This window comes from Serratia sp. SA088, from assembly GCF_049065515.1.
Classification (GTDB): domain Bacteria; phylum Pseudomonadota; class Gammaproteobacteria; order Enterobacterales; family Enterobacteriaceae; genus Serratia; species Serratia nematodiphila.
Map to the genome: position 1 here is coordinate 56911 of NZ_JBAKGW010000008.1, position 56859 is coordinate 113769.

General features: G+C 62.1%; 52 protein-coding genes (2 of these 52 cut by a window edge). 29 read left to right on the forward strand and 23 right to left on the reverse strand.

The features are described from left to right. Positions 1-249, reverse strand: partial view of a threonine/serine dehydratase gene (locus ACOWVD_RS19365; RefSeq protein WP_049240384.1) — the 5' portion only. It extends 720 nt beyond the left edge of the window; only the first 249 of its 969 coding nucleotides appear in the window; the start codon lies at positions 247-249; its stop codon lies beyond the left edge, outside the window. Between the two features lie 39 nt (positions 250-288). On the opposite strand from ACOWVD_RS19365, the gene ACOWVD_RS19370 reads away from it, so the two are divergent. Both ACOWVD_RS19370 and ACOWVD_RS19375 read left to right on the forward strand, forming a co-directional pair. Then, positions 289-702 (forward strand): hypothetical protein, encoded by a 414-nt coding sequence (locus tag ACOWVD_RS19370; protein WP_139319725.1) that lies wholly within the window; start codon positions 289-291, stop codon positions 700-702. 38 nt (positions 703-740) lie between these two features. After that, the gene (locus tag ACOWVD_RS19375) at positions 741-2021 is read left to right on the forward strand and encodes a DUF3748 domain-containing protein (RefSeq protein ID WP_049240383.1); all 1281 of its coding nucleotides are present in this window, start codon (positions 741-743) and stop codon (positions 2019-2021) included. Between the two features lie 30 nt (positions 2022-2051). Here ACOWVD_RS19375 and ACOWVD_RS19380 read toward each other — a convergent pair whose 3' ends face one another. Further along, positions 2052-2399 (reverse strand): YceK/YidQ family lipoprotein, encoded by a 348-nt coding sequence (locus ACOWVD_RS19380; RefSeq protein WP_004933911.1) that lies wholly within the window; start codon positions 2397-2399, stop codon positions 2052-2054. Between the two features lie 309 nt (positions 2400-2708). On the opposite strand from ACOWVD_RS19380, the gene ibpA reads away from it, so the two are divergent. The 3 genes from ibpA (at position 2709) to ACOWVD_RS19395 (ending at position 5484) form a co-directional block, all read left to right on the forward strand. After that, positions 2709-3122, forward strand: coding sequence for a small heat shock chaperone IbpA (gene ibpA, locus ACOWVD_RS19385; protein WP_004933919.1), 414 nt, complete (start codon positions 2709-2711; stop codon positions 3120-3122). Between the two features lie 107 nt (positions 3123-3229). After that, the gene (gene ibpB / locus ACOWVD_RS19390) at positions 3230-3658 is read left to right on the forward strand and encodes a small heat shock chaperone IbpB (protein WP_004933922.1); all 429 of its coding nucleotides are present in this window, start codon (positions 3230-3232) and stop codon (positions 3656-3658) included. A 167-nt stretch (positions 3659-3825) separates the two neighbouring features. Then, the gene (locus ACOWVD_RS19395) at positions 3826-5484 is read left to right on the forward strand and encodes a putative transporter (RefSeq protein WP_049240382.1); all 1659 of its coding nucleotides are present in this window, start codon (positions 3826-3828) and stop codon (positions 5482-5484) included. A gap of 41 nt (positions 5485-5525) precedes the next feature. Here ACOWVD_RS19395 and ACOWVD_RS19400 read toward each other — a convergent pair whose 3' ends face one another. Together ACOWVD_RS19400 and ACOWVD_RS19405 are read right to left on the reverse strand one after the other, a co-directional pair. Next, entirely contained in the window at positions 5526-6779 is a 1254-nt protein-coding gene (locus ACOWVD_RS19400) for a valine--pyruvate transaminase (protein ID WP_015376153.1), read from the reverse strand. Positions 6780-6914: 135 nt separating this feature from the next. After that, entirely contained in the window at positions 6915-8978 is a 2064-nt protein-coding gene (locus ACOWVD_RS19405) for an alpha-amylase (protein WP_197843119.1), read from the reverse strand. A 195-nt stretch (positions 8979-9173) separates the two neighbouring features. Between ACOWVD_RS19405 and ACOWVD_RS19410 the strand changes: the two genes are divergently transcribed. After that, positions 9174-9326: a hypothetical protein gene (locus tag ACOWVD_RS19410; RefSeq protein ID WP_162837994.1), complete on the forward strand. Its 153-nt coding sequence runs from the start codon at positions 9174-9176 to the stop codon at positions 9324-9326. A gap of 1 nt (position 9327) precedes the next feature. Here the strand turns inward: ACOWVD_RS19410 and ghrB are convergent, their stop codons facing one another. From ghrB to ACOWVD_RS19450, 8 genes are all read right to left on the reverse strand, one after another. After that, positions 9328-10305, reverse strand: a complete 978-nt coding sequence (gene ghrB, locus ACOWVD_RS19415; protein WP_089181471.1) for a glyoxylate/hydroxypyruvate reductase GhrB — start codon at positions 10303-10305, stop codon at positions 9328-9330. Positions 10306-10378: 73 nt separating this feature from the next. Next, entirely contained in the window at positions 10379-11647 is a 1269-nt protein-coding gene (locus ACOWVD_RS19420; protein WP_025304771.1) for an MFS transporter, read from the reverse strand. 130 nt (positions 11648-11777) lie between these two features. Beyond that, complete coding sequence (locus ACOWVD_RS19425; RefSeq protein WP_033645233.1) at positions 11778-12743, reverse strand: sugar kinase; 966 nt, start codon at positions 12741-12743, stop codon at positions 11778-11780. Between the two features lie 7 nt (positions 12744-12750). Continuing rightward, positions 12751-13503 (reverse strand): sugar phosphate isomerase/epimerase family protein, encoded by a 753-nt coding sequence (locus tag ACOWVD_RS19430; RefSeq protein ID WP_197843120.1) that lies wholly within the window; start codon positions 13501-13503, stop codon positions 12751-12753. A 165-nt stretch (positions 13504-13668) separates the two neighbouring features. After that, positions 13669-14703 carry a LacI family DNA-binding transcriptional regulator gene (locus tag ACOWVD_RS19435; RefSeq protein WP_004933951.1) on the reverse strand — a complete coding sequence of 345 codons (1035 nt, stop codon included), beginning with the start codon at positions 14701-14703 and terminating at the stop codon, positions 13669-13671. 124 nt (positions 14704-14827) lie between these two features. Further along, entirely contained in the window at positions 14828-15490 is a 663-nt protein-coding gene (locus tag ACOWVD_RS19440; RefSeq protein WP_033631402.1) for an OmpA family lipoprotein, read from the reverse strand. Positions 15491-15737: 247 nt separating this feature from the next. Further along, on the reverse strand, positions 15738-16190 hold the full coding sequence (locus ACOWVD_RS19445; protein ID WP_015376160.1) for an N-acetyltransferase: 453 nt from the start codon (positions 16188-16190) through the stop codon (positions 15738-15740). Then, on the reverse strand, positions 16187-16753 hold the full coding sequence (locus ACOWVD_RS19450; protein ID WP_004933960.1) for a DNA-3-methyladenine glycosylase I: 567 nt from the start codon (positions 16751-16753) through the stop codon (positions 16187-16189). The genes ACOWVD_RS19445 and ACOWVD_RS19450 overlap by 4 nt, the downstream gene beginning before the upstream one ends. Before the next feature lie 196 nt (positions 16754-16949). On the opposite strand from ACOWVD_RS19450, the gene ACOWVD_RS19455 reads away from it, so the two are divergent. The 7 genes from ACOWVD_RS19455 (at position 16950) to ACOWVD_RS19485 (ending at position 28045) form a co-directional block, all read left to right on the forward strand. Beyond that, positions 16950-18938 carry an autotransporter domain-containing protein gene (locus ACOWVD_RS19455; RefSeq protein ID WP_197843121.1) on the forward strand — a complete coding sequence of 663 codons (1989 nt, stop codon included), beginning with the start codon at positions 16950-16952 and terminating at the stop codon, positions 18936-18938. Positions 18939-19680: 742 nt separating this feature from the next. Further along, a complete protein-coding gene (gene glyQ, locus ACOWVD_RS19460; RefSeq protein WP_004933966.1) occupies positions 19681-20598 on the forward strand; it encodes a glycine--tRNA ligase subunit alpha in 918 nt (305 codons plus the stop codon). Positions 20599-20607: 9 nt separating this feature from the next. Beyond that, positions 20608-22677: a glycine--tRNA ligase subunit beta gene (gene glyS, locus ACOWVD_RS19465; RefSeq protein ID WP_004933969.1), complete on the forward strand. Its 2070-nt coding sequence runs from the start codon at positions 20608-20610 to the stop codon at positions 22675-22677. 343 nt (positions 22678-23020) lie between these two features. Continuing rightward, positions 23021-23740 carry a DUF3053 domain-containing protein gene (locus ACOWVD_RS19470; protein WP_049240371.1) on the forward strand — a complete coding sequence of 240 codons (720 nt, stop codon included), beginning with the start codon at positions 23021-23023 and terminating at the stop codon, positions 23738-23740. Positions 23741-24281: 541 nt separating this feature from the next. Further along, the gene (locus ACOWVD_RS19475; RefSeq protein ID WP_048326771.1) at positions 24282-26195 is read left to right on the forward strand and encodes a PTS mannitol transporter subunit IICBA; all 1914 of its coding nucleotides are present in this window, start codon (positions 24282-24284) and stop codon (positions 26193-26195) included. 58 nt (positions 26196-26253) lie between these two features. Next, a complete protein-coding gene (locus ACOWVD_RS19480) occupies positions 26254-27399 on the forward strand; it encodes a mannitol-1-phosphate 5-dehydrogenase (protein WP_004933978.1) in 1146 nt (381 codons plus the stop codon). A 94-nt stretch (positions 27400-27493) separates the two neighbouring features. Next, positions 27494-28045, forward strand: coding sequence for an MltR family transcriptional regulator (locus tag ACOWVD_RS19485; protein ID WP_016929575.1), 552 nt, complete (start codon positions 27494-27496; stop codon positions 28043-28045). Here the strand turns inward: ACOWVD_RS19485 and ACOWVD_RS19490 are convergent. Then, the gene (locus tag ACOWVD_RS19490; protein ID WP_049240368.1) at positions 28042-28650 is read right to left on the reverse strand and encodes a LysE family translocator; all 609 of its coding nucleotides are present in this window, start codon (positions 28648-28650) and stop codon (positions 28042-28044) included. The two genes, ACOWVD_RS19485 and ACOWVD_RS19490, sit on opposite strands and share 4 nt — an antisense overlap. Positions 28651-28792: 142 nt before the next feature. Between ACOWVD_RS19490 and ACOWVD_RS19495 the strand changes: the two genes are divergently transcribed. After that, positions 28793-30259 (forward strand): PLP-dependent aminotransferase family protein, encoded by a 1467-nt coding sequence (locus ACOWVD_RS19495; protein ID WP_004933986.1) that lies wholly within the window; start codon positions 28793-28795, stop codon positions 30257-30259. A gap of 73 nt (positions 30260-30332) precedes the next feature. After that, positions 30333-30695: a YibL family ribosome-associated protein gene (locus ACOWVD_RS19500; RefSeq protein WP_004933989.1), complete on the forward strand. Its 363-nt coding sequence runs from the start codon at positions 30333-30335 to the stop codon at positions 30693-30695. A 10-nt stretch (positions 30696-30705) separates the two neighbouring features. On the opposite strand, the gene ACOWVD_RS19505 is transcribed toward ACOWVD_RS19500, so the two are convergent. Beyond that, positions 30706-31485, reverse strand: coding sequence for a class I SAM-dependent methyltransferase (locus ACOWVD_RS19505; RefSeq protein ID WP_049240367.1), 780 nt, complete (start codon positions 31483-31485; stop codon positions 30706-30708). 103 nt (positions 31486-31588) lie between these two features. Further along, on the reverse strand, positions 31589-32260 hold the full coding sequence (yiiM, locus tag ACOWVD_RS19510) for a 6-hydroxyaminopurine reductase (protein WP_342139916.1): 672 nt from the start codon (positions 32258-32260) through the stop codon (positions 31589-31591). Between the two features lie 131 nt (positions 32261-32391). Between yiiM and ACOWVD_RS19515 the strand changes: the two genes are divergently transcribed. Further along, positions 32392-33006: a histidine phosphatase family protein gene (locus ACOWVD_RS19515; protein WP_015376170.1), complete on the forward strand. Its 615-nt coding sequence runs from the start codon at positions 32392-32394 to the stop codon at positions 33004-33006. 32 nt (positions 33007-33038) lie between these two features. Here the strand turns inward: ACOWVD_RS19515 and ACOWVD_RS19520 are convergent, their stop codons facing one another. After that, the gene (locus ACOWVD_RS19520) at positions 33039-34967 is read right to left on the reverse strand and encodes a methyl-accepting chemotaxis protein (protein WP_197800717.1); all 1929 of its coding nucleotides are present in this window, start codon (positions 34965-34967) and stop codon (positions 33039-33041) included. A gap of 125 nt (positions 34968-35092) precedes the next feature. Beyond that, positions 35093-35713 (reverse strand): superoxide dismutase [Mn], encoded by a 621-nt coding sequence (sodA, locus tag ACOWVD_RS19525; RefSeq protein WP_004934003.1) that lies wholly within the window; start codon positions 35711-35713, stop codon positions 35093-35095. A 416-nt stretch (positions 35714-36129) separates the two neighbouring features. Here sodA and fdnG point away from each other — a divergent pair, with 416 nt between their 5' ends. From fdnG to selB, 8 genes are all read left to right on the forward strand, one after another. Further along, positions 36130-39177 (forward strand): formate dehydrogenase-N subunit alpha, encoded by a 3048-nt coding sequence (gene fdnG, locus ACOWVD_RS19530; RefSeq protein WP_103086119.1) that lies wholly within the window; start codon positions 36130-36132, stop codon positions 39175-39177. A gap of 12 nt (positions 39178-39189) precedes the next feature. Continuing rightward, positions 39190-40092: a formate dehydrogenase subunit beta gene (gene fdxH, locus ACOWVD_RS19535; RefSeq protein WP_004934014.1), complete on the forward strand. Its 903-nt coding sequence runs from the start codon at positions 39190-39192 to the stop codon at positions 40090-40092. After that, the gene (gene fdoI, locus ACOWVD_RS19540) at positions 40089-40724 is read left to right on the forward strand and encodes a formate dehydrogenase cytochrome b556 subunit (protein ID WP_004934017.1); all 636 of its coding nucleotides are present in this window, start codon (positions 40089-40091) and stop codon (positions 40722-40724) included. The genes fdxH and fdoI overlap by 4 nt, the downstream gene beginning before the upstream one ends. Further along, positions 40724-41653: a formate dehydrogenase accessory protein FdhE gene (gene fdhE, locus ACOWVD_RS19545; protein WP_004934019.1), complete on the forward strand. Its 930-nt coding sequence runs from the start codon at positions 40724-40726 to the stop codon at positions 41651-41653. Before fdoI ends, fdhE begins: the two co-directional genes overlap by 1 nt. A gap of 114 nt (positions 41654-41767) precedes the next feature. Beyond that, positions 41768-42418: a DcrB-related protein gene (locus ACOWVD_RS19550; RefSeq protein WP_004934023.1), complete on the forward strand. Its 651-nt coding sequence runs from the start codon at positions 41768-41770 to the stop codon at positions 42416-42418. A 35-nt stretch (positions 42419-42453) separates the two neighbouring features. Then, positions 42454-43059, forward strand: a complete 606-nt coding sequence (locus ACOWVD_RS19555; RefSeq protein ID WP_033631412.1) for a glutathione S-transferase — start codon at positions 42454-42456, stop codon at positions 43057-43059. Positions 43060-43128: 69 nt separating this feature from the next. Then, positions 43129-44523 (forward strand): L-seryl-tRNA(Sec) selenium transferase, encoded by a 1395-nt coding sequence (gene selA / locus ACOWVD_RS19560; protein ID WP_088381115.1) that lies wholly within the window; start codon positions 43129-43131, stop codon positions 44521-44523. After that, a complete protein-coding gene (gene selB / locus ACOWVD_RS19565; RefSeq protein ID WP_160125834.1) occupies positions 44520-46376 on the forward strand; it encodes a selenocysteine-specific translation elongation factor in 1857 nt (618 codons plus the stop codon). Before selA ends, selB begins: the two co-directional genes overlap by 4 nt. Here selB and ACOWVD_RS19570 read toward each other — a convergent pair. Next, positions 46366-47277 (reverse strand): LysR family transcriptional regulator, encoded by a 912-nt coding sequence (locus ACOWVD_RS19570; protein ID WP_015376176.1) that lies wholly within the window; start codon positions 47275-47277, stop codon positions 46366-46368. The genes selB and ACOWVD_RS19570 overlap by 11 nt on opposite strands. A 121-nt stretch (positions 47278-47398) precedes the next feature. On the opposite strand from ACOWVD_RS19570, the gene ACOWVD_RS19575 reads away from it, so the two are divergent. After that, a complete protein-coding gene (locus ACOWVD_RS19575; protein ID WP_197763950.1) occupies positions 47399-48025 on the forward strand; it encodes a LysE family translocator in 627 nt (208 codons plus the stop codon). Positions 48026-48078: 53 nt separating this feature from the next. On the opposite strand, the gene ACOWVD_RS19580 is transcribed toward ACOWVD_RS19575, so the two are convergent. Further along, positions 48079-49326 carry an MFS transporter gene (locus tag ACOWVD_RS19580; protein WP_197763951.1) on the reverse strand — a complete coding sequence of 416 codons (1248 nt, stop codon included), beginning with the start codon at positions 49324-49326 and terminating at the stop codon, positions 48079-48081. A 217-nt stretch (positions 49327-49543) separates the two neighbouring features. Here ACOWVD_RS19580 and ACOWVD_RS19585 point away from each other — a divergent pair, with 217 nt between their 5' ends. Beyond that, positions 49544-50536, forward strand: coding sequence for an acyltransferase (locus tag ACOWVD_RS19585; RefSeq protein ID WP_421105745.1), 993 nt, complete (start codon positions 49544-49546; stop codon positions 50534-50536). Here the strand turns inward: ACOWVD_RS19585 and ACOWVD_RS19590 are convergent. The 3 genes from ACOWVD_RS19590 to ACOWVD_RS19600 form a co-directional block, all read right to left on the reverse strand. Then, entirely contained in the window at positions 50531-51454 is a 924-nt protein-coding gene (locus tag ACOWVD_RS19590) for a GlxA family transcriptional regulator (protein ID WP_015376180.1), read from the reverse strand. The genes ACOWVD_RS19585 and ACOWVD_RS19590 overlap by 6 nt on opposite strands. A gap of 2 nt (positions 51455-51456) precedes the next feature. Further along, the gene (locus tag ACOWVD_RS19595; RefSeq protein WP_004934049.1) at positions 51457-52008 is read right to left on the reverse strand and encodes an isochorismatase family protein; all 552 of its coding nucleotides are present in this window, start codon (positions 52006-52008) and stop codon (positions 51457-51459) included. A gap of 100 nt (positions 52009-52108) precedes the next feature. Then, positions 52109-53497, reverse strand: coding sequence for an amidohydrolase family protein (locus ACOWVD_RS19600; protein WP_342579140.1), 1389 nt, complete (start codon positions 53495-53497; stop codon positions 52109-52111). Between the two features lie 207 nt (positions 53498-53704). On the opposite strand from ACOWVD_RS19600, the gene ACOWVD_RS19605 reads away from it, so the two are divergent. Beyond that, a complete protein-coding gene (locus ACOWVD_RS19605; RefSeq protein WP_164095878.1) occupies positions 53705-54325 on the forward strand; it encodes a nucleotidyltransferase domain-containing protein in 621 nt (206 codons plus the stop codon). Continuing rightward, positions 54276-54716: a DNA-binding protein gene (locus tag ACOWVD_RS19610; RefSeq protein ID WP_164095877.1), complete on the forward strand. Its 441-nt coding sequence runs from the start codon at positions 54276-54278 to the stop codon at positions 54714-54716. Before ACOWVD_RS19605 ends, ACOWVD_RS19610 begins: the two co-directional genes overlap by 50 nt. A gap of 6 nt (positions 54717-54722) precedes the next feature. Here the strand turns inward: ACOWVD_RS19610 and ACOWVD_RS19615 are convergent, their stop codons facing one another. Continuing rightward, positions 54723-55577, reverse strand: coding sequence for a LysR family transcriptional regulator (locus ACOWVD_RS19615; RefSeq protein WP_049240351.1), 855 nt, complete (start codon positions 55575-55577; stop codon positions 54723-54725). Positions 55578-55703: 126 nt separating this feature from the next. Here ACOWVD_RS19615 and ACOWVD_RS19620 point away from each other — a divergent pair, with 126 nt between their 5' ends. Further along, on the forward strand, positions 55704-56859 hold the 5' portion of the coding sequence (locus ACOWVD_RS19620) for a cyanate transporter (protein WP_031299770.1). The gene runs 44 nt beyond the window's last position; the window shows 1156 of its 1200 coding nt (coding positions 1-1156); the start codon lies at positions 55704-55706; the stop codon falls past the right edge of the window.

The window sequence follows — 56859 nt, forward strand, 5'->3', positions numbered from 1 at the left end:
AGCCTGGCCGTGGTTGCCGGTTGAGGCGGCGATCACGCCGCGCCGGCGTTGCTCGTTATCCAACAGCCGCAGCTTGTTGCTGGCGCCGCGAAATTTAAAGGAACCGGTGTGCTGCAGGTGATCGCATTTCAAATACAGCTCGCAACCCAATTGCTGTGAAAGCAGCACGCTGCGCTCCAATGGCGTGACTCGCACCTGAGGGCGCAGTTGCTGATGAGCGGAAACAATGGCATCGAAGAGGGTGTTCATACCGGCTCCAGAAAATTAATTTGGACTTAAAAATCCAGTTTGTACTTTTTTGTATTGATTGTAAACCCCGCGGCCCGACCTTCGGGCACACCGATCAGAAAACGGCAACGGTCGGCGGGAGCATTGCCGTTTTCGGTGAAAATAATCATAAACCTGTCGTTTAGCGGCACGATTTTTTATTTATTTGCGTTAAGTAAGGCGCTGCCGCTGCCTTATTCTTATAAGGGAAGTGAGAATGAAAAAATAGCGTTTGCATCACCCACCTCTATTACATTGGCGCCGTTGAGTCTCGCCGGCAGGAATTCTATCGCCTGGTCGGCCGCTTATTTCCTGCCGACGCCGTCGATCGGCTTAAATGATAAGACGCTGGAAAATAATTGCGTGATTTCGAATCGAAAAATCCTCCCGCCTCACCCTCACAGGCCATATGAAACGCTGCGGGCGATCCGGTAAGATGACGGCTCAGTGCCAGCATGTGCAGGAGAGCCGCCATGAGCCATCGGGAAAAACAACTGACTTTCGACCCTCGTGGGCATCAGTTAACCAATATCAACGTCTGGACGCCGGACAGTCAATGGCTGGCTTATGACGTGCGCCCGCGCGGCGCCTCTTTCACCGGCCTCAGCATCGAGCGTGTCAATGTCGCCAGCGGCGTGGTGGAGGTGATTTATCGCGCCCAGCACGGCGCCCACGTTGGCGTGGTCACGGTCAGCCCCGATGCGCCGGCGCGCTATGCCTTTATTCACGGACCTGAGCACCCGGACAGCGCCTGGCAGTATGATTTTCACCACCGCCGCGGGGTGATCGTCAGCGAACCGGATCGCGAGTTGGCCATCACCCTCGACGCGCTGGATATCACCGCGCCCTATACCCCCGGCGCGCTGCGCGGCGGCAGCCACGTGCACGTTTTCAGTCCGGACGGCAGCCGCCTCAGCTTTACCTACAACGATCACGTGATGCATGAACGCGATCCGGCGCGCGATCTGCGCAACGTCGGCGTGGCCGTGCCGCTGCACGGGGTTAACCCGCCAAAACAGCACCCGCGCGAGTACGACGGCAGCCACTATTGCGTGTTGATCAGCGAGACGGTGCCGCAGCCGCGGCCGGGCAGCGATCAGATCAATCGCGCTTACGAAGAAGGCTGGATCGGCCGCGAAGGCTACCGTAAGGCCGACGGCAGCCGGCAGCGCTGGGCGCTGGCATTTATCGGCGATACGTTGTCCGCCGCCGGAGAGAAGCTGTCTGAGGTGTTTATCGTCGATCTGCCGGAGAACGACGTCGACTACGCCCGGGCGGGCGCTCTGCCGCTGCAGGGGACGGAAAGCGAGCTGCCGGCGCCGCCGCTTGGCGTCAGGCAGCGGCGGGTAACCTTTACCGGGGATCGCCGTTTTCCTGGCGTGGCTGGTGCGCCGCGCCACTGGTTGCGCAGTTCGCCGGACGGCAGCCAGATAGCTTTTCTGATGAAGGACGACGGCGGCGTGGTGCAGCTGTGGACGGTGTCGCCTAACGGTGGCGAGCCGCGCCAGGTGAGCCGCAGCGAGCATGACATCCAGTCGGCGTTCAGCTGGCACCCGCAGGGCGGGACGATAGCCCTGGTGTGCGACAACAGCGTGATGCTGTGCGAGGTGGCCAGCGGTCGCCTGCAGCGTTTGACGCCGCGCAGCGTGCAGCCGCCGTCGGGGGATGCCGTGGTGTTCTCGCCGGATGGCAAGAAAGTGGCGTTTATGCGCGAGATAGCGGGGTTCAACCAGATCTTCGTGGTTGAGGCGTAAGGCGGGCCTGATGACCCGCTGCGTGCGCGATTAGTGCGTGGCGGTGCTGTCGTCGCCCTGGCCGGGATTGCCGGTCGCCGCCAAATTCTGCTGCTCGCTGCGCAGGATACGCGCTTTTGGCGAGTCTGCGGTGGCGTCGTTGCCGGATCGCAGATAGTCGTAAGGCAGCAGCACGGTATCCATCACCGCGGAGAACGGCAGATCCAGCGCCACCAGCGGCATCATCGCCCAACTGGTGTTGTCGTCCTTCAGCATGTCCACGCTGGCGCGGGTGCCGGGATAGTAACCCTGATTCGGGCCGGTATGGCTCATCACGCTGGAGCAACCGCTGGTCGCCAACAACATGCAGCCCGTCGCTATCGCTTTCATCATCGTCATTAATCCATCCTGCAGGGTTGCTGTGCCCCTAAATTAAGCTGATTTATAACATCCTGTTGCTGCTTTAAAAGAAGCAAAATCCCGCTCTGTGGCGGCTCTCTCACTTTAGTGTAAGTGGTAAAAAAAACTTTTACCTTATTGGTGCAAATTTTTTTGATCCTCGCCTGTTGAATTGATGAAAGCAACCCCCATTTTATCATCAGAGCCGAATTGAGAATTCGCCGTAAGGGAATTCTGGCTTAATTAGCCTGTCCAGAGTGGAAGGCGTATTTATTTCAACCTCGCTGAAGTGCCTTAGGAGGCTGTTTTATGCGTAATTTTGATCTTTCCCCGCTATACCGTTCCGCCATTGGTTTCGATCGCCTGTTCAACGCGCTGGAGGCTGGCCAGAGTCAGGGCAACGGCGGTTATCCCCCTTATAATGTCGAGCTGGTGGATGAAAATCATTATCGGATCGCCATCGCGGTAGCCGGGTTTGCCGAGCAGGAGCTGGAGATCACCACGCAGGACAATCTGCTGATCGTGCGCGGGGCGCACAACAATGAACCGGCAGAAAAAACCTATTTATACCAGGGCATTGCCGAGCGTAATTTCGAGCGTAAATTCCAGCTGGCCGAACATATTCAAATTAAAGGCGCCAAACTGGAGAATGGCCTGTTGTATATCGACATGCAACGCATCGTGCCGGAAACATTAAAACCGCGCCGCATCGAAATTAAATAAATTTCCGTTTCGCCGGCAGGTACGCTGCCGGTAAATATGAAGTCATGATTAGCCTGCCGTCAGGGGGCTGAATAAACACATCTCGCTTAATGAAAGGAGTTGTTCCTATGCGTAATTACGATTTATCCCCGCTTCTGCGTCAGTGGATTGGTTTTGATAAATTGGCCAGTTCAATGGGCGGCCAGGAACCCCAGGGGTTCCCGCCGTATAACATCGAGAAAAGTGACGACAATCACTACCGCATTTCTCTGGCGCTGGCCGGTTTCCGGCAGAGCGAACTGAATATTGAAGTGGAAGGGCCGCGGTTGACCGTCAGCGGTAAACCCACGCCGCCGGAAAAACAGGTCGAGTACCTGCATCAGGGGCTGGTGTGCAAAGAGTTCCAGTTGACCTTCACCCTGGCGGAACACCTGCAGGTGTCCGAGGCCAAATTTGAAAATGGCCTGTTGCACATCGATCTGGTGCGTCAGGTGCCGGAAGCCTTGCAGCCTCAGCGCATCGCCATCGGCGCGACGCCGGAGCTGGAAGCGAAATAACCGGCTGAAAAACGGCCATCATCATGCGGGGGAGATCCAAACGGATCTCCCCCGTTGCGTTATGTGGCGCACGCCACAGTCCCCTCGTCTGCCCGATGCCATAATCCTTGTTAATTGTGTGTCTTTGGCCGCAAATCCCATGTTCAACTTTGGCAAGGATGTGACCTATGAGCGATATCGCCCTGACCGTCAGCATGTTGGCGTTGGCGGCCGTCATTGGGCTGTGGATGGGGAACTGGAAGCTGTATGGCGTCGGGTTGGGCATTGGCGGCGTGCTGTTCGGCGGTATCCTGGTCGGCCACTTTGCCCAGAGCGGGCAAATCAGCCTGAATGGGGACATGCTGCACTTTATCCAGGAGTTTGGCCTGATCCTGTTCGTCTACACCATCGGCATCCAGGTCGGCCCCGGTTTCTTCTCTTCGCTGCGCGTCTCCGGTCTGCGGCTCAACGCCTTCGCGGTGCTGCTGGTGCTGACCGGCGGCATCGTGGCGGCGGGGGTACACAAGCTGTTCGACGTGCCGCTGCCGATCATCCTCGGCGTGTTCTCCGGTGCGGTCACCAACACCCCGGCGCTGGGCGCCGGTCAACAAATCCTGACTGATCTCGGTTCCGATCCGGCGCTGGTGGACGGCATGGGGATGGGTTACGCCATGGCCTATCCGTTCGGCATATGCGGCATCCTGCTGGTGATGTGGCTGATCCGGCTGATTTTCCGCATCAACATCGAGCGTGAGGCTCAGGCGTTTGAAAGCAGTCTGGGCAATCAGCGCGAGTTGCTGCACGCCATCAACGTGGCGGTGCGCAACCCCAATCTGCAGGGCATGGCGATCAAAAGCGTACCGCTGCTCAACGGTGAAGCGATCGTCTGTTCGCGCCTCAAGCGCGGGGAGCTGTTGATGGTGCCGGCGCCGCACGAGCGGCTGGAGCTTGGCGACTACCTGCACCTGGTGGGCAAACGCGAAGATCTGGAGAACGCCCGGTTGGTGATCGGCGAAGAGGTGGATGCCTCGCTGTCGACGCGCGGCACTGCGCTGCAGGTGGTGAGGGCGGTGGTGACCAACGAGCAGGTGCTGGGCAAGAAAATCCGCGATCTGAATCTGAAGCAAAAGTATGACGTGGTGATTTCACGCCTCAACCGCGCCGGCGTGGAGCTGGTGGCCGGCAGCAACGTGACGCTGCAGTTTGGCGACATTCTCAACCTGGTCGGCCGGCCGGAGGCCATCGACGCGGTGACGGCGATTGTCGGCAACGCCCAACAAAAACTGCAGCAGGTGCAGATGCTGCCGGTCTTTATCGGTATCGGCCTCGGGGTATTGCTCGGTTCCATTCCGCTGTTCGTGCCCGGCTTCCCGGCGGCATTGCGGCTGGGGCTGGCCGGCGGGCCGCTGGTGGCGGCGCTGATCCTGGGGCGCATCGGCAGCATCGGCAAGCTGTACTGGTTTATGCCGCCGAGCGCCAACCTGGCGCTGCGCGAACTGGGCATCGTGCTGTTTCTGGCGGTGGTTGGTTTGAAATCGGGCGGTAACTTCATCGATACGTTGCTGCACGGCGAGGGGCTGACGTGGGTCGGGTACGGCGCCTTGATCACCGCGATTCCGCTGCTGAGCGTCGGTATTCTGGCGCGCACGGTGGGCAAGATGAACTACCTGACGCTGTCCGGCATGCTGGCGGGATCGATGACCGATCCGCCGGCGCTGGCGTTCGCCAACGGTCTGCATCCCACCAGCGGCGCCGCGGCGCTGTCTTACGCCACCGTTTATCCGCTGGCGATGTTCCTGCGCATCATGTCGCCGCAGCTGCTGGCGGTGCTGTTCTGGACGCTGTAATCCAAAAAAAGGCGCCGTAGCGGCGCCCTGATGGATTGCGCTTAGTTCGCTTCCTGATGCGCACGCTCGATCTCTTCTGCCAGGATCGCCACGCCGCGCTCGATTTTCTCCGGGTCGGGCACGTAGTTCATGCGCATGCACTGGTGGGTGTGCGGCCAGTCGTGCTCCAGCCCCGGGAAGAAGTAGTGGCCCGGCACCATCAGCACGCCGCGCTTTTTCAGGCGCTGATACAGCACCTCGGTGGTGATCGGCAGATCCTTGAACCACAGCCAGAGGAAGATGGCCCCTTCCGGTTTGTGGATCAGGCAGCGCTCCGGCGACAGGTAGCGGCGGATAATCTCGATGGTGTGTTCGACGCGCTGTTTGTAAAACGGGCGAATCACCTCGTTCGACAGGCGCAGCAGATCGCCGCGCGCGATCATTTCCGTCGCCATCGCCGGCCCCATGCTGCCCGGCGACAGGCTGATGATGCCGTTCATGTTGGTCAGCGCGGTGATCACCTTCTCGTCGGCGATCACGATGCCGCAGCGCGAGCCCGGCAGGCCGAGTTTGGACAGGCTCATGCACAGGATGGTGTTCGGGTTCCACAGCGGCGTGGCGTCGCTGAAGATAATGCCGGGGAACGGCACGCCATAGGCGTTGTCGATCACCAGCGGAATATCGCGCTGCTGCGCCAGCAGGTCGAGCTTCATCAGCTCTTCGTCGGTGATCACGTTGCCGGTTGGGTTGGTCGGCCGTGAAACGCAGATCATGCCGATGTCGTCGCCGATGGTGAGGTGTTCGAAATCAACGTGATATTTGAACTGGCCGTCCGGCAACAGCTCGATGTTCGGTTTGGCGGAGACGAACAGCCCTTCGTCCAGCCCGGCATCGGCATAGCCGATATATTCCGGCGCCAATGGGAACAGCACGCGACGGCGCGAACCGTCGGCGTAGCGGCCGGCGAACAGGTTGAACAAGTAGAAAAACGCGCTTTGGCTGCCGTTCGTCAGTGCAATATTCTGTGGTGAAATCTCCCAGCCGAGCTCGTCGCGCAGCAAATTGGCCAGCGCTTTCAGCAGCGCGTCCTTGCCTTGCGGGCCGTCATAGTTGCACAACGCTTCGGTCAGTTTGCCCTGGTCGAGCATCTCCTGGCACAGCTGTTTGAAGTAGGCTTCCATCTCTGGGATCTGCGCCGGGTTGCCGCCGCCGAGCATGATGGCACCGGGGGTGCGCAGGCCTTCGTTCAGGTCGTCCATCAAACGGGTAATGCCCGCATAACGGGTAAATTTTTCGCCGAAAAGTGAGAAAGTCATAGGTGCAGCAGTACTGTTTTTTAGCAGGTAATCCCCCACCATACCGCCAGACAAATTCCTCTGCAATGCGGCCGACAAATCGACCAATGGGCAAAAGCTTCGCTCATTAGCCGATTGTCAGCATATTACGCTGGATTATTGTGACCGTTCGCCGGCCCATACCACCATCACCTTATCGTCGCCGAGTCGACGGCTGAAGGCATAGTAGGCGGCGTGCGGCTGCGGGATTTGCACGCCGCCACCGATCGCCGGGTGGCGAGCGCGGAACTGCCCCAACCGTTGCCAGTGGGCCAGCAGCGAGGCTTTTTCCCCCTGCAACTCAGGCCAGTTCATGTCGGAGCGGGTGCCTTGCAGCGGATCGGTACCGGTTGGGCCGAGCGGGCGGCCGCTTTCATCGCCGTAGTAAATCTGCACCGCCCCCGGCGCCAGCAACAGCAGGTTCGCCGCCCGCTGTTGGCGCACCTGCGAGCCTTTGGCGTCGCTGGCGAAGAACAGCCGGGTGTCATGTGAAGAGAGGTAGCTCAACACGTTGAAATCCTGCAGCCGCTCGGCCATCTGCCGGTAGGTGGCATCGATGTCGGCAAAGCAGCCCAGCGCCTGCGACGCCTGGTCCTGGAAATCGAAGTTGATCATCGCGTCGAAGCCGTTTTGGTAATAGTCGCTTTTCATCACCCCGTGGCCCCAGGCCTCGCCGGTCATCCAAAACGGCGCGTCATCCAGCGCCTGCTGCGGATGCTCCGCTTTCCACGCCGCCAATGCCGCCGTGGCGCGCCGCTTCAACAGCGCCAGCGTCGGTTTTTCCACGTGCTTGGCGGTGTCGACGCGAAAACCGTCGATGCCGTAATCGCGCACCCACTGGCTGAGCCAGACGGTCAGGTAATCGCGGGTGGTGGCGCCGGGCATGTCGCGAGCGGCGGTGTCGGGTTTGTGGCGATAGAACAGCGGCAGGCCGCTGGCGCCGGGCGCTTCGGTTTTGATGTCCGGCAGGAAGGCCAGCGACATCGCCAGGTCGTCATAGCCCGGCGCGTCATAGTCGCCGATGTCGGTGCGGATCCAGTTTTTCCCCCACCATGGGCGCCAGCCCGCCTTGTCGCTGAAATTGATGTAATCGTTGAAGCTGTGCCAGTTTTGCCCTGGCCCGGGGCGCCAGTCGTTCCAGCTTTTCCCCAGGGTTTTCTCCACCTCTGCACCCTGCAGATACAGCGAGCCGAAGTGGAACGTTTGCATATCCGCCAGCGTGGCGTAGCCGACATGGTTCACCACCACGTCGAACAGAATGCGAATGCCGCGCTGATGGGCCTGCTCGACCAGCGTGCGCAGCTCCTGTTCGGTGCCCATGTTGGCGTCGAGGCGCGTCCAGTCCAGCGCGTAATAGCCGTGATAGGCGTAATGCGGGAAATCGCCTTGGGTGCCGCCGCCGACCCAGCCGTGGATCTGCTCCAGCGGTGAGCTGATCCACAAGGCGTTGACGCCGAGCTGCTGCAGATAATCCAGCTTTTGCGTCAGGCCGGCCAGATCGCCGCCGTGAAAGGTGCCTATTTCCTGCAGGCCGTCGCTGCGGCGCCCGTAGCTGTGATCGTTGGCCGGATTGCCGTTCTCAAAGCGATCGGTCAGCACGAAGTAGACCGTGGCGTTATGCCAACTGAACGCCGCCGGTTTCGCCGTGGCGGCGGATTCCAGCAGCAACAGGCCGCCGCTGGCGGCGGCGGGCTGCAGCGTGATTTTCCCCTGGCTCACCTGCGCCGTTTGGCCGGAATAGAAATCGCGCAGCGTTTCGCCTTCGGCGAAGGTGGAGGCGACGTCGACCGTGACCGGCTTGCCGTCCCAGCGCGGGCAGCTGCGCACGGCAACGGCGGCGCTTTCCGGCGCGCTGCTCAGGCTGAGCTGCAGCGTCGGCGTGCCGCTGCGGGTGTCGATGCGCACCTGATAATCGCCGGCGCGGAACTGCCGCCAGCTGACCGGCGGATGGGCGCCGCAGGGCTGCAGCGACAGCGTTTGGTTAAGCTTCACCGCCTCGGCCGGCTGCCAGCAGCGGTTATCCCGATACAGCCGCAGCGGCAGTTGGCCTTTGGGCAGCGCGGCCTGGCTGGCGAACAGCCCGGCGGCAGTTTCGTCGAAGGCCGGGAAACCCGGCAACGTCCAGCCGGCCAGCGCCGAAGGCGACAGCAGTATCATCAAGGGCAGGGGTAACAGTTTCATGGCTCTCCTTACGCGTGGCAGGAAGCGTTTTTTCCGCTGGGTAGCGCCAGTGTGGCAAACGGCGGAAAAATGGCCTCCTCCCTGCGAGGGTTTTTCGGGGAGGAGGAGAAGGGCGGAGCGTTTTCGGATTGATTCGGCTTGGCTTTGCGCGCGCGCTGCGGCAGATTAAACGATGAACATCAAAGGAGGTTAGCGATGACGGACAAAAACTGGCGAGAAGAGATCGTTCGGGCAATTCAGGATGCCGAATTGCAGCGCTTCGCCGAAGAACATCAGCTGCAGGCGCTGTTCGCGCCGCAGCAGGAAGAGCAACACGGCCGGTTATCCGCAGACCACCGGCCGCGCTGAGTTATTTCCGCAACAGCTGCGGATTGACGCAGTTTTCTTTCACCGTGCCGGTCAACGCGGCGATCAAGTTATCCACCGCGCAGGCGGCCATGCCGTAGCGGGTTTCATGGGTGGCGGAGCCGATGTGCGGCAACGCCACCACGTTCGGCATGCTGAGCAGCGGCGAATTGGCCGGCAGCGGCTCTTTCTCGAACACGTCCAACCCGGCGGCGTGGATCACGCCGTTTTGCAGCGCTTCGATCAGCGCCTGCTCATCCACCACCGGCCCGCGGCCGGCGTTGATCAGAATGCCGCTTTTCTTCATTTTCGCCAGCTGATCGCGGCCGATCAGATGGAAAGTTTGTTCGGTCAGCGGCAACGTGATGCAAACGAAATCCGATTCGGCCAGCAGGGTATCCAGATCGCAGCGACGGGCGTTGAAGCGTTGCTCCGCCTCTTCGTGCGTGCGGCGGGCGTTGTACAGCACCGGCATGCCGAAGCCGAAGTGCGCGCGCTGCGCCAGCGCCAGGCCGATGCGCCCCATGCCGAGGATGCCGATGGTTTTGTGGTGCACGTCGACGCCGAACCAGTCCGGCCCGATGCTGCCGCGCCATTCGCCGGCCTTCACCCGCTCCGCCACTTCCACCACCCGGCGCGCGGTCGCCAGCACCAGGCTCATGATGGTGTCGGCGACGGTTTCGGTCAGCACCGTCGGGGTATGCATCAGCAGCACGTTATGGGCGTTGAGCGCCTCGACGTCGAAGTTGTCGTAGCCGACGGAAACGGTCGAGGCCGCGCGCAGTTTGGGCGCCTGCTGCAGGAAAGCTTCGTCAATTTTACCGCCGGAACCGATGATCCCTTCGGCCTGCTGCAGCGCCTGGCGCAGTTCCTCGCGGTTCTCCGGCTGCAGGCCGTTGAACGCGTGTACGGTGAAGTGCTGTTCCAGACGTTCACGCAGGTCGGCGGGCAGGCTTTTGTACAATACGATAGAAGGTTTCATCACGAACTCCAGCTGGGCCAAAGGGGGCCTGGTGCCCCCTCGGGTTGATTGACAGAGAAAAAGTATAACCGGATCAGGCCATCTGCGGCTGGATCTCGTTGCGGGCGGGCTTGACGATCAGCGTCAACACCACCGCCACCACCAGTGCGATGGCCATAAACATATAAGAGGCCGCCGGGCTGCCGGTGGCGCCATTCAGGTAACCGACGAACCACGAACCGAAGAACGAACCCAGCGCGCCCATGCTGTTGATCAGCGCCATGGCGCCCCCGGCGACGTTTTTCGGCAGCATTTCCGGAATGATGGCGAAGAACGGCCCATAAGGGGCGTACATCGCGGCGCCGGCGACCACCAGCAGGCCGTAGGAGATCCAGAAATGGTTGGCGCCGACGGCGTAAGAGCCGAAGAACGCCAGCGCGCCGATCAGCAGCAGCGGCCAGACGAACAGCTTGCGGTTTTGCATTTTGTCCGACGCCCAGGAGACGACGATCATGGCGATGGTTGCCGCCAGGTAAGGCACCGCCGACAGCCAGCCGGCTTCCACCATGCCCATCTGCATGCCGCTGCGCAGGATGGAAGGCAGCCACAGCACGAAGCCGTACACGCCGATGCTCCAGGCGAAGTACTGCACGCACAACAGGATCACGTTGCGTGAGCGGAAGGCTTCGCCGTAGTTGCGCACGGCCTTGATGCCTTTCTGTTCTTCGTCCAGCTGCTGTTGCAGCGCCTGTTTCTCATCGGCGCTCAACCAGCCGGCCTGCGCCGGTTTGTCTTTCGCCAGCACCCACCAGCAGAACGCCCAGATAACCGCCGGAATGCCCTCGATGATGAACATTTCGCGCCAGCCGAAGGCGTGGATCAGGTAACCGGACACCACCGACATCCACAGCACCGTCACCGGGTTGCCGAGGATCAGGAAGGTATTAGCGCGTGACCGCTCCGATTTGGTGAACCAGTTGCTGATGTAGATCAGCATCGCCGGCATCACCGCCGCTTCCACCACGCCGAGGATAAAGCGGATGGCGGCCAACATCGGGATATTGCTCACCACGCCGGTCAGCGAGGCGCAACCGCCCCACAGGATCAGGCACCAGAAGATCAATTTTTTGACGCTGCGGCGTTCGGCGTAGATGGCGCCGGGAATTTGGAAGAAGAAATAACCGAGGAAAAACAGCGCGCCCAGCAGCGAGGCCATGCCCTTGGTGATGCCGAGATCCTCATTGATGCCGGCGGCGGAGGCGAAGCTGAAGTTGGCGCGATCGAGATAGGCCAGGCTGTAGGTGATAAACACGATGGGCATGATGTACCACCAGCGTTTGGCCGCGACAGTCGCTTTGTTCATGTTCAGTATCCTTCAGTGGTGTTGCATCCCCTTCGCCCGGCATGCCAGAAGAAGGGGCAGATGCTCTCCCGACGCGTCCCGGTTGTAGGGCCAGAGGCTGACGTCATGCGGAGAAGTCGTTTTTTTATTGTTATTCGGCCAGCGCCGCGCGGGTCGGCAGGCCTTCGCTGTCGCCGATGGCCTGGATCGCCAGCGAACCGATTTTGTTGCCGCGCTGCACCGCCTGTACCAGCGTTTTGCCTTCCAGCAGGGCGCTGAGGGTGCCGACGGCAAAGCCATCACCCGCCCCCACGGTATCCACCACGTTGTCGACCTTGACTGCGGCCACCGCCGCTTTATCGCCGGCGGCGGTTTTAAACCAGGCGCCGTCCGGGCCGGTTTTGATGATCACCGCCTGCACGCCGCGTTCCAGATAGAAATCGGCGATGCCTTCCGGCGTCGATTGGCCGGTGAGGATCTGCCCTTCTTTCAGCCCCGGCAGCACCCAGTCGGCGGCGAACGCCAGCTGGTTCAGCTGCTCGATCATCACCTCGCGGCTGGGCCACAGCACCGGGCGCAGATTGGGGTCGAACGAAATGGTTTTGCCCATGGCGCGCATCTCGCGCGCCGCATGGTGGCACAGCGCCAGCGATTCGCCGGACAGCGCCGCCGCCACGCCGCTCAGGTGCAGGTGGCGCGCGGAACCGAAATACTCGCGGTTAAAATCGGCAATCGACAGGTGGCTGGCCGCCGAGCCCTTGCGGAAATATTCCACGCTGGGATCGGTACCATCGGTGGTTTTGGATTTCACCTGAAAACCGGTCGGATAGTGGCCATCGACCGTCACCTGCCGGTAGTTGATGCCTTCTTTTTTCAGCTGCTGCAGGGCGAAGCGGCCGAACGAGTCATTGCCGACGCGGCTGACCCAGCCGACGTTCATGCCCAGACGCGCCAGGCCGATCGCCACGTTCAGTTCGGCGCCGGCGATGCGTTTGGTGAAGGTTTCCACCTCCGCCAGGTCGCCGGTTTGCGCCGCCACGAACATCGCCATGGCTTCGCCCAGCGTGACCACATCCAGGGGCGTCTGCTGCGCCGTCGTTGCCGTTAACGTTGTCATCATGGGGTTACTCCGCACGCAAAATATTGACGTAATGACGGGTGACGGCCTCCAGGTCATCGCCCTGCAACGGGAATTCGATACCGCGCGGCGCATCGTGCGGCAGGCAGGCCAGCAGATCGCGCCAGCTGCCGTCGGTATCGTCCAGCGCGACGGCGCGCCAGCCGCGCGGGCCTTGGGTGGCGGCTTTGACGTGCACGTAACCGACGTGGCGGGCCAGGCGCTCGGCGGCGGCGAAGGCGTCTTGCCCCACCCACAGCCAGTTGGCCATATCGAAGGTCATGCTGACCGGCAGATGGCTATCTTCCGCGGCGTGGAAAAAGGCGTTCAGCATCGACAAAATGCCGCAGTCCGGCGTTTGGTCGTTCTCGACCACCAGCTTGACCGGGTGTTGCTCCAGCGCCACTTTCAGCTCGGTAAAATCGAAGCCGGGGCGGAAATGACCGAGGGACAGCTTCAGCTGGCGCGCGTTCAGCGCCTGCGCTTCCGCCAGCAGCGCCGGCAGGTTGGGGTTCAGCGTATGTTGCGGGGTGAACAGCGCCTCAGGGGCGGAGTAGACGGCGAACAGCTGCTGGCGATCGATCTCTTGCGCCAGCGCCGGCAGGCTGTCCAGCTCGCCGGCGGCGAACAGTTCGCGGCGGATCTCCACCCCGTCGGCGCCAGCGCCGGCGATGAGGGGCAACAGCGCGCGCTGGCCGCCGTGTTGTTTGACGGTATCGGTGCCGTAGGCGCCGGTGACCACGATGATTTCTGTTTTCATTTTGACTCCTGAGGCGGCATTGTCGCCGCCGCTGCTGTTACCGGTACGTTAAATGGAACCGGTTCCAGCGAAAAGCGGCAGAGTGTAAAAATATGATCGCAATCACGAAGCTGAGCAAAAAACAGCCGGTGAGGGCGGGGCGGTTAACGCCCCGGAAAAGGCGGGTTAGCGGGTGGTGGAGCCGCGGACGATCAGCTCGCCGGAGAACATCTGCTCGCCGCTGGGGGCGGCCAGGCCCTGAATGCGCTGCACCAGCCGTTCCAGCGCAGCGTGCCCCATTTGGTAGGTGGGCTGTTTCAGCGTGGTGATGCCGACGCCCGCCAGTTCCGCCCACTCCAGTTCGTCAAAGCCCAGCAGGCCGATGTCGTTGCCCCACTGGATGCCGAGCCGACGCATGGCGCGCGCCACCTGCAGTGTCAGGGCGCCGTTGGCGGAGATCACCGCCTTGCGCATGCCGCGGTGGCGGCCGCTGAAATCGCTCAGCACCTGCTCCAGTTTCTGCCGATCGTTGAGCGGTGTTTCGGCCTGCTCCGCCAACAGCGCGGGGTGCTGCGCCATGGTATGCCTGAAAGCGTGCAGGCGTTCGAGGCGGGTATTGACCGTACCGAGCGGCTCGCTGAGGAACAGGATCGCTTCGAAACCTTGTTGCAGCAGGTGTTCGGTGGCGACGGTGGCGGCTTCGCGGTTGTTGAGGCCCACCACGTCGCAGGCGAAATCGGGGATTTTTCGGTCGATAAGCACCATCGGCAGCATCGACTGTTGCAGCGTGGATAACGCTTCCTCGCGCATGCCGACCGCGTTGACCACGATACCTTCCACCCGGTAACTGCTGAGCAACTGCAGGTAGTGCTGTTCCTGATTGACTTCGTTGTTGGTATTACACACCAGCAGGGTAAAGCCGTGCTGGCGGCAGGCGGCCTCGATGCCGCGCATCACGTCCACCGAGTAGGGATTGGTGATATCGGCGAGGATCAGGCCGATCAGGCGGGTCTGGCCGCCCTTCAGGCTGCGCGCCATCTGGCTTGGCCGGTAGTCGAGCTGCTGGATCGCCTGTTCAATGCGCTGTTTGAGATCGTCGGAAAGCAGGTGTTGTTCACCATTCAGATAGCGCGACACGCTGGTCTTGCCGGTTTTGGCGATGCTGGCCACATCGCTGATGGTGGCGCGTCCCGATGCGCGCGTTGCCTTGACAGTGCTCACAGCCGATCCCTCCCGCGGTTAATTGCCAAGGAGACTACCATACCCGATGTGCGGGCGGGAATGTTGAAGGGTAAGGAGAAAATCGCAGGGAGGCGGCGGGGCGCAGGTGGCGCCCCGCACGGGATTACTGCAGCGGGCTGAGCGTGATCTCGACGCGGCGGTTTTGCGCCTTGCCTTCCGCGGTGCTGTTGGAGGCGATCGGGTTGTCCGGGCCGGCGCCGGTGGTGCGGATACGGTTCGCCGCCACGCCCTGGGTGATCAGCGCGCTGGCTACGCCGTCGGCGCGCTGTTGCGACAGGTTCATGTTGAGCGAACGGGAACCGGTGCTGTCGGTGTAGCCGACCACGTTGACCGCGGTTTTCGGATACTCTTTCAGCACCATGGCGACGCCGGTCAGGGTGTTGGCGCCCGCCGGTTTCAGCGTGGCGCTGCTGCTGTCGAAGGTCACGTTGTTCGGCATGTTCAGCACGATGTTGTCGCCCTGGCGGGTGACGCTGACGCCGGTGCCTTTCATCTTGTCGCGCAGTTTGGCTTCCTGCACATCCATGTAATAACCCGCGCCGCCGCCGAGCGCCGCACCGGCCGCCGCGCCGATCAGCGCGCCTTTGCCGCGATCTTTCTTGGAGGAGGACAGCACGCCGACGCCGGCGCCCAGTGCGGCGCCGAGGCCTGCGCCGATGCCGGATTTGCCGGCTTCGGATTCACCGGTGTAAGGGTTGGTGGTACAGGCCGACAGCGCGAGCGTAAGGCTCACGGCGCCGGCAATAATTGCAATGCGTTTTTTCATGTTCTTGTCCTTAATGGCATCAGAATCTGTACGCGCCGGCCCAAAACGGGGACGCAAAAAAGTGGGTGACGCAGGGAGCCCGCATCGCCGCGCTACCTATGACGCGCGCTTTCGCCGGCAGTTCCGGAGAAAAACGTGACAAATGATGAGCGCGGGTAAGTGCTGGGGGAGTTATGCGGCAAAACGCCGGGCGGCGCCATGCAGCGGATTCCTAATTGTGCGCATCCGGGGTGCGGATGCGCCTTTTTTAAGCGTAACCGGTTGAGTTTTCGACTGCCGGCCAGTTCATGATCAGCGTATAGGCCTGGGTTTCATCATTGAACAGGCGCTGCGTTATCTGAAAGCCGTGCTTGTGGTAGAACGCGCAGGCGCGCAGGTTCTGTTGGTACACCTCCAGACTGAGTCGGCGGTAGCGCTGTTGCACGTGCGTCATCAGCGCCTGGGCGACGCCGCGGCCGTGAAACGCCCGATCGACAAACAGCGCGCCGATGAACTGCTCGTCCAGCACGCTGATAAAGCCGACGATCTCGCCTTCGTGCCAGCAGGCCCAGCTTTGCGCGCGCGGCAGGTAGTTTTCCCGCACCAGCGCGGCGCTCTCACGCCAGTATTTTTCCGCGACGAACGGATGGGCGGCGATGGTGCTGGGCAGCCACAGCGCCATCAGCCGTTCGATATCCTCCGGGCCACAGGGGCGGATCACCGTGGCTTTGGGTAACACATGCACCCCGTGAGATGATCGTTCACCAGCCCGCTGGCCTGCATGAAGGCGTAACAGATGGTGGAGCCGATAAACTTGAAGCCGCGCTTTTTCAGCGCCTTGGACATGGCGTCGGACTGCTCGGTTTTGGCCGGCACCTGGTTCAGCGCTTGCCAGCGGTTGAGCTGCGGCCGGCCGCCGACGAAGTCCCAAATGAAGGTAACGAAATTCTCCCCGGCCGCCTCCATCGCCAGATAGGCCTTGGCGTTGGTGATGATGGCTTCTATCTTGCCGCGATGGCGGATGATGCCGCTGTCCTGCAGCAGGTTTTCCACGTCTTGTTCGGTCATGGCGGCGACACGCTGCGGATCGAAACCGTGGAAAGCGCGGCGGTAGTTCTCGCGCTTTTTCAGGACGGTGATCCAGGAAAGGCCGGCTTGCTGCCCCTCGAGGCACAACATTTCAAACAGCTCGCGCGCGTCGGTGGTGGGCGCGCCCCATTCCTTGTCGTGATACTCGAGATACAACGGATCGGCCGTCACCCAACCGCAACGTTCGTCTGCCATCCTGAATGTCCTTATGCTGTGTTTATGAACAGTAATCATCGCTCGAAGCGCCGAACTTGGCAAGTCTCTGATTGTTTTGTCATCAGCCCGCTTGACGTGACGAAAAAGCCGACAATAGTTACTACATGGCCGGTGGAAAACTGACCAACGATAAAAACGACATGGCCTTCATTTGCAGGCTCTCAGGAGTCGATTCATGCCTCTAAAAATAACGTGCATGCCCCGCCCGGCGGCGCTTGCAGTGGCGTTACTTTGCAGTGTGACCCTTCCGGCTCAGGCGTACGATCAACTCTACGTCTTTGGCGACAGCCTGAGCGATACCGGCAACAACGGCCGGTTCACCTATGACGGCAGCCAGCACCTGCTGTACGACGAAGCGTTGGCGCAGCGCATCGGCGCGGCGCTGGTGGCTTCGGACAACGGCGGTGAGAACTACGCCGCCGGCGGCGCCGTGGCGGTGCCGGGCCTGAACCCGGCCGACAACACCCAGGAGCAGGTGCAGCGTTACCTGAACCGGGTCAATGGCCAGGCCGACGGCGACGGTTTGTATATTCATTGGATCGGCGGCAACGATCTGGCGGCGGCGGCGCTGAATGCCGCTACCGCGCCAGGCGTGGCCTATAACAGCGCCGCCGCGGCGGCCGCGCAGGTGCATTCGCTGCTGAACGCCGGCGCCGGCACGGTGATCGTGCCGACGGTACCGAACATCGGCTCCACGCCGCAGCTGATGGAATTGATCATTCAACAGGCGCTGTCACCGGTGCAGGGGGCGGCGATCCAGGCGGCCTATGCCACGCTTAATTCGGTGGCGACGCCGGACAACGCTTCACGCACGCAGGCGATCCACGCAGCGTTGGCCGCTGCGGCGAAGCAGGGCAGCGCCATTCCTCAGGTGCAGCAGGCGATCGCCGCGCAGCTTATCGCGGCGTATGACGGCCTGAGCGCGCAGGCCGCTCAGCTGACCGATTTCTATAATCAAAGCGAAGACCGTTTGCTGGCGCAGGGGAGCGGCAATATCGTGCGGGTGGACGTCAACAAGCTGTTCGCCGAAGCGATCGCCAATCCGGCGCAGTTCGGCTTCACCAACACCGCCGGCATGGCTTGCCCGCCGGGCGTTTCCTCGGCGGTTTGCCGTTCCGACATGCCCGGCTTCGACGCCGGCCAGTCCTATCTGTTCTCCGACCATTTCCACCCCAGCCCACAGGCGCACCTGCTGATTGCGGATTATATCCAGGCGGTATTGGATGGCCCGGCGCAGGTGGTGGCGCTGAATCAGGCGACGGCGGCGATGGCGCGCGACAGCCGCGTCACGCTCGACAGCCGCTTCCAGCAGCTGCGCAACGGCGACAACCCGCAGGGTTCGCTGGGCGTGTTCGGCGGTTACGCCGGCCAGCACTACGACTATGCCGATAACCGGGCCGCGGGGGACGGCAACGCCACCACCCACAACCTGACCGTCGGCGTGGACTATCAGCTGACCGACAGCTGGTTGATCGGCGCGTTGATCGCCGGTTCCAACGACGATCAGCATCCTTCCAGCCGCTTTGATTACAAGGCGCGCGGGCTGCTGCTCTCGGCTTTCAGTTCACTGGCGATATTCGAGCACGGTTGGGTCAACGCCGATCTGCACTATGCGACGATGGATTATGACGACATCCGCCGCAGCATGCGGCTGGGGCCGCTGACGCGCACCGAAACCGGTTCGACCACCGGCAGGCAGTGGGGGGCGCGCGTGACCGCCGGCTATGACTTCCCGATCGCCTCTTACCTGACCACCGGGCCGGTGGCGCAGTTCGCCTGGGATTACAGCCGCGTTTCCGGTTACAGCGAAGACGGCGATGACAGCACCGCCATGCGCTTCAACGATCAAACCTACCACTCGCAGATCGGTGCGTTGGGTTGGCGGCTGGATACGCAATTCGGCGTGTTTAACCCTTATGCGGAAGTGAGTTATCAGCACCAGTTCGGCGGCGACGTTTACCGCGCCGGCGGCGGCCTGAAATCGACGCAAACCTCGTTCACCCGCGACAGTGCGGGCCAGGACAAAAATTGGGTAGATGTCACGCTCGGGGCCAACATGCCGTTGACGGACAGGGTATCGGCCTTCGCCACCGTCTCGCAAACCGGCGGGCTGAGCAGTGGCGAGCAGTTTATGTATAACGTTGGCGTCAGCGCGCGTTTTTGAATTGGCCATCGGCGCGCTCAAGGGCGCAGGATAAGCCATAAGGTCTGATAAGGGATTTATGCGGAAGGCGGCCTGGGGGGAATTATGCGGGCCGCAATGAGGTTGGCGGAAAGACAAAAAAAAACTGATCCTATGAAAGGATCAGGTAGCCACTTGGCCAACACCAGGGAAAATTTTATTTATTATTGTATAACCAAAGATTAACTGTCAATGGGTTTATGTGGCTCATTGTTGGCGTATTACATATCCACTTGTTTCTCCTCGAGTCACTGCAGCGGCCCATCGCGTGATCTCTCCTTATTTTTCACGATATAAGAAATAATTTGGCGGTTAGTCACATTATCTGCCGGTGAGGCGAGTTTTTTAGTTGATAAAATTAACAAAAATAACATTGGCGTAACTTTGCCCTGTGGCAAATATAAGCATGTGTGCATTTCAATCTGCGTAAATAGGGTTGGTGAGAACAGGAGCTGAGGGCGAATAAGTGACGATTTAAGCAACGATTAGTCTCGTTTTTTGTTAAGTTATTCTAATGTTTTTGGCGGGCCGTATTTTCGCCCCGTTCGTCGCCGGTGAAATTAGCCGGCTAACCGGCGCCCTGTCCTGCGCGCGCCGCGCGCGAAAATCCAGCGTTTCTCGCCCCGATTCGCACTTGTTGCCGGATTCTGGCTGTATATCTTACGGTCAACGGGTATACTGGCTCATTCCATCTAAATCCACTTGTATCGCGTGCGAATTCAACATGCAAAAGTTTGATACCAAGACCTTCCAGGGCCTGATCCTGACACTGCAGGATTATTGGGCGCGCCAGGGCTGCACCATCGTTCAACCATTGGACATGGAAGTCGGCGCGGGAACCTCACACCCGATGACGTGCCTGCGCGCACTGGGGCCGGAGCCGATGGCCGCCGCCTATGTGCAGCCATCTCGCCGCCCGACCGACGGCCGCTACGGCGAAAACCCGAACCGTCTGCAGCACTACTACCAGTTCCAGGTGGTGATTAAGCCATCGCCGGACAACATTCAGGAACTCTACCTGGGCTCGTTGAAAGAGCTGGGTCTGGATCCGACCATCCACGACATTCGCTTCGTGGAAGACAACTGGGAAAACCCGACGCTCGGCGCCTGGGGCCTGGGTTGGGAAGTGTGGCTGAACGGCATGGAAGTGACGCAGTTCACTTACTTCCAGCAGGTCGGCGGCCTGGAGTGCAAGCCGGTGACCGGCGAGATCACCTACGGTCTGGAGCGTCTGGCGATGTACATCCAGGGCGTGGACAGCGTGTACGATCTGGTGTGGAGCAACGGCCCGCTGGGCGTCACCACCTACGGCGACGTGTTCCATCAGAATGAAGTGGAGCAGTCCACCTACAACTTCGAATACGCCGACGTCGACTTCCTGTTCTCCTGCTTCGAGCAGTACGAGAAAGAAGCTCAATCGCTGCTGGCGCTGGAAAAACCGCTGCCGCTACCGGCCTACGAACGCATCCTGAAGGCGGGTCATACCTTCAACCTGCTGGACGCGCGCAAGGCGATTTCGGTCACCGAGCGCCAACGCTACATTCTGCGCATCCGCACGCTGACCAAAGCCGTTGCCGAAGCCTACTACGCTTCCCGCGAAGCGCTGGGCTTCCCGATGTGCAACAAGAAGAACGAGAACTAAGAGGCAGCCATGACTCAACAGACTTTCCTGGTGGAAATCGGCACGGAAGAGCTGCCGCCGAAGGCTCTTCGTTCCCTGGCGGAATCTTTCGCCGCCAACTTCACCGCCGAGCTGGACAACGCCGGCCTGGAACACGGTGAAGTGAGCTGGTTCGCCGCACCGCGCCGCCTGGCGCTGAAAGTGGCCAACCTGAGCGCGGCGCAGGCCGATCGCGAAATTGAAAAACGCGGCCCGGCGATCGCCCAGGCGTTCGACGCCGAAGGCAAACCGAGCAAAGCGGCCGAAGGCTGGGCGCGCGGCTGCGGCATCACCGTCGATCAGGCTGAACGCCTGGTGACTGACAAGGGCGAGTGGTTGATGTACCGCGCCCACGTCAAAGGCCAGTCGGCGCAACAACTGCTGGCCGGCATGGTCAGCACCGCGCTGGCTAAACTGCCGATCCCGAAACTGATGCGTTGGGGTGACTCCGACGTGCAGTTCGTGCGTCCGGTGCACACCGTTACGATGCTGCTGGGCGCCGATCTGATCCCGGGCACCGTGCTGGGTATCGAATCTGCGCGCACCGTGCGTGGCCACCGCTTCATGGGCGAAGCCGAGTTCACCCTCGATAACGCCGACCAATACCCGCAGATCCTGCTGGAGCGCGGCAAAGTGGTCGCAGACTACGAAGCGCGTAAAGCCCTCATCAAACGCGACGCCGAACTGGCGGCGCAGAAGATTGGCGGCAAAGCCGATCTGAGCGACAGCCTGCTGGAAGAAGTGGCCTCGCTGGTGGAATGGCCGGTGGTGCTGACCGCCAAATTCGAAGAGAAATTCCTGGCGGTGCCGGCGGAAGCGCTGGTGTACACCATGAAGGGCGATCAGAAGTATTTCCCGGTGTATGACGCCGCGGGCAAACTGCTGCCGAACTTTATCTTTGTGGCCAATATCGAGTCGAAAGATCCGCAGCAGATCATTTCCGGTAACGAGAAAGTGGTGCGTCCGCGCCTGGCTGACGCCGAGTTCTTCTTCAACACCGATCGCAAGAAACGTCTGGAAGACAACCTGCCGCGCCTGGAAACCGTGCTGTTCCAACAGCAGCTGGGCACCCTGCGCGACAAGACCGATCGCATTCAGGCGCTGGCGGGCTGGGTTGCCGGCCAGATCGGCGCCGACGTCAACCACGCCACCCGCGCGGGCCTGCTGTCGAAGTGCGACCTGATGACCAACATGGTGTTCGAATTTACCGACACCCAGGGCGTGATGGGCATGCACTACGCGCGCCACGACGGTGAGGCGGAAGACGTCGCCGTTGCGCTGAACGAGCAGTATCAGCCGCGCTACGCCGGCGATGCGCTGCCGCAGTCGCTGGTGGCCTGTTCCCTGGCGATCGCCGACAAGATGGACACCCTGGCCGGCATTTTCGGCATCGGGCAGCATCCGAAAGGCGATAAAGACCCGTTCGCGCTGCGCCGCGCCGCGCTGGGCGTGCTGCGCATCATCGTCGAGAAAAACCTGCCGCTGGATCTGCAGACCCTGACCGAAGAGGCCGTGCGCCTGTACGGCAGCAAGCTGACCAACGCCAAAGTGGTCGATGAGGTGGTGGAATTCATGCTGGGCCGCTTCCGCGCCTGGTATCAGGAAGAAGGCCACGCGGTCGATACCATTCAGGCGGTGCTGGCGCGCCGTCCGACCAAGCCGGCCGACTTTGACGCGCGCGTTAAGGCGGTATCCCACTTCCGCACGCTGGACGAAGCGGCGGCGTTGGCTGCGGCCAACAAACGCGTCTCCAACATCCTGGCCAAATCTACCGAAACGCTGAACGACAGCGTGCGCGCCTCGGTGCTGAAGGACGCGGCGGAGATCCAGTTGGCGACCCACCTGGTGGTGCTGCGCGACAAGCTGCAGCCGTACTTCGCGGCGGGCAATTACCAGGAAGCGCTGGTGGAACTGGCTGCGCTGCGTGAACCGGTGGATGCGTTCTTCGACAACGTGATGGTAATGGCGGACGATGCGGAAGTGCGCGTGAATCGTCTGACGCTGCTGAGCAAACTGCGTGAACTGTTCCTGCAGGTGGCGGATATCTCCGTACTGCAGTAAACGGCTCTGTGCTGTGAAAAGGCGCCTGCGGGCGCCTTTTTTATTTCCGTTTCCTGGGTGCGAAGGCAAGGTCGCCTGGCGACTTGGGGGGCGACTTGGGGGGCGACTTGGGGGGCGACTTGGGGGGCGACTTGGGGAAATTGAAGCGTCCGGTCGCCGACGGCAATGAACCTCAGTGCGTTTTGCGCACGATGTTCAACCGCCTCCGGCCGAGACAATGTTCACCGCAAACGGAATCGCGTATCGGAACGCCGCCAGTTGATCTATTCTTATAGGCGCACGGAGTGCGGAAAAAGGGGCGGAGTCCAATGAAAAAGCAGGTTTATAACAGGAGTTATGTCACATGGCGGTAGGGATCCAGAGCAGATTTTTCGCGCGTTGGTTGGCACCGGTATTGGCATTGTTGGTGGTCATGCAATTGACCGCCTGCGGCGATAAAGAGCCGGAACAGCGCAAAGCATTTATCGATTACTTACAGAATACCGTGATGCGCAGCGGGGCGAACATCCCCACGCTGAGCGAAGACCAGAAACAGAAGTTCGGCAACTATGCCGGCGATTACGCGATTTTGGTCGGTTTTTCCCAGCAGTTGTCCAAATCGGTCGGCGCCAGCCTGACGCCGGCGCTGGACCAGATTAACCAGATCCGCACCGCGCAGGACTACCTGAACAAACGCGACGCGCTGCAGCAATCGGTCGGAGCATTGAATCTGCTGGGCCAGCAGATCCAGTCCGCCAAATCGCAGGCGGATACCGCCCGCGCGGCGCTGAAGCAGCCCGACGATCTGAAGGCGGTGTACAATCAGGCCTATGACAAGATCGTCACCGCGCCGGCCAACGCCCTGATGCCGGCAATCCCGACCACCGCCAGCTTTGTGCAGGATCTGGTGCAGGTTGGCGATTTCCTGCAGAGCCAGGGCAATCAGGTCAGCTTCAACAACAACGGCGTGCAGTTCCGCACCGCGCAGCAGGTGGCGCAGTACAACACCATGATGTCGAATCTGGTGGCCAAACAGCAGAACCTGGTGAATGCGCAGAAAGCCATTCAAAGCGTGACGCAATAACGCGCCTACGACGATCTACAGGCCGGCATTGCCGGCCTGTTTTATTTCCCCTCAGCGTTTCCAATAACTTGCTGGTTTATTACGCAGGCTTCTGTACTACACTTCAATTAATCCATTCATTCGGCAATGTAGTTTTCTTTCACTCATCACTTCGCTAGTTCCCGGCGGGATGAGTGCTCACAGGGAAGATCAAACAGAGCGTCGCGTTCGGGCGCTGCAGCTAAAAATAAATTGTGATATTTGTCACAATTTAAAAACAAACCACCAAGTTAAAAATGTGACATGAATCACTTTATTGTCGGTTTTTGGGCGGTTTTTTTCTCACTGTGCTTTTTTTACACGTCATAAATGTGATCTTTATCACCATAAGTGAGGGGTTGTTGGGGTGTTGCGCGTGATTTGTATCACAAAAAATTCGTGAAGTTCGCATGACAAAAACAGCGTGATAGAGTCCGTTTCGCATACAGCGGCAACACGGCTGGATCGTCACAACAATAATCACGCGCTCTATTGTCAGCGCGTAACAATAGGGGTGTGTTTTATGTTTTCACCAGACATCAAGGTTAAAGTGCAAAACTTTGGCCGCTTCCTGAGCAACATGGTGATGCCCAACATCGGCGCCTTTATCGCCTGGGGGATTATCACCGCGCTATTCATTCCAACCGGCTGGCTGCCGAATGAGACCTTAGCCAAGCTGGTCGGCCCGATGATCACCTACCTGCTGCCGCTGCTGATCGGTTATACCGGCGGGCGGCTGGTGGGCGGCGATCGCGGCGGCGTGGTCGGCGCCATCACCACCATGGGCGTCATCGTCGGTGCCGACATGCCGATGTTCCTCGGCGCGATGATCGCCGGTCCGCTGGGCGGCTGGGCCATCAAGCACTTCGACCGCTGGGTGGACGGCAAGATCAAAAGCGGCTTTGAAATGCTGGTGAACAACTTCTCCGCCGGCATCATCGGCATGCTGTTGGCGATCCTGGCCTTCCTGGGCATCGGGCCGCTGGTGGAGGTGCTTTCCAAGCTGCTGGCGGCGGGCGTGCACGTGATGGTGACGAACAACCTGCTGCCATTGGCGTCCATCTTCGTTGAACCGGCGAAAATCCTGTTCCTGAACAACGCCATCAACCACGGCATCTTCTCGCCGCTGGGCATCCAGCAGGCGACGGAAGCCGGCAAATCGGTGTTCTTCCTGATCGAAGCCAACCCAGGCCCGGGCATGGGCGTGCTGATGGCCTACATGTTCTTCGGCCGCGGCAGCGCCAAGCAATCCGCCGGCGGTGCGGCGATCATTCACTTCCTGGGCGGCATTCACGAAATCTACTTCCCCTACGTGCTTATGAATCCACGTCTGCTGCTGGCGGTGATCCTGGGCGGCATGACCGGCGTCTTCACTTTGACGATGCTGAACGGTGGCCTGGTGTCTCCGGCTTCCCCTGGGTCGATTTTGGCGGTGCTGGCGATGACCCCGAAAGGCGCCTACTTTGCCAACATTGCGGCGGTGTTAGCAGCCTTTGCCGTCTCCTTCGTGGTGTCCGCTTTCCTGTTGAAAACCTCCAAGGTGAAAGAGGATGACGATCTGGAGGCCGCGACCCGCCGCGTGCAAGAGATGAAATCGCAGTCCAAGGGCGGCGCGGCCGCGCCGGCGGCGGTCGATGGCGATCTGAGCACCGTGCGCAAAATCATCGTCGCCTGCGATGCGGGCATGGGCTCCAGCGCCATGGGCGCCGGGGTGCTGCGCAAGAAAGTGGCCGACGCCGGGCTGAAGAACATCTCGGTGACCAACAGCGCCATCAACAGCCTGCCGGACGATGTGGACCTGGTTATCACGCACCGCGATCTGACCGAGCGCGCGATGCGCCACGCGCCGCAGGCTCAGCACATTTCGCTGACCAACTTCCTCGACAGCAAGCTGTATGGCGATCTGGTTGAGCGTTTGCTGGCGGTGAACACCGCTGCCGCAGCGGCCCCGCAGAGCGGCGCGCACGCGGCTGCAGAGGCCGGCGAACCGGGGCTGTTCAAGCTAAGCGAGAGCAACGTGTTCCTCAACCTGCAGGCCAGCGACAAAGAGCAGGCGATCCGCTTCGCCGGCGAGCAGCTGGTGAAGGGCGGCTACGTTGAGCCGGAATACGTGCCGGCGATGCTGGAACGCGAAAAGCTCACCTCCACCTACCTGGGTGAGTCGATCGCCGTGCCGCACGGCACCATCGAGGCTAAAGACCGGGTGCTGCGTACCGGCGTGGTGTTCTGCCAATACCCGCAGGGCGTGCGCTTCGGCGATGAAGAGGACGAAGTGGCGCGCCTGGTGATCGGCATTGCCGCGCGCAACAACGAACATATCCAGGTGATCACCAGCCTGACCAACGCGCTGGATGACGAGAGCGTGATCGAGCGGCTGGCGAATACCACCAGTGTCCAGGAAGTGCTGGACCTGCTCGGCGGCAAAAAAGCCGGATAACAGAATCATTTTAAAGGGTGCAGCGTGCTGCACCCTTCGACATTAAGAAGGTAGAGTTATGAAAGCATTACATTTTGGCGCAGGGAACATCGGCCGCGGTTTTATCGGCAAGCTGCTGGCGGACGCCGGGGTTGAGCTGACCTTCGCCGACGTCAATCAAACGGTGCTGGATCTGCTGAACAGCCGTAAAAGCTACCAGGTGCACGTGGTGGGCGAGCAAGAGCGCGTAGAGAGCGTCAACAACGTCAGCGCCGTCAACAGCGGCAGCGAAGCCGCGGTGGCGCTGATCGCCGAGGCGGATCTGGTGACCACCGCCGTTGGCCCGCAAATTCTCGCCAAAATCGCCGGCACGATCGCCAAAGGGCTGGTGCTGCGCCATCAGCAGGGCAATGTGCAGCCGCTGAACATCATCGCCTGCGAGAACATGGTGCGCGGCACCAGCCAGCTGAAGCAGCACGTGTTTGCCGCGCTGCCGCAGGACGAGCAGGCATGGGTTGAGCAGCACGTCGGCTTCGTCGATTCGGCGGTCGACCGCATCGTGCCGCCGGCGGACAGCAGCGATCCGCTGGAAGTGACGGTGGAAACCTTCAGCGAATGGATCGTCGATCAGACGCAGTTTAAAGGCCAGCCTCCGGCGATCGCCGGCATGGAGCTGACCGATAACCTGATGGCCTTCGTCGAGCGCAAGCTGTTCACCCTCAACACCGGCCATGCCATCACCGCCTACCTCGGCCAACGGGCCGGGCTGCAAACCATTCGCGACGCCATTCTCGACCCGGCGATCCGCCGCGTGGTGAAAGGGGCGATGGAAGAGAGCGGCGCGGTGCTGATCAAGCGTTACGGCTTCGACGCCGACAAGCATGCCGCCTACATCAACAAAATCCTCGGCCGCTTTGAAAATCCGTATCTGCACGACGACGTCGAGCGCGTAGGGCGCCAGCCGCTGCGCAAACTGAGCGCCGGCGATCGCCTGATCAAACCGCTGCTGGGCACGCTGGAATACGGCCTGCCGCATGCCAACCTGATCCAGGGCATCGCCGCCGCCATGAGCTACCGCAGCGAACAGGATCCGCAAGCGCAGGAACTGGCGGAACTGCTGAATACGCTCGGGCCGAAAGCCGCGCTGGCGCAAATTTCCGGCCTGCCGGCGGAAAGCGAGGTTGTAGAAGAGGCCGTTGCTGTGTATAACGCCATGCACAAGTAGAATCGTGATGATGAACACCCGAGCGCAGCTTGCTGCGCTCCTGGAACCCGAGTTCGGCATCGACGGCCCTCCCCACGCCTTTCGAAAAGCGACGATGGAAGAAGCACAGGCATTTGAAAACCAGGTTCTGGAAAAGCTGAACGCGGGCAAAACGGTGCGCAGCTTCCTGATCGCGGCGGTAGAGCTGCTGGCGGAAGCGCTCAACGTGCTGGTGGTGCAGGTATTCCGCAAGGACGACTATGCGGTGAAATATGCCGTCGAACCGCTATTGTCCGGCAGCGGCCCGCTGGGGGAGCTATCGGTGCGCCTGAAGCTGATGTACGGGCTGGGGGTGATCTCCCGCCACGAATATGAAGACGCCGAACTGCTGATGGCGATGCGCGAAGAGCTGAACCACGACGGTTCGGAATACCGCTTCGTCGACGACGAAATCCTCGGGCCGTTCGGCGAGCTGCACTGCGTGGCCGCGCTGCCGCCGGTGCCGACTTTCCTGCAGCCGGGCGAGGCGGATGAAGCGCTGATCGCCATGCAGCGCCAGCGCTATCAGCAGATGGTGCGCTCCACCATGGTGTTGTCCATTACCGATCTGATCGCCGGCATCGGCGCCAAGCAACCCTCCCGGCTTTCTCCTCTCGGCCGCGGCTAGGCAAAGGCCGCGCGCCACTCGTCGAACAACAACCACAGCGCGGTGGCGGCCATCAGCCCGGACATCGCGCCGTTGAACACCCGCAGCTTCCAGGTGACCCGCAGCGCGTTGCGCAACCGATCGCCCAGCACCGCCCACAGCAGCACGCAAGGCAAGTTCAGCAGCGCGAAACCAGCGATGACCGACAGAGTATGGACAAAAGTGGCGCCTTCGCGCGGGGTGAACAGGATCGCCACGTTGATCACCATCAGCCAGGCCTTGGGGTTGACCGCCTGAAACAGCGCGCCGTTGAGCAGGCTCATCGGCTGCGCCTGCTCTTTGGCGTCCGGCGAGGCTGCCTTGAACAATTTCCATGATAGCCACAGCAGGTAGGCGCAGCCGATCACCGCCAGCGGGAAGCGGATGACGCCGGCCCAGCTCAGCGCCAGCGCCAGCAGCGGGATAATGATCGCCAGCTGTACTGCACAACCGACGCAGATGCCGAACAGCATCGGCAGGGTGCGGCGCAGGCCGAAGTTGACGCCCGACGAGGCCAGCAGCAGGTTGTTGGGGCCGGGGGTGATCGACATGACGGTGACGTAGCTGACAAAGGCGGAGTCCAGCATGGCAGGTTCCTTGAAAATGACGGTGATAACGAGAGGATCAGCATAATCGCTGCAATGGGATGGTGACAGAACCACAAATCGGCTATTGTCATGGTTACAGTTGTGCGAAATGTAAACTGTACCCATTGCCTGGAGAGAAACTGTGACCCTGCTCGATGAAACCCCGGATACCCGTTACCTGCAGCTGGCGGATACGCTGGCCGAGGCCATTCGCCGCGGCACGCTGCGGCCCGGCGACCGCTTGCCTTCGGTGCGGCGCTGTGCGCAAACCCATCGCGTCAGCATCAATACCGTGGTGTCGGCTTACCGCACGCTGGAGGATCGCGGGCTGATCGAAGCACGGCCACAGTCGGGGTTTTATGTGCGCAGCACGTTGCCGGCGCTGAAGATGGCCTCGGCGCCCAGCGGCCGTATCGAACCGCCGGCGGACGACGTGCTGGCGCTGATCGACACCGTGTTCGCCGCCCAGCAAAACCCGGCCTTCACCAATATTGCGTTGGCTTGCCCGCAGACCAGCGACTTTTATCCCGGCGGCAAGTTGGGGCGCATGCTGTCCTCTCAGCTGCGCCGCCAGCCGGATCTGATCGGGCAGTACCCGTTGCCGCCCGGCAGCCTGCGGCTGCGTCAGCAGATCGCCCGCCGCTCGATGACGCTCGGCATGCTGTTGGAGCCGGGCGACGTGGTGCTGACCCACGGCTGCATGGAGGCACTGCAGCTGGCGCTGCGCGTCACCACCCAACCGGGCGACTGCGTCGGGCTGGAGTCGCCGACCTACTTTTACCTGCTGCCGCTGCTGGCCAGCCTGGGGCTGAAAGCGCTGGAAATCCCTACCGATCCGCAGCTGGGGCTGTCGTTGGACGCGCTGGAGCTGCTGCTGAACGAGAAGCGGCTGAATGCGGTGATCGCCATGCCGACGGTGCAAAACCCGCTGGGTTGCACCATGCCGCTGGCGGCGAAAAAGCGGCTGGCGCGGCTGATGAACGATCATCAGGTGCCGTTGATTGAAGATGGGCTGTATGCCGAGATCCAGTTCGGCGGCGCGCTGTCACCGGCGGTGAAGGCGTTCGATCGCGACGGCTGGGTGCTGTTTTGCTCCAGCTTTACCAAAACGCTGGCGCCGGATTTTCGCGTCGGTTGGATCTGCGGCGGCCGTTTCCATGAGGCGTTGCGCAAGCTGAAGGCGGTGTCGTCGATGTCCGAGTCACAGCTGCTGTCGGAAACGCTGGCGACCTTCCTGGAGAGCGGCGGCTACGATCACCATTTGCGCAACCTGCGTAAGCGCTATGCCGCTCAGGTGGACGAGGCACGGGCGCTGATCGCCCGGCATTTCCCGCGCGGCACGCTGGCCACGCAGCCGGCGGGCGGCTTCGTGTTCTGGGTCGAATTCCCTCCCGGCGTGGACAGCGTGGCGCTGTTCCATCAGCTGCTGGAGGAGCAGATTTGTTTGACGCCGGGCACCCTGTATTCGCCCAGCGGGCGTTACCGCAACGCGCTGCGGCTCTCCTGCTGCTACCCGTTCAACGCGCGCTACACCCAGGCGCTGGCCCGGCTGGGCGCCAAAGCCTGCGAGATGAGCGGCCTGCCGCCCGGCATTGCGCAGGACGGGTAACGGCGCGCGCCTTTTGCTACAATGCCGGTATCATTGATTAGCGTGCCATTTTGGGCACAACGGGCCAGAGACCATGAAAGAGAAAGAAAAGGCAGAGATCAAGCGCCTGAGCGACCTGCTGGACGCCTTGAACCACAAAGACGCCACCGTGATCCAACAGGGCAATCCTGAGTTGATCGCACAGCACACCAAAGAGAAAGAGAAGCTGGCGACGGAGATCGAGCGCCTGAAAAACGTGCGCGGCGAGAAGCTGAGCGCCGAAGCGCAGAAGCTGAGCAAGCTGCCGTTCAGCCGCGAGATCACCAAGAAAGAGCAGGCCGATATGGGCGCGCTGAAGAAAAGCGCGCGCGGGCTGATCGTGGTGCACCCGATGACCGCGCTGGGCCGCGAGATGGGCCTGAAAGCGGTCACCGGCTACGCCAAGAAAGCGTTCTGAACCCCGGGCGTCAGACCTTGGTGGTGAAATACGCCTTGGTCTGATAGGGCACGGTGACCGTGTCCTGGCCCTGCAGCTCCTCTTCTTCCGCCACCAGTTGGCGCAATTGATCGATAACCTGCTCCTGTTGCGGCTGCGGCAGCGCGGCGATAAAGCTGGTTGAACGCACGCGGTTGTAGATCACGTCCTCCACTGCGCCCCGGTGGCCCAGCATAAACACCTGCTCCTGCAGCGGTTCAAAGCCTTTGAACGGGAAGAACTTGCGCCATTCGCCGGTATAGAAACGCGGCGCATCGCCTTCGTGGCTATCGACGATCTGATTCAGTTTACGCACCCAACCGACACGCGCATCGCGCATGTTCCACACCAGGCCGAGTTTGCCGCCGGGCTTGAGAATGCGCTGGATTTCCGCCAGCGCCTGCGGCGTGGCGAACCAATGGAAGGACTGGGCGCAGACCACCGCATCCACCGACTCGTCCGGCAGCGGGATCGCCTCGGCGGTGCCCGCCAGCGTTTTCACCTGCGGCAGCGCCGCCGACAGTTTTTCCAGCATTTGCGGCACCGGTTCGACGGCGATCACCTGCGCGCCGGTTTCCAGCAGGCGCGGGGTGAACTTGCCGGTGCCGGCGCCGAGATCGATGACCGTCATGCCGGCGTGCAGACCGATGACGTCACGCAGCCAGACGGCGATTTCCGGCGGGTAATCCGGCCGGCCTTTCACATAGCGATCGGCATTGGCCTGATAGCCTTCGGCGGCGGCGTGATGAATCGAATGGGTCGGGGTGGTCATATACCTGGCTCCTGGCTGAAAAAACGTGCGGCTACAGTATAGGCGGAAGAAAAGGGTTAGCGCGGCATCCGGCGCACGTTTTTCATCTTTTCCGCCCGCGCGTTCAACGGCCGAGCAGGCGGCGATTGAAGTCCTCGAGGCGCCCTTCGGCGAGCCGCGTGAGCATGGTCTTGCTCCAGCTGGCGGAGAGGCCGGCCACCGCCAACAGGCGGCGGTACTGTTCCGCGTCGAACGGCATATGCCAGGCGATGGCGATGGCTTCGGCGACCGTCACGTCGCTGCTGCGCGCCGCCAGCTCCAGCGGACGGTCGCCGCTGACCGCGCCCGGCGACACAACCCGATACAGCCAGCCGCAGCGGCCGCTTTGCTGCATCAGCAGAGAAATATCCTCGATGGCGAAGTGATAGTTGAGCTTGAAGCACGGCGAGCGCGGCTGAGTGACCTGGATCAGCGCCTCGCCCCAGCGGAAGATGTCGCCCATAAACACGTTGTGTTCGGTCAGCCCTTCGGTGGAGAGATTCTCGCCGAAGGCCGGGGCGCAAAATTGCTCCGCCTGCGCCGGAAACTGCTCGCGCCAGTGGGCGTAATGCTCGCGCGGGTAGTGGCACAGCGCGCGGTCCGGCCCGCCGTGATAGCTTTTCTCTGCCTGTTCGTCACCCTCCAGGCCGAGCGGCGTGAGCCGGATGGCGCCATCCACCTGGCGCTTGGCGATGGCGCTGGGGCGCCCGCCCTCATAGGGTTGAATGCTGCCGATGTAAACGTCTGGGTGATGCATGTGCGCCTCCGTGTCTCGCGTCGAGGGCTCAGCATAGCCTGAGTTGTTCCCGTACACTACCCGGCGTTTACCTGTACGGAAGGATGTGTTTTTCCTGTCTATATTTAGGCTTTTATCGTCGAGAAAAAACCATGCGTTTCATTGTATTGAGGCATGCGGAGTCAGAATGGAACCGCTCGGGGATTATTCAGGGGCGAAGTGACAGTCCGCTGACAGAAGAGGGGCGACGTCAAATCGCTGGGCTTGGCGCTCGCTTGCAAATGTTATCGGTCACTTTGTTGATCAGTTCACCGGCTGGCCGGGCTTTTACGACAGCGGAGACGTTGGCTGAGAGATGTGGCTGCACTGTGCAAATGGATAAGCGTTTGCAGGAGCAAGATTTTGGCCGACTGGAAGGATTATCTTATGCGCAGGCCATGCGCGATTATCCTGAAGCGACGCAGTGCCTCTTTGCCGGTAAGGCAGAGGCGTCGGCTCCGGGAGGGGAGAATGCTTATGAGGTTGCCTGGCGCCTGATGGCTTGTCTGTCCGATCTGGCTGTCGATGGACAAAATCAAACGCTTGGTGTGGTTACGCACGGCCATGCTCTGCAGGCACTGATTTGGTGGCTTAAAGGGGCTGACCCGCAGGAGGACCTCCGCAGATACGGTCATCGCAATTGCGGCTACGCAATGCTTGATGCGACCGCCTCTGGTTTTAATTTGTTGAATTGGGGAGTTGCGACCCACCTGTTGCCACAAAGATAGGGCGAGGAACGGATATTCCTCGCCTGATGGCGTCAGAAGGTGGTCCAGTTCTCTTCCGCTGCGGCGTTGGCGGCCGCGGGTTTTACGGCCGGCGCTTTCGGCGCGGCGGCTTTCACGGCGGCGGGTTCGGTCTGCTCCGCCAAACGGAACACCGAAACGCTCTGCAGCAGCATCTCCGCCTGCTCTTCCAGCGAATCGGCGGCGGCGGCGGACTCTTCCACCAGCGCGGCGTTCTGCTGAGTGGTATGGTCCATTTCGACGATCGCCTGGCCAATCTGGGCGATGCCGCGCGTCTGTTCATCGGAGGCGGCGGCGATCTCGGCCATGATGTCGCGCACGTGGGTGACCGAGCGGACGATCTGCTCCATGGTATTGCCGGTGCTTTCCACCAGTTCGGTGCCGGTTTTCACCCGGCTGACCGATTCGGCGATCAGCCCTTCGATCTCCTTCGCCGCCTGGGCGCTGCGGCTCGCCAGGCTGCGCACTTCGCTGGCGACCACCGAGAAGCCGCGGCCCTGTTCGCCGGCGCGCGCTGCTTCCACCGCGGCGTTGAGCGCCAGGATGTTGGTCTGGAAGGCAATGCCGTTGATCAGGGTAGTAATTTCGGCGATACGCTGCGAACTGCTGGAAATATCGCGCATGGTGCTGACCACGTTCTCCACCAGCTTGCCGCCCTGTTGCGCGGTCTGCGAGGCGTCGGTGGCCAGCTGATTGGCATGATGGGCGTTGTCGGCGTTCTGTTTCACCGTGGCGGTCAGCTGTTCCATGCTGGCGGCGGTTTCCTCGACCGCCGCCGCCTGCTGCTCGGTGCGGGAAGAGAGATCGGTGTTGCCGGCGGCGATTTCCGCCGAGGCGGTGGAGACCTGGCTGACCCCCATCTGGATCTTCTCAATCATGGTGCGCAGATTTTGGCTCATCGCCGCCACCGCGTTCAGCAACTGCCCCAACTCATCGCGGCGGGTGCTGGTCTGCGCCTGGCGCAGATCGCCGCCGGCGATGCGTTCCGCCATCGCCAGCGTACTTTGCAGCGGACGGGTGATCTGCAGCGTGATACGCCAGGCGATAAGCACTCCGGCGATAATCGCGATCAGGGTGGTGATGCCCATCTGCAGCTGCGCCAGGTTGATGTTGCTGCGCGTCTGCGCCAGTTCGTCTTGCATAAAGGCGTTCACCAGCGTGCCGATCTCATGCGCGCGTTCACCGAGCTGTCGGCTGATTTGCTGCTCGTGCTCATAGGCCGGTAGGTAGGCCGCGATGCGGTTTTTGTAATCGTCCAAAGCGGCCAGCAGCGGCTGCAGCTGCGGGCGCTGCGCGTCGCTGACCCGGCGGCTCAGGGCGTTGGCCGCGTCGCGCGCGTCGTCGATGGCCGCCATCAGCGGCGCTTCGGTTTCCTTGTTCAGGCTCAGCAGCAGGCCGCGCGCGCCGTAGCGCACCTGGGTCAGCTTCTGGTTCAGTTGGATGAAGGCCAGTTGCAGATCGCCGTTGGTCAGCTGGCGCTCCACCTGGCTCAGGCTGGCCTGCACTTCCGACATGTTCCAGCTCTGGCGCACGGCGTCTTTCGCCGAGACCGCTTGCTCAAAGACCTTTTGCTGCTGCTGATATTCCCCGATCAGCGTCACCAGACGCTGCAGATCCTTGCGGCTTTGGGCGTCCCAGTCCAGCGCCTGTCCCTGCTCTATCAGTTTGACGGCGTTTTCAATATTGGCGCGGTTGTTCTGCAGATACTCCGGCTGGTAGGTCTGGCCGTACATGGCGCGGTTGTATTTGGCCTGGTTGATCTCCTCGTTCAGCCGGTTGCTGAAGTCGATACGATCGGCGCGGGATTCAATGATATGCAGATATTGCGCTCCGGTGCCGGCGATGACGACCGCCAACAGCAGCAACAGCGCGAAGCCGAGGCCGAGCTTTTTACCTACGGTGAGATGAGTGAACTTTCCTGCCAATGCTTGCAATGCCGCCATAGCGTTTTTCCTTCTCCGGGCGAACGTCAATTGAACAAACCATCGGCAGGAAGTGGTCAAACTTTAGCGGGTTTCAGGCAAAAAAATACCCGCCGGCGGCGGGCATCTTCATCAACAGGGGCGAATTACTTCTTCGCGGCGAAGCGCGCGGCGGCTTCATCCCAGTTGACCACGTTCCAGAACGCCTTGATGTAGTCAGGACGTTTGTTCTGATATTTCAGGTAGTAAGCGTGTTCCCACACGTCCAGGCCGATGATTGGGAAACCGGAAGCGCCGGCGACGGCTTCGCCCATCAGCGGGCTGTCCTGGTTGGCGGTAGACACTACGGCCAGCTTGCCGTCTTTCAGCACCAGCCAGGCCCAACCGGAACCGAAGCGGGTGGCTGCGGCTTTCTCGAACTCTTCCTGGAATTTCTCAACGCTGCCGAAATCGCGCTCGATGGCCGCTTTCAGATCGCCGCCCAGCGTGGTGCCGGTTTTCAGGTTTTTCCAGAAGAAGCTGTGGTTGGCGTGGCCGCCGGCGTTGTTGCGCATGAAGGTGCGTTTGTCGGCAGGCACTTTATCCAGATCCTGGATCAGCTCTTCAACGCTGTATTTGGCCAGCTCAGGGTAGGCTTCCAGCACGGTGTTGGCGTTGTTGACGTAGGTCTGGTGGTGTTTGGTGTGATGGATTTCCATCGTCTGCTTGTCGAAATGCGGTTCCAGTGCGTCGTAAGCGTACGGCAGGGATGGCAGTGAATAACTCATAATCATCATCTCCAGTGGTGTATGGGCGGCGCAAAGGGCGAGCACCGCGTAAGCAGTCGGATCATTATAGTTAATTAAATGATATTGAAAATGATTATCAATGCCCTGTTAACTGTGTGGTTAATGAACAAATCGTTGCGTTAACATGCTGATAGAAGAGGGCGCTGGGGGGCCGCGTCGAACCGCCGCCCCGGCGCGTTGGTTACTCTCTATACTGTAGGGAGCGCCAACGCCGAAATGTATCGAAATGTGCCAATGCGTTCACTGAATGAGCACGAGTGTGTAACAACCACAAGCACGCTGTGGTAATATGGCCGGCGTTCGTAGCAAGCATAACAACAGTGACATTCGCGTTTGCCGCGCTAGCGGGCAGGCGCATTTGAACAATGTGACAATCGAGAGTAAAGGAGACCCCCATGCAGGTCAGCAGAAGGCAGTTCTTTAAGATCTGCGCTGGCGGTATGGCAGGAACGACGGTGGCCGCGCTGGGCTTTGCCCCCGAAGTGGCGTTGGCGGAAACCCGGCAGTACAAACTGCTGCGCGCCCGCGAGACCCGTAATACCTGTACGTATTGTTCCGTCGGCTGTGGGCTGTTGATGTACAGCCTTGGTGATGGCGCCAAAAACGCCAAAGAAAGCATTTTCCATATCGAAGGGGATCCGGATCACCCGGTAAACCGCGGCGCGCTTTGCCCGAAAGGCGCCGGCCTGGTTGACTTCATCCACAGCGAAAGCCGCCTCAAGTACCCGGAATACCGGGCGCCAGGGTCGGACAAATGGCAGCGCATCAGCTGGGACGACGCCTTTACCCGCATCGCCAAGCTGGTGAAGGAAGACCGTGACGCCAACTTCATCAAAACCAACGACCAGGGCGTTACCGTCAACCGCTGGCTGACCACCGGCATGCTGTGCGCCTCGGCCGCCAGCAACGAAACCGGTTTTCTGTCGCAAAAATTTAGTCGCGCTCTCGGCATGCTTGCCGTAGACAACCAGGCGCGTGTCTGACACGGACCAACGGTAGCAAGTCTTGCTCCAACATTTGGTCGCGGTGCGATGACCAACCACTGGGTTGATATCAAGAACGCGAATTTGATTATCGTCATGGGCGGTAATGCGGCGGAAGCGCATCCGGTGGGGTTCCGCTGGGCGATGGAAGCCAAAATACACAACAATGCCAAGCTGATCGTGATCGATCCGCGCTTTACCCGAACCGCATCGGTGGCGGACTTCTACACGCCGATCCGCTCCGGGACCGACATCGCTTTCCTGTCGGGCGTGTTGCTGTATCTGATGACTAACAACAAATTTAACCGCGAATACGTCGAGGCCTACACCAACGCCAGCCTGCTGGTGCGGGAAGACTTTGCCTTCGAAGACGGCTTGTTCAGCGGCTACGACGCGGAAAACCGCAAGTACGACAAAACCACCTGGAACTACCAGTTCGACGAGAACGGCTTCGCCAAGCGCGACGTCACGCTGCAGGATCCGCGCTGCGTGTGGAACCTGCTGAAGCAGCACGTGAGCCGCTACACGCCTGACGTGGTGAGCAACATCTGCGGCACGCCGAAGGACGATTTCCTCAAGGTGTGTGAATACATCGCCGAAACCTGCGTGGCGGATAAGACCGCTTCGTTCCTGTACGCCCTGGGCTGGACTCAGCACTCGGTCGGCGCACAGAACATCCGCACCATGGCGATGATCCAGCTGCTGCTCGGCAACATGGGCATGGCGGGCGGCGGCGTCAACGCGCTGCGTGGCCACTCCAACATCCAGGGTCTGACCGATCTCGGCCTGCTGTCGCAGAGCCTGCCGGGCTACCTGACGCTGCCGTCGGAGAAACAGACCGATCTCGAGACCTACCTGAAGGCTAACACGCCGAAGGCGCTGCTGCCGGGCCAGGTGAACTACTGGGGCAACTACCCGAAATTCTTCGTCAGCATGATGAAGACCTTCTACGGCGACAAGGCGCAGAAGGACAACAGCTGGGGCTTTGACTGGTTGCCGAAGTGGGACAAAGGCTACGACGTGCTGCAGTACTTCGAGATGATGGCGCAGGGCAAGGTCAACGGCTACTTCTGCCAGGGCTTTAACCCGGTGGCGTCGTTCCCGAACAAAAACAAGGTGGTGGCTTCGCTGTCCAAGCTGAAGTTCCTGGTGACCATCGATCCGTTGAACACCGAGACCTCCAACTTCTGGCAGAACCACGGCGAGTTCAACGAAGTGGATCCGTCGCAGATCCAGACCGAAGTGTTCCGCCTGCCGTCCACCTGCTTCGCCGAAGAGAACGGCTCGATCGTCAACTCCGGCCGCTGGCTGCAGTGGCACTGGAAAGGCGCGGACGCCCCGGGTGAAGCGCTGAACGACGGCGAGATCCTGGCGGGCATCTTCAGCCGCCTGCGCGAGATGTATGCGCGCGACGGTGGCGCGGTGCCTGAGCAGGTGCTGAACATGACCTGGGACTACCTGACGCCGGACAACCCGGCGCCGGAAGAGGTGGCGCAGGAGAACAACGGCAAGGCGCTGGCGGATCTGCTGGATGCCGACGGCAAAGTGCTGGTGAAAAAAGGCGAACTGCTCAGCTCGTTCGCGCAATTGCGCGACGACGGCACCACCGCCAGCGGCTGCTGGATCTTCGCCGGCAGCTGGACGCCGGCCGGCAACCAGATGGCGCGGCGCGACAACGCCGATCCGTCCGGCCTCGGCAACACGCTGGGCTGGGCCTGGGCATGGCCGCTCAACCGTCGCATTCTGTACAACCGCGCCTCGGCGGATCCGCAGGGCAAACCGTGGGATCCGAAACGCCAGCTGCTCGAGTGGGACGGCGCCAAGTGGGTCGGGGCCGATATCCCGGACTACAGCACCGCCGCGCCGGGCAGCGACGTTGGGCCGTTCATCATGCAACCGGAAGGCATGGGCCGCCTGTTCGCCACCGACAAGATGGCGGAAGGGCCGTTCCCTGAACACTACGAGCCGTTCGAAACGCCGCTCGGCACCAACCCGCTGCACCCGAACGTGGTGTCCAACCCGGCGGCGCGCGTGTTCAAGGACGATCTGGCGGCGATGGGCAAATCCGACAAGTTCCCTTACGTCGGCACCACCTATCGTCTGACCGAGCACTTCCACTACTGGACCAAGCACGCGCGGCTGAACGCCATCGCCCAGCCGGAACAGTTCGTGGAAATCGGCGAAAAGCTGGCGGAGAAGAAGGGCATCAAGCAGGGCGATACCGTGAAAGTCAGCTCCAACCGTGGCTACATCAAAGCCAAGGCGGTGGTGACCAAGCGTATTCGCACGCTGCAGGTGCACGGCCAGGAAGTCGACACCATCGGCATCCCGATCCACTGGGGTTACGAAGGGGTGGCGAAGAAAGGCTTTATCGCCAACACGCTGACGCCGTTCGTCGGCGACGCCAATACGCAAACGCCGGAGTTCAAGGCGTTCCTGGTCAACGTGGAAAAGGTGTAACGGAGACGAATTATGGCCATGCAATCTCAAGACATCATTCGTAAATCCGCCACCAATGGTTTCACGCCGGCGCCGCGCGCCCGTGACCACCAGGAAGAAGTGGCCAAACTGATCGATGTCACCACCTGTATCGGCTGCAAGGCCTGTCAGGTGGCCTGTTCCGAATGGAACGACATCCGCGACGAAGTGGGACACAACGTCGGGGTGTACGATAACCCCGCCGATCTGACCGCCAAGTCGTGGACGGTGATGCGCTTCTCCGAGGTGGAGGAAAACGGCAAGCTGGAATGGCTGATCCGCAAGGACGGCTGCATGCACTGCGCCGATCCGGGCTGCCTGAAGGCCTGCCCGTCGGAAGGCGCGATCATTCAGTACGCCAACGGCATCGTCGACTTCCAGTCCGAGCACTGCATCGGCTGCGGCTACTGCATCGCCGGCTGCCCGTTCGACGTGCCGCGCATGAACAAGGACGACAACCGGGTGTACAAGTGCACCCTGTGCGTCGACCGCGTGGACGTCGGCCAGGAACCGGCCTGCGTGAAAACTTGCCCGACCGGCGCCATTCACTTCGGCACCAAGGAAGCGATGAAGCAGGTGGCGGCGGATCGCGTCAGCGAGCTGAACACCCGCGGTTACCAGAACGCCGGTCTGTACGATCCGGCGGGGGTGGGCGGCACGCACGTGATGTACGTGTTGCACCACGCCGACAAACCGCAGCTGTACCACGGTTTGCCGGACAACCCGAGCATCAGCCCGGCGGTGACCTTCTGGAAGGGCGTGTGGAAACCCCTGGCGGCCATCGGCTTTGCCGCCACCTTCGCGGCCAGCGTGTTCCACTATGTCGGCGTCGGGCCTAACCGCGTCGAGGATGAGGACGAGCACGACGAGTCGCACGACGAGGAGACGCGCAAATGAGAAAGGAAAAGCCCATTCAGCGTTACAGCGCGCCGGAGCGCATCAACCACTGGATCGTGGCGTTCTGCTTCGTGTTCGCCGCCATCAGCGGGCTGGGGTTCTTCTTCCCCTCCTTCAACTGGCTGATGAACATCTTCGGGACGCCGCAGCTGGCGCGCATTCTGCACCCGTTTGTCGGGGTGATCATGTTCGCCGCGTTCCTGCTGATGTTCCTGCGCTACTGGAAGCACAACCTGATCAACCGGGAAGATATCGTCTGGGCCAAGAACATCCACAAAATCGCCATGAACGAGGAAGTGGGTGATACCGGGCGATATAATTTCGGCCAGAAGTGCGTGTTCTGGGCGGCGATTATCAGCCTGGTGCTGCTGCTGGCCAGCGGAGTGGTGATCTGGCGGCCGTATTTTGCGCCGTCGTTCTCCATTCCGCTGATCCGCATCGCGCTGCTGGTACATTCGCTGGCCGCGGTCGGCCTTATCATCGTGATTATGGTGCACATTTACGCCGCATTGTGGGTAAAAGGCACCATTACCGCGATGGTGGAAGGCTGGGTGCCGGCGGCCTGGGCCAAGAAACATCATCCGCGCTGGTACCGTGAGGTCCGCGAGAAACGACAGGAAGATAAACCCTGATGAGTATCCGCATCGTTCCTAAAGAGCAGTTAGGGGCACAGCGTGAGAAGTCCACAACGGCGGAGAACATCCCGCCGTTACTTTTCGCCAACCTGAAAAGCCTGTACAGCCGCCGCGCCGAACGTCTGCGTCAGCTGGCTGTCGACAACCCGCTGGGTGACTACCTGAACTTCGCCGCCGAGCTGGCGCAGGCGCAGCAGCATGCGCTGCACGATAACCCGCTGGCGCTCGATCTTAGCGAAGCGTTGGCGCAGGGCGCCGCCAGCGGCAAACCGCCGCTCGATCTGAGCGTGTTCCCGCGCAGCGAGCACTGGCGCAAGCTGTTGACGTCGCTGATCGCCGAGCTGCGCCCGCAGGCGCCGGAACACATTCTGGCGGTGCTGGACAACCTGGAGAAGGCCTCGGCGCACGAGCTGGAGCTGATGGCCGACGCCTTGCTCAACCGCGAGTTCGGCAAGGTAGGCAGCGAGAAGGCGCCGTTTCTCTGGGCCGCGCTGTCGCTCTATTGGGCGCAGATGGCCAGCCTGATCCCCGGCAAGGCGCGCGCCGAATACGGCGAGCAGCGCCAGTTCTGCCCGGTGTGCGGCAGCATCCCGGTCTCCAGCATGGTGCACATCGGCACCGTCAACGGCCTGCGCTACCTGCACTGCAACCTGTGCGAAAGCGAATGGCACGTGGTGCGGGTGAAGTGCAGCAACTGCGAGCAGACTCGCGATCTCAACTACTGGTCGCTGGACAGCGAGCAGGCGGCGGTGAAGGCGGAGAGCTGCGGCGACTGCGGCACTTACCTGAAGATCCTCTATCAGGAAAAAGACCCGCAGGTCGAAGCGGTGGCCGACGATCTGGCTTCGCTGGTGCTGGACGCCCGTATGGAAGAAGAAGGCTTCGGCCGCAGCAGCATCAATCCGTTCCTGTTCCCGGCGGAGTAACCGCCCGGCCCCGTTCGCGCGGGGCCGGATGAGCAATTTCAGAACGGGCTTCTGGCAATCGCCCGGGCGAGTTGCTACGTTTAGGCCATAACGCGCCAAGCGAAAGGAACCACGATGTTAAACACCCTGGCAAAACTGACCGCGGTCGCCGTGTTGGCGGTTGGACTGGCGGCCTGCGACAACAAAGACGACACCAAACCGGCGGTGCCGCCGCCGGACACCAAGCCGACCGTGACGCAGCCCGCGCCACCGCCGCCGCCTGCGCCGGTAGAAACCCCGCCCGCGCCGCCGGGGCTGAATGTGTCGCTGCAGAAGGGCAAGATCACCTTCGAGCTGCCGCCGGGCTTTAGCGATCAAACGCTGAACAGCGGCATCATCAACGACAGCACCTCCACCATTCAGCGCTTCCTTGACGGCAAGTCGCGCCAGAGCGCGGTCTCGTCCGAAGTGATCCCGCCGGACGGCATGAAGCTCAACACCAGCGACAAAATGCTGAAAGAGCTGACGCAGAGCGCCATCACGGTGCTGGCCGAGCGCTATCAGAATATCCAGACCACCAAAGAAGAGAACTTCAGCGTCGGCAAACAGAAGTTTCGCCGGGTGGATACCGAACAGACCGTCAACGGGCAAAAGGTGGTCTCCACCCTGGTGTTGACGGTGTTCAACAAGCGGGTGGTGACGTTGCAAATGCTGTCGCCGGCCAAAACGCCGGAAGTGCATCAGGCGCTGGTGCAGCGGATTATCGATACCCTGGCGGTGAAGTAAGGACGCCGCAGCCAGGACGAAGCGGAGGAGACCGGATGAAGCTTATCGGCAGTTACACCAGCCCCTTTGTGCGCAAGATTTCCGTGATGCTGCTGGAGAAGGGGATTGCGTTCGAGTTCGTCAACGATCCGCCGTATGAGCCCGGCAGCCGGGTGAAGGAGTTGAACCCGCTCGCCAAGGTGCCGGTGCTGATCGCCGATGACGGCGAGGTGTTTTACGACTCGCCGGTGGTGGCCGAATACCTCGAGCTGCTGGCGGTGGAGCCGGCGTTTTTGCCGGTCGAGCGCGCCGCTGCGCTGCGCGTCCGGCAGGTGGCGGCGCTGGCGGACGGCGTGACCGAAGCGGCGGCGACGCTGTTCCGCGAAAGCCGGCGCGCGCCGGAAAAACAGGACGAAAGCTGGATGCTGCGCCAGCGTGACAAGCTGACGCAGGGTCTGGACGCGCTGGAGGCGCTGGCGCGGGAAAAAGCGTGGCTCAATGCCGAGCGGCTGACGCTGGCGGATATCGCCACCGGCTGCGCGCTGGGCTACCTCAATTTCCGCCGCATCCTGCCCAACTGGTGCGTCGAACGCCCGGCGCTGGTCAAACTGGCCGAACGCCTGTTCGCCCGCGAAAGTTTCGCCCGCACGGCGCCGCCCTGAGCTTTCCTTTCTCCCCGCCGCGGCGGGGTTTTGCTATGCCGATACGTTTAAACTGAAAACCGAGCGACCATGAGCACTGAATCCCACCTTCTTTACAGCCAACTGCCCGCTATCGACCGCCTGCTGCGTGAACCCGCGATTGAACCGCTGGTGGCGCAGCATGGCCAGACGCTGATCGGCGAACTGCTGCGCCGGCTGCAGGCCCAGGCGCGCGACGCGATCAAACAACGGCAACGCTTGCCGGCCTGGTGCGGCGACTGGCCGCAGGCGCTGCGGGCCGAGCTGGCCCGGCAGCAACGCCCGGCGTTATTGCCGGTGTTCAACCTCAGCGGCACTGTGCTGCACACCAACCTCGGGCGCGCCCTGCTGGCGCAGCCGGTGAAGGATGCGGTGAACGCGGTGATGGGGGAGGCGGTGACGCTGGAGTACGATCTGGACGGCGCCGGGCGTGGCCATCGCGATCGGGCGGTGGCGAGTCTGCTGTGCCGGCTGACCGGCGCGGAAGACGCCTGCATCGTCAATAACAACGCGGCGGCGGTGCTGCTGATGCTGGCGGCGATCGCCCCCGGCAAAGAGGTGGTGGTGTCGCGCGGCGAGCTGGTGGAAATCGGCGGCGCGTTCCGCATTCCCGACGTGATGCGCCAGGCCGGCTGTCAATTGGTCGAGGTCGGCACCACCAACCGCACCCATCTGAAGGATTACCGCCAGGCCATCAACGAGCAGACTGGCTTGTTAATGAAAGTGCACACCAGCAACTACAGCATTCAGGGCTTTACCGCGGCGGTCGACGAGGCCGAACTGGCGCAGCTCGGGGCCGAACAGGGCGTGCCGACCGCCACCGATCTGGGCAGCGGCTCGCTGATCGATATGGCGCAGTACGGCCTGCCCGCCGAGCCGATGCCGCAGCGGCTGCTGGCCGCCGGCGTCGATCTGGTGACATTCTCCGGCGATAAGCTGCTGGGTGGCCCGCAGGCCGGCATCATCGTCGGCAAAAAGGCGCTGATCGCGCGCCTGCAGCAGCACCCGCTCAAGCGCGCGCTGCGCGTCGGCAAGCTGACGCTGGCGGCTCTGGAGGCCACGCTGCGGCTTTATCTGCAGCCGGAAAAACTGGCTGAGCAGCTGCCGACGCTGCGGCTGTTGACTCGCCCGCAGCAGGAGATGCAACAGGCGGCCGAGCGGCTGCTGACGGCGCTGACGCCGCGGTTCACCACCGATTTCGACCTGCGCGCCGAACCGTGCTGGTCGCAGATCGGCAGCGGTTCGCTGCCGGTGGATCGCCTGCCCAGCTATGCCCTGACCTTCACGCCGCGCGACGGCCGCGGTGCCACGCTGGAAGCGCTGGCCGAACGCTGGCGCCGTCTGCCGCAGCCGGTGATCGGCCGCCTCGGCGACGGCCGGCTGTGGCTGGATCTGCGCTGTCTGGAACAGGAGGGGGCGCTGATCGCAGCGCTGAGCGCATCATGATCATCGCCACCGCCGGCCATGTCGATCATGGCAAAACCACCCTGCTACAGGCGATCTCCGGGATCAACGCGGATCGCCTGCCGGAAGAAAAGCGCCGCGGCATGACCATCGATCTGGGTTACGCCTACTGGCCGCAGCCGGACGGCCGGGTGCTGGGCTTTATCGACGTGCCCGGCCACGAGAAATTCCTCGCCAACATGCTGGCGGGCGTCGGTGGCATCGATCATGCGTTGCTGGTGGTGGCCTGCGACGACGGCGTGATGGCGCAAACCCGCGAGCATCTGGCGATCCTGCGCCTGAGCGGGCGCCCGGCGCTGACGGTGGCGCTGACCAAGGCCGACCGGGTGGACGCGGCGCGTATCGATGAGGTGCGCGGTCAGGTGCGCGACGAGCTGGCGGGCCAGGGCTGGCCCGATGCGCCGTTGTTCGTGACCGCGGCGGTGGCGGGCGAGGGCATCGAGGCGCTGCGCGCGCATTTGCTGGCGTTGTCGCCCGCTGAACATGCGCTGACGCGCCGTTTTCGCCTGGCGGTAGACCGCGCGTTCAGCGTCAAAGGGGCGGGGCTGGTGGTGACCGGCACCGCGCTCGGCGGCCGGGTGAAGGTGGGGGATACGCTGTGGCTGACCGGCGCCGACGCGCCGGTGCGGGTGCGCGGCCTGCATGCCCAGAATCAGACCGTGGAGCAGGCGCAGGCCGGGCAGCGCATTGCGCTTAACATCAGCGGCGATGTCGATAAAGAGCGGGTCGCGCGCGGCGATTGGCTGCTGGCGCAGCGTCCGCACGAAGCGGCGGAACGCATTCTGGTGGCGCTGGAGACGGATCGGCCGATCCGCCATTGGCAGCCGCTGCATCTGCACCATGCCGCCAGCCACATCACCGGGCGCATTTCGTTGCTGAACGACGGGCTGGCGGAACTGATCCTCGATCGTCCGCTGTGGTTGGCGCAGAACGATCGGCTGGTGCTGCGCGATATCGGCGCGCGGCAAACGCTGGGCGCGGCTCGGGTGCTCAGGCTGAATGCGCCCAAGCGCGGCAAGCGTCAGCCGGACTATCTGGCATGGCTGCAGGCCCTGGCGCTGGCGCAGGACGATGCGCAGGCGCTGGCGCTTGAATTGCCGCACGGCGCGCTGTCACTGGCAGCGTTCGCCTGGGCACGTCAATTGACGGACGATGGCCTGGACGAGCTGCTGGCGAACCGCGATCTGCTGATCGTCGGTGACCGGGCGCTGGCGCAGGATCAGGTGCAACAGGCGGAAAGCCGCCTGCTGCAGGTGCTGGCGGAGTACCACCAACAGCACGCCGATCAGTTGGGCTTAGGGCGCGCCCGCCTGCGGCGCATGGCCCTGCCTCAGCAGCCGGAAACGCTGGTGTTTATGATGATCGATCGGCTGCAGCGGGCCGGCGCGCTGCGCAATACGCGCGGCTGGCTGCACCTGCCGGAACATGGCCTGGCGTTCAGCGCCGAAGAGGCGCCGCTGTGGGCGCGCATCGAACCGCTGTTCGGCGACGAGCCGTGGTGGGTGCGCGATCTGGCGAGCGAGCTGGGCGAAGAGGAGAGCCGGGTGCGCGCGCTGCTGCGCAAGGCGGCCCAACTGGGCCATGTGACGGCGGTGGTGGTGGATCGCTACTACCTCAGCCGACGCATCGATCAGTTCGCGGCGCTGATCCGCGAGCTGGATGCGGAGCGCGGGGGCGCCAACGCCGCCGATTTCCGCGATCGGCTCGGCGTCGGGCGCAAGCTGGCGATCCAGGTGTTGGAGTTCTTCGATCGCAGCGGCTTTACCCGCCGCAAGGGCAACGAGCATCTGCTGCGCGACGGCGGGTTGTTCGGTAGCGAGTCCCCTACCCGATAAACCTGACGGCGGCCCGGCTGACGTCGGGCGTTTGGGCGGTGAGAAACGCCTGTAAACGTTCGATCAGCGGCCGTTTTGCCGATTCTTCCGGCCATACCAGATAGTAACCGTCGCCGGTGCGCACGGCGACGTCACAAGGCAGCACCAATAATCCCTCCTCAATCGTCCGCAGGCTCAGCGCCAGATCGCCGATCGAGACGCCGTGCCCGGCAATGGCCGCCGCGTTGCCCTGTTCCAGCGAATCAAATACCTGGCCGCGCATGAGATCGATCGGGGCCGCGATGCCGCTTTTCTGCAGCCAGCGCCGCCAGTCGCGCCGATCGGGCGACGGGTGGATCAGCGGGCAGGCGGCGAGATCCCGCTGCCCGTCGGCGAGCAGCGCGGGGGCGCAAATCGGGATCAGCCATTCGTCGAACAGCTTGGCGGCGGCGGTATTGGCGCCAAAATGGCCGTTGCCGAGCAGGATGGCGCAGTCGTAGGGTTCGCTGAAAAAATCAACGCTGTCGATGTCCATCCAGACGCTGGCTGCCTGCACCTCGAACGCCTGCGCCGTTTGCCGGAACCGGCTCAGGCAGTCCAGCAGCCAGCGCAGGGTCAGGGTGGAGGGCGCCTTCAGCCGCAGCAGATCGCGGTGGCTTCTGAACAGCTCGCAGGCTTGCTCGATGCGGCCAAACCCTTGCTGCAGCTCGGCGGCGAAGATTTTCCCCTGCGGCGTGACCTCGATACGCGGGCCGTTGCGCTGGAACAGCCGGCAGCCGAAGTGCTGCTCCAGCGTTTTGATGTGCTTGCTGACCGCGCTCGGGGTGAGATGCAGCTCCTCGGCGGCCAGCGTGAACGAGCCGGTGCGGGCGGCGCTTTCGAAGGCGCGCAGGGCGTAAAGCGGCGGAAGGGAACTGGCCATCGCGGCGTCTCTAATAATGAGTCTGATTCACAGTAAACGACAGGATTACTCCTTTTTCAAGGCGGGGGCGGCGGCATGATAATGGCGCGACGCCAACTGACTGAATGTGAGTGAAATAAAGATGAACCTGTCGTTACTGGCGGCGTATTTCGCCGCCATTTTGTTGCTGATCGCCACGCCGGGGCCGGTGGTGGCGATGGTGGCCAACACCGCGGCGCGCTTTGGCGCCCGGCGCGCGCTGTTGACCGCGCTGGGCAGCAACGGAGCCTCCTTGTTGCTGATCGGCGTCGCCGCGCTGATTATCACCGGGCTGTTCACCGTGGATATGCGCTTGCTGCAGTGGATAGGCCTGCTGGGTTGCCTGTTTATCGGCCGTATGGCGATCGTCTCGCTATATGAGGATTTATCCGCGCGAGCCCCCGATGTGCAGCCCGTTGCGCCGCCGCAAAAACGCTCGGCGATCCTGAACGGTTTTCTGGTGGGCATCGCCAACCCCAAAGACATTATCTTCTTCGTCGCCTTTTTCCCGCAGTTCATCGCCGTCACCCCCTCGATCGGCGCCAGCCTGACGCTGCTGACCGCGCTGTGGGTGCTGGCGGACTTCGCCATTTTGCTGACCTATATCACCCTGCTGTCGGGAACGGCGCTGCAGCGCGCGCGGCGGGCGATCTCTGTCCTGTCGGCGTTGCTGTTGTTGGCGGTGGCGGTGGTGGGAACGGGGTGTGCACTGTGGGGGTTGCTCGGCTGAAGCCGCATAAAAAACGCCGGTCGGGAAACCGGACCGGCGTTTTATCGTCGCGTTTACGCCGCGCCGTTCGGCTGCGGCGTGGGGTCGCCGTTACGGCGTTTGCCGAGGAACAGCGCCACCAGCGTCAGCCAGCACAGGCCGCTGATGAGGTTGAACAGGTTGAACAGCCCGCTGCCGCCCCAGACGTAGGCGACCTTGGCCAGCTCGATGCCGACGGTGAACACCATCATGCTCAGCATGCCCATCGTGGCCGACACTGTGCCCTTGCTGACGTTGCTGGAGAACAGCGTCAGGCGGTACAGCCCGGCGTTGGCCAGGCCAATGCCGAAGGCGTACAGGCTCAGGCCGGCGGTCATCCACAGGTAGGCGTGGCTGGAGAACTGGGTCGCCAGCGCGGCGATCAGCAGCCCCAGCAGCATCGGGCCTGCGCCCAGCTTGATCAGGCGCTCCACGCTGTTTTTGCCGGTCAGGCGTGCCAGCGTCAGGTTGCCGAGGATCAGCGCGCCGAACACCGGGATCTGCAGCAGGCCGTAGTCCAGCGTCGACAGCGACTCGCCGCTGATCAGGATCACCGGCGACTGGGCGATCCAGGCCAGCAGCGGCAGGCTGGCGAAACCGATCGCCAGGGCGCCGCACAGGAAGCGGCGGTTGCCCAGCACCTGGCGGTAGTCGCGCCACAGGTTGGCGGCGGAAAACGCCTCGCCCTGCAGCGTGGCGGTTTCCGGCATCGCTTTCCACAGGCCGTAGAAGGCGATGGCCGCCAGCGCCGCAAACAGCACAAACATGCTCTGCCACGGCGCTACGTGGATTAACGCCGCGCCGGCCAGCGGCCCGAGCAGCGGGGCGATCAGCGCCACGTTAGCCATCAGGGCGGTGATTTTGATGCACACCGCCTCCTCGAACGACTCCTGGATGGTGGCGTAGCCGACCGCGCCGATAAAGCACAGGCCGATGCCCTGCAGGAAACGCATGGCGATAAACTGCTCGATGGTGGTGACCAGCAGGATCGCCAGGCAGGAGACGGTGAAGAACGCCACCCCGGCCAGCATCACCGGGCGACGGCCGCGACGATCCGACAGCGGCCCGAGCAGCCACTGCAGGAAAATGCCGCCGGCCAGATAGGCGGTCATTGAGGTGGGCACCCACTCTTCGCCGGCGTTGAAATCCGCCACGACGGCCAGCATGCCCGGCTGAATCATATCGTTGCCGATATAGGTGGCGAACTCGAACAGCACCAGACAAAGAGGGAATAAAAGCGCCTGCCGGCCCAAACGTGCCGCAGGTGGTAATGTCGTTTTCATATTATTGTACTGATAGTAAAAGAGAAAAAGGAACTGCCAGGGCGGGAAGCGCAAACTGAGCGAGTTGTGGCGGCTATTTTGCCGCCAATTGTTCACCTTCGCAATCATAAGGTGTTGTTTAAGTGCATTCTGATATTTCGCTTTTGGGTTGTTGCCGAACGCCGTGCCCGATAACCTCTTCTTAACATATCAATATGACACAAGATCGGGCGAGCGTTTGAGCGAGAAAATCGGCTGGATAGACAACCTGCGGGCGATGGCGTGCATGATGGTGGTGATGATCCACGCCACCACCTATTACATCACCAACGGCGCGGCGATAGGGTTGCACAACTGGGACATCGCCAACGTGCTGAACTCGCTGTCGCGCGTGTCGGTGCCGCTGTTCTTTATGATTTCCGGCTACCTGTTCTTCGGCGAAAAGAGCGCCGGCCGGCGGCATTTCACCCGCATCATCTGCTGCATTCTGTTCTACAGCGCCATCGCGCTGATCTATATCGCGGCCTTCACCAAGATCGGTTTCTGGCCGTCGCTGCGCGGCATCCTGCAAAAGCCGGTGTTTTACCACCTGTGGTTTTTCTACGCCATCGCGGTGATTTACCTGCTGTCGCCGCTGATCGGCGTTAAATCGGTGTCGCGCCGCTACCTGGCCGCCGCGCTGGTGGTGTTGGCGGCGATCGCCAACCCGAATACCGACAAGCTGGCCTTCGGCAACGCGCACCTGCTGCCGGTTAACCTGTATATCTACGGCGATACCTTCTACTACCTGCTGTATGCGTTGGCCGGGCGGGCGATTGGCATGATGGAGGCGCGCGGGCGCGCCGTGGGCTGGTTGGCGGCATTGGGATTTGCGCTGTGCGTGGCGCTGATCGCGCGCGGCACCAAGCATCAGCTGTTCATCAACGGCAACTTCGCCGATACCTACTACATCTACAGCGGCCCGCTGGTGTTTATGGCGGCGGTGGCGCTGCTGGTGTGGGTGAAACACTGTTTGCCGCAGCCGATCGGCTGGCTGAGCGTATTTTCCCGCCATTCGCTGGCGATTTACGGTTTTCACGCCCTTATCGTTAACGTGATGCGCAGCCGGCACCTGGATTTCACCGGCCACCCGCTGCTGGATATCTTCTGGGTGTTCGGCGTGGCGCTGGGGCTCAGCCTGCTGCTGTCTGTCGGCCTGCAGCGGCTGGATACCCGCCGGCTGGTGTCATAGCGGCGAGCGCTGGCGCTGTTGGGCGCGGCGCAGCTGCCGCCCGGAAGAAAAACCGGCCGCCAGCGCGGCCTTCTCCAACCCATACCCTTGCTGCAGGCGCTGTTGCGCCACCGCCAACCGCAGCTGCTCATGATATTCCCGTACGCTGATGCCGACGTGGCTGCGAAACAGCCGCGCCAGATGGCGGCTGCTGACGTGCGCCTTCTCCGCCACCTGCGGCACCGACCAGTCGGCTTCCGGCTCGGCGGCCATCACGTCCTGCGCGCGGTGCACCGCCGGGTGCAGGTGGTTGCGGTAGCGCAGCCAGGGCGACAGCTGCGGATCGTCGCCGGCGCGGCGGAAATAAACCACCATGTCGCGTGCGACGTCGCGCGCCCGGCCGGAGCCGCAGTGACGGTGAACCAGATGCAGCGCCAAATCGATGCCGGTGGTGATGCCCGCGCTGGTGTAGACGCCGCGGTCTTCGACGAAGATGCGGTTCTCTTTCACCTGCGCCGCCGGCGCCTGCAGGCGGATGCGTTCGATGACGTCGTGGTGGGTGGTGCACTGATAGCCGTCGAGCAGCCCGGCCTGCGCCGCCAGCAGCGCGCCGGAGCAGATGCACACCAGGGTGATGCGCTGCCGCTGCAGATCGGGCCGCAGCGTCGCCAGCCAGCGGCGGGCCTGCTCGGCCTCTTCACCGGCGAAATAGCGCTGCGAATCGCCGACGCCCGGCAGCACCAGAATGGCGCCGTCTTCCAGGCGTTCGGGCAACGGCTGCAGGCCGCTCAGCGTCATGCCGATGGAGCAGACGACCTGCGGCGCCGGGCTGAGGTAACGCAGGCTGAACGACCCGGCGAGGCGCAGGGTTTCCGCCGGGCCGCTGACGTCGAGCGACAGCACGTTGGGCAACAGCAGAAAATAGACGGCCTGCGGCATGGTTACTCCTGTGCGAGTTGCGCCAGCGCCTCATCCACGCTGGCGATGCGGGCGAAACGATCGACCAGTACGGTTTCAGTATGCCGCTTCAGCTGCGCGGGGGTAAAGACTTCACCGTCGGGATGGCGCATCGGGAAGGTCAGCGTCGCCTCGGTGACGAAGGTCACCCGATAACCGAGATCGGACGCCACCCGGGTGGTGGTTTCACAGCACTGTTCGGTGCGGATGCCGGAGATGATCAGGTGGTTGATATCCCGCTCGCGCAGCCAGGCGTCGAGGCCGGATTCGGTCAGCGCATTGTGCACATGCTTATGCACGGTGATATCCGCCTGGTGGGTGAGGAACGGCAGGCGCTGCACGTGGCCTGAAGCCAGCGAGAACGGCCCCTGCGGCGAGACGTGCAGCACGTCGACCAGCGCCGCGCCGCGTTGCTGGCAGCCCGCGATCAGGCGGGTCAGCGCCTGTTGAAACGCCGGCAGATCGTCCTCCTGCCAGAATGGACGGTGCTGGAATGATTGCTGGACATCGATGATCAATAACGCGCTCTGTGACATTTTCGGCCCTCCGCCAATGTGTGTAGCGACCATCTTGCGCCGCGCCTTACTCTGGCAGAAGGCCAAAAACGGCCATCATGATGACAACAGCGGACCGACCTTAAGCTTTGCTCACCTGGCCAGCCACCAGGCGCCCCTGATGGAAGGTGGCGCTGCGCGCCGGCAGGCGGGCGACCGCCTCGGCGGAACAGCTGGCGTTGACCAGCACGAACTCGGCGGCATCGCCGGCTTTCGGCCAGGCGCGCTGGCCCTTATCGTCCAGCGGCAGCACGCCGCCGGTGGAGATGGCCATGGCGCGCGACAGGTGATACTCGTCGGAGCCGCGGTACAGCTGGGCGTACAGGTTGGCCTTTTCCAGGATGTCGCCGGTGCCGAACGGCGACCAGTGGTCGATCACGCTGTCGGTGCCGGTCATCACGAACACCCCTTTCTCGCTGAGCTGCGGCAGCGGCATCATCAGGCTGCCGATCGGCACCGTGGAGGCGATGGTGATCTGCTGCGCCGCCAGCCGGGTGGCGGTTTCCGCCAGTTCGCCCGGCGTCAGCGTGGTCAGGGCGAAAGCGTGGCTGATGGTGACCTTGCCGCGCAGCGCCGGGTTTTTCTCCACGGTGGCGATCATGTAGTTGATGGCGGCGACCCCGGCCGGGCTGGTTTCATGCAGGTGGATATCCACGCCTTTGCCGGTATCGAGGGCGATCTGGAACATGGCGTCCAGCGATTTCTCCATCGCGCCGTCGACGTTGGTCGGATCGAGCCCGCCGACGTACTGCACGCCCATCTGCATCGCTTCGCGCATCAGCGCATCGACTTTGGAGTGCAGCAGGCCGTGCTGCGGGAAGGCGACGATTTCACAGCTGAAGTCCGCCCGGTGGTTTTCCAGCGCGCGCTGCAGGTGCTCCAGGCTTTTCAGGCCGCTGACCGGATCGATATTGCAGTGGCTGCGCGCCACGGTGCTGCCTTTGGACTGCAGCAGGGCGATCAGATTTTCCGCCCGCTGCTGCGAGGTGGGCAGCAGTTTCGGGATCAGCGTCTGCTCCAGCGCGATCATGTCCATGATGGTTTTGCCCTGGCGCGGGCGCGGCGCCTGCCACGGGCCGCTGTAGAAGGTTTTGTCCAGGTGGATGTGCATATCGCGAAACGCCGGCAGCAGCAGCCGGCCCTGTGCCTGATAGCGGGGCACGCCGGCGGGCAACGCGGCGTTGGCGGCGTGAATGGCGGCGATCTTGCCGTCTTTGATCTCAAGCGTGTACAGCGCGGTGCGGGTGCCGATCACCGTGTCGCCGTCGTATTCAAAGCCGTCTTCCAGCCGCACCTCGCTCAGGCAGTAGTGGCGATCGGTCAGGGTCATCGGCGTTGGCGCACACTGCTCGCCGCCAGGAGACGCGGCCTGTGCCACGCCACCGGTCAGGCCGATCACCGCGCAGGCGGTGGTGAGTTTGCCGGTTTGGCTGAGGAAGGCTCTGCGGCCCGGTTGTTGAGGGTTTTCCACGTTCGGTTCCTTAATCCAGAGGTGAGGGAGTGAAAACATCCCCCAATTTAGGAGAGGAAGCGGCCGGTTGGCAGCGACATTTGCCACTGGTGACTATTCGATTTGGTAATGACCGGCGCCCATCGGTTGAATGGCTTTCCTGGCTTGCTCTTTCGTAGCTTTAATAGCTACATTTGTAGTCATTAAAGCTACATTGAGGTTAGCGTGATGCACGATCCGATGCTCGAACTGCTGTTCAGCGAATACCGTAGAAAAGTGCTAAGCCTGCTGTTTATTGAGCCCGGGCGAGCGTTTCACGTGCGGGAAATTGCGCGGCGTACCGCAACTCAGGCCGGGACTTTACATAAAGAGTTGAGCAGGCTGGCTGAGGGGGGCATTTTGCTCAGGCAGCGGCAGGGCAACCAAATTTGCTATCAGGCCAACGCTGATTGCCTGATTTTCCCAGAGCTGGCGGCTATTTTCCGCAAGGTTTGCGGGCCGGCGGAGCGCTTAAGGCAGACATTGGCAGAGTTTGGCGCAGCTATTGAACGGGCCTTTATTTTTGGTTCCGTCGCCAGTGGCAAAGCGACGGCGGCCAGTGATATCGATGTGTTGATCGTCGGTAAACTGTCTTTTGCGGATGTGGTTCAGGCGGTTTACCCGCTGCAGGAAACGCTGGGTCGGGAAATTAACCCCAAACTGTACTCGCCGGAAGAGTGGCGGGCGGCTTTGGTCGAGAACTCCGCGTTTATACAGGACATTATGCAGAAACCCCAACTTTGGATTGCGGGAGACAAGGATGACGCTGGACAATCTGGTCGGGCTGGGACTGGAGGTGATAACGCCTGACGCAGGGGCGATTAAAAAATTGCTGGCCGCCGCCGCGCGCAACCGACGCGATGCGGGTATCACTCAGCTCAGCAATGAGAGCCGTTTCGACACGGCATATAAGGTGATCATGCAAATGGCTAATGCCGCTTTACAAGCCAAGGGGTACCGTACGCTGACCAGCAAACCCGGTCATCACCAGACCATGATCCAAACGTTGCCGCTCACCGTAGGGTTGCCGCGCGAGGCAATGATCTGCCTGGATGCATTGCGAAAACAGCGCAATGTGGCGGATTACTCCGGCGATTTGGTGACGGACGCGGCGGTACAGGCTTGCCTTGAGCAGACCAAAGCGCTGTGGGTACGGATTATCGACTGGCTGCAGCGTGAATACCCGCCGATAGTGGCGTAAGCGATCTCACTTCAACCCGCAAAACACCGCCAGCCGCTGGGCCAGCGCCAGCGTGGCGGCGGGGGCGCCGTCGCGGTAGTAGAGCGCCAGTTCGAAGCTGTCTATCGGCGGCAATCCTTCGGCTTCGCCCAGCACCCGATGCGCGGGCAGACGGCAGCCGGCCGGCAGCAGGGTGACGCCCAGCCCGGCAGCGGAGGCGGCGGTTAACGCCGCCAGGCTGGCGCTGCTGTAGCCGATGCGCCAGCGTTTGCCGAGGTTGTCCAGCGCCTGGCACAGCTCGTCGCGGTACAGGCCGCTGAGCGGAAACACCGCCAGTGGCACCGGCGATTGCTCGATGGCCGGGAAGGCCAGGCTGTCCAGCCACAGCAGCGGTTCCGGCCGCGCGGCGCGCGGCGGTTGCCGGCGGCGCTGCTTCACCAGGATCAGATCCAGCTCTTCACGCGCGTAGGCGCTGTGCAGATCGGCGCTCAGGCCGCTGGCGACGTCCAGCCGCAGGTGCGGGTGCTCGCGGCTGAATTCCGCCAGCAGCTCGGTGGTGGGCACGGCGAAATCTTCCGGCATACCGATCCGCAGCACGCCGTCGCGCCAGATGCCGGTCAGCGCGTCGTGGGCTTCTTCATTCAGCGCGATGATGCGGCGCGCGTAGCTCAACAACTTGACGCCTTCTTCGGTCAGCAGCACCTGATGCGAGGAGCGTTCAAACAGCGGCTTGCCCAGCATCTCTTCCAGCCGGCGCACCTGCTGGCTGACGGTGGACTGCGACAAGAACACCCGCTCTGCGGCGCGGGTGAAGCTGTTGCTGTCGCACACGGCGACGAAGCTGAGCAGCAGCTGCGGATTGAACATCGGGTAGCGATTCATTTTCCCACTGTTGGCTATTTTATTATTTAATTTCCCAATACTAGCGACGTTACCTACAGTAACGCAACGCTGCGGCGATCGCACTGTGACGCCGCACTCTTCATTTCGCAGTACCAGGAATATACCTTGTTAAATCATTCTGTTAATTCACCTTCTCCACGTCGCTGGCTCAATCCTTTGTTGCTGGCGCTGGTGTTGATCGGCCTGAACATGCGGCCGCTGTTGACTTCGATCGGCCCGTTACTGCCGACGTTGCGCCAGGCCACCGGGCTGAGTTTTGGCGGCGCGGCGCTGCTGACCACGCTGCCGGTGCTGATGATGGGGCTGATGGCGCTGGCGGGCGGCGCCATCAACCGACTGTTCAGCGAACGCAGCGCCGTGGCGTTGAGCCTGCTGGCGATCGGGCTGGGCGCGCTTTGGCGCGAACTGGCCCCCGGCAGCGTGCAACTGCTGATGAGCGCGGTGCTGGGCGGGCTCGGCATCGGGGTGATCCAGGCGGTGATGCCCGGCATCATCAAGCATCACTTCCTTAAAAGCATGGCGCTGGTGGCCGGGCTGTGGTCGGCGGCGCTGATGGGCGGCGGCGGGCTGGGTGCGGCGATCACCCCATGGCTGATGAGCGCGGGGCATGACTGGCACAGCGCGCTGGCCTGGTGGGCGTTGCCGGCTCTGGTGGCGCTGCTGGCCTGGTGGCCGGTCAGCCGCGGGCTGTCTCGCCTGGGCGCGGCGGGAGAACACCGCGGCCCAAGCCTGCTGCGCAACCGGCGCGCCTGGCTGCTCGGCGCCTATTTCGGCCTGATCAACGGCGGCTATACCAGCCTGATCGCCTGGCTGCCGCCGTATTACATGCAGCTCGGCTGGCAGCCGCAGGCCAGCGGTTCGCTGCTGGCGCTGATGACCTTCGGCCAGGTGATGGGCGCGCTGCTGCTGCCGGCGCTGGCGCGCAATCATGACCGGCGGCCGCTGCTGCTGCTGGCCTTGATGATGCAACTGATCGGCTTTATCGGCCTGATTTACCTGCCGCAAACGCTGCCGTGGCTGTGGGTGTTGGTTTCCGGGCTGGGGCTGGGCGGCGCGTTCCCGCTGTGCCTGGTGCTGGCGCTCGATCACCTGCACCAGCCGGCGGCGGCAGGGCGGCTGGTGGCCTTTATGCAGGGCGTCGGCTTCCTGCTGGCGGGCGTCACGCCCTACCTCTCCGGCCTGCTGCGCGACTACAGCGGCGGCTTCGTGCTGGACTGGCAAATCCATGCGCTGCTGGTGGTGGTGCTGATCGCCATTACCT

Coding starts and splice junctions, on each gene's coding strand:
- ACOWVD_RS19375 (WP_049240383.1), top strand. CDS start 741: ATGAGCCATCGGGAAAAACAACTGACTTTCGACCCTCGTGGGCATCAG.
- ACOWVD_RS19380 (WP_004933911.1), bottom strand. CDS start 2,399: ATGACGATGATGAAAGCGATAGCGACGGGCTGCATGTTGTTGGCGACC.
- ibpA (WP_004933919.1), top strand. CDS start 2,709: ATGCGTAATTTTGATCTTTCCCCGCTATACCGTTCCGCCATTGGTTTC.
- ibpB (WP_004933922.1), top strand. CDS start 3,230: ATGCGTAATTACGATTTATCCCCGCTTCTGCGTCAGTGGATTGGTTTT.
- ACOWVD_RS19395 (WP_049240382.1), top strand. CDS start 3,826: ATGAGCGATATCGCCCTGACCGTCAGCATGTTGGCGTTGGCGGCCGTC.
- ACOWVD_RS19400 (WP_015376153.1), bottom strand. CDS start 6,779: ATGACTTTCTCACTTTTCGGCGAAAAATTTACCCGTTATGCGGGCATT.
- ACOWVD_RS19405 (WP_197843119.1), bottom strand. CDS start 8,978: ATGAAACTGTTACCCCTGCCCTTGATGATACTGCTGTCGCCTTCGGCG.
- ACOWVD_RS19410 (WP_162837994.1), top strand. CDS start 9,174: ATGACGGACAAAAACTGGCGAGAAGAGATCGTTCGGGCAATTCAGGAT.
- ghrB (WP_089181471.1), bottom strand. CDS start 10,305: ATGAAACCTTCTATCGTATTGTACAAAAGCCTGCCCGCCGACCTGCGT.
- ACOWVD_RS19420 (WP_025304771.1), bottom strand. CDS start 11,647: ATGAACAAAGCGACTGTCGCGGCCAAACGCTGGTGGTACATCATGCCC.
- ACOWVD_RS19425 (WP_033645233.1), bottom strand. CDS start 12,743: ATGACAACGTTAACGGCAACGACGGCGCAGCAGACGCCCCTGGATGTG.
- ACOWVD_RS19430 (WP_197843120.1), bottom strand. CDS start 13,503: ATGAAAACAGAAATCATCGTGGTCACCGGCGCCTACGGCACCGATACC.
- ACOWVD_RS19440 (WP_033631402.1), bottom strand. CDS start 15,490: ATGAAAAAACGCATTGCAATTATTGCCGGCGCCGTGAGCCTTACGCTC.
- ACOWVD_RS19450 (WP_004933960.1), bottom strand. CDS start 16,753: ATGGCAGACGAACGTTGCGGTTGGGTGACGGCCGATCCGTTGTATCTC.
- ACOWVD_RS19455 (WP_197843121.1), top strand. CDS start 16,950: ATGCCTCTAAAAATAACGTGCATGCCCCGCCCGGCGGCGCTTGCAGTG.
- glyQ (WP_004933966.1), top strand. CDS start 19,681: ATGCAAAAGTTTGATACCAAGACCTTCCAGGGCCTGATCCTGACACTG.
- glyS (WP_004933969.1), top strand. CDS start 20,608: ATGACTCAACAGACTTTCCTGGTGGAAATCGGCACGGAAGAGCTGCCG.
- ACOWVD_RS19470 (WP_049240371.1), top strand. CDS start 23,021: ATGGCGGTAGGGATCCAGAGCAGATTTTTCGCGCGTTGGTTGGCACCG.
- ACOWVD_RS19475 (WP_048326771.1), top strand. CDS start 24,282: ATGTTTTCACCAGACATCAAGGTTAAAGTGCAAAACTTTGGCCGCTTC.
- ACOWVD_RS19480 (WP_004933978.1), top strand. CDS start 26,254: ATGAAAGCATTACATTTTGGCGCAGGGAACATCGGCCGCGGTTTTATC.
- ACOWVD_RS19485 (WP_016929575.1), top strand. CDS start 27,494: ATGGAAGAAGCACAGGCATTTGAAAACCAGGTTCTGGAAAAGCTGAAC.
- ACOWVD_RS19490 (WP_049240368.1), bottom strand. CDS start 28,650: ATGCTGGACTCCGCCTTTGTCAGCTACGTCACCGTCATGTCGATCACC.
- ACOWVD_RS19500 (WP_004933989.1), top strand. CDS start 30,333: ATGAAAGAGAAAGAAAAGGCAGAGATCAAGCGCCTGAGCGACCTGCTG.
- ACOWVD_RS19505 (WP_049240367.1), bottom strand. CDS start 31,485: ATGACCACCCCGACCCATTCGATTCATCACGCCGCCGCCGAAGGCTAT.
- yiiM (WP_342139916.1), bottom strand. CDS start 32,260: ATGCATCACCCAGACGTTTACATCGGCAGCATTCAACCCTATGAGGGC.
- ACOWVD_RS19515 (WP_015376170.1), top strand. CDS start 32,392: ATGCGTTTCATTGTATTGAGGCATGCGGAGTCAGAATGGAACCGCTCG.
- ACOWVD_RS19520 (WP_197800717.1), bottom strand. CDS start 34,967: ATGGCGGCATTGCAAGCATTGGCAGGAAAGTTCACTCATCTCACCGTA.
- sodA (WP_004934003.1), bottom strand. CDS start 35,713: ATGAGTTATTCACTGCCATCCCTGCCGTACGCTTACGACGCACTGGAA.
- fdxH (WP_004934014.1), top strand. CDS start 39,190: ATGGCCATGCAATCTCAAGACATCATTCGTAAATCCGCCACCAATGGT.
- fdoI (WP_004934017.1), top strand. CDS start 40,089: ATGAGAAAGGAAAAGCCCATTCAGCGTTACAGCGCGCCGGAGCGCATC.
- fdhE (WP_004934019.1), top strand. CDS start 40,724: ATGAGTATCCGCATCGTTCCTAAAGAGCAGTTAGGGGCACAGCGTGAG.
- ACOWVD_RS19550 (WP_004934023.1), top strand. CDS start 41,768: ATGTTAAACACCCTGGCAAAACTGACCGCGGTCGCCGTGTTGGCGGTT.
- ACOWVD_RS19555 (WP_033631412.1), top strand. CDS start 42,454: ATGAAGCTTATCGGCAGTTACACCAGCCCCTTTGTGCGCAAGATTTCC.
- selA (WP_088381115.1), top strand. CDS start 43,129: ATGAGCACTGAATCCCACCTTCTTTACAGCCAACTGCCCGCTATCGAC.
- selB (WP_160125834.1), top strand. CDS start 44,520: ATGATCATCGCCACCGCCGGCCATGTCGATCATGGCAAAACCACCCTG.
- ACOWVD_RS19570 (WP_015376176.1), bottom strand. CDS start 47,277: ATGGCCAGTTCCCTTCCGCCGCTTTACGCCCTGCGCGCCTTCGAAAGC.
- ACOWVD_RS19575 (WP_197763950.1), top strand. CDS start 47,399: ATGAACCTGTCGTTACTGGCGGCGTATTTCGCCGCCATTTTGTTGCTG.
- ACOWVD_RS19580 (WP_197763951.1), bottom strand. CDS start 49,326: ATGAAAACGACATTACCACCTGCGGCACGTTTGGGCCGGCAGGCGCTT.
- ACOWVD_RS19590 (WP_015376180.1), bottom strand. CDS start 51,454: ATGCCGCAGGCCGTCTATTTTCTGCTGTTGCCCAACGTGCTGTCGCTC.
- ACOWVD_RS19595 (WP_004934049.1), bottom strand. CDS start 52,008: ATGTCACAGAGCGCGTTATTGATCATCGATGTCCAGCAATCATTCCAG.
- ACOWVD_RS19605 (WP_164095878.1), top strand. CDS start 53,705: ATGCACGATCCGATGCTCGAACTGCTGTTCAGCGAATACCGTAGAAAA.
- ACOWVD_RS19610 (WP_164095877.1), top strand. CDS start 54,276: ATGACGCTGGACAATCTGGTCGGGCTGGGACTGGAGGTGATAACGCCT.
- ACOWVD_RS19615 (WP_049240351.1), bottom strand. CDS start 55,577: ATGAATCGCTACCCGATGTTCAATCCGCAGCTGCTGCTCAGCTTCGTC.